Raw genomic sequence first — 57,671 nt, 5'->3', positions numbered from 1 at the left:
TAAAATCAGCCTTTTAATACCAAAGGCCCAGGAGTTTTGCTCAAACGCTGGCACACCTTGTTTAAGGCGGCTTTGTTCATCGCGGCCCCAGCGCACGCCTGCTTCATCTAACCAGCGGCGGATCAGTTGCAATTCATCGTCATCGAGCTGGAAACGGCGCAAAATGGCGGGCACTTCGAGTATGCTCAAAATGTCGGTCAGACCGAAGCGACTCTGATTAATCCCGAGTAAATTTAAAAAGCTATTGATGAGCGGTGATTCCTGCGCTGCACCGCGGTCGGCAATGGCGTAGGGAATGTAATGCAGGCCTTGCTTCGCCGAGAAGACAGCATCGATATAGGGGGCGTAGGCGGCGACATCGGGCATCATCACCACTATGTCTTTAGGCGTCAGGTCGATATCATTGCTGAGTAACTCAAGCAAGTGATCGTGCAGGGTTTCGATTTCCCGCAGTGGGCTGTGACAACTCTTGACTCGAATGGATTCATCGTCGCGCTTTAGTAGGCGTCTGTTCTCGACATTTTGGTACAGCTCGGCATCTGGCCCTAGCACTCTGTCTAAGGTTTGCATCTCTAAAATATCGTATTGCACGCCATGGAGCATGCTGGCATGACTGTGTGGCGAGTTGGGATCGTCACAAGGTTCACAATACACATCATCGCCAAAGTCGCAGTGTTCGGCGGGGAGCTCAAGCAGCATATCGAGTAATTCACGGCCCATCTTGCCGTTATTGGCAAGCAGCGGGTTACCCACTTCTAGTTTATCTTCCCACAGTTCGGCTAATTGGCGTTTACCCGCATATTGCACCGCCATGCGGGCACGATTACGGGGATCAACAATGTCGCCCCAATAGTGCTGACACGGGCTTAAGCCAAGCACGATCACATCGATACGACTTGCTAGATGGTAAAGCACTTCAAGGGTTTGCGGCGCCATCGAGGAAATGCCAAACACAAATAGGCGTTGTGGCAATTTGGCGAGTGACGTGTCGGGATGATTCAGCGCTGCAATTAAGTCACTGTGCAGGTTGGCCCTGTGGTAATGGCTTTGATTAAGCTCATCACGGTTAAAGGCAATGAGTGCGCGCCATAAAATGGGTTGCCAGCGTTGGTCTTCATTCAGCGGCTTGGTGAGTGAGTCGGGATGCTCGTTTTGCTCCCACGCTAAAATCCAATCGGGGCGATACACTAAGTATTGGTCGAAGATATCGGCGATGCGGCCACAGAGTTGGTACAGCTTAATATCATCAGCCGTCAGGTTACTGGTGTTGAGATGTTCACTCGTGTCGGCAGCATTTGTGCTGGATTGCTGATGACTTAGATAGTGTCTCAACGGCCCAAAGGCGTCATTTTGTAGCATGCGCGGTAAGAGTTGCATCAGCTTCCACGTCATTGCCGCCTTAGTGAAGGCGTTATCCTTAGGCACATTGGGCAATAAGTCATGGCACAACTGCCAGGTAAAGCTCGATGGCAGCGGGAATTCCAGTGCGGCAGCAATTCCATTCTGTTTGGCGATTTCGAGGCGTAGCCAAGTCGACATGCCGGGACTCTGTACCAGAATATGCTCGTTACTCAGTAGACGTGCAAAAGCAAGGGGTTGGGTCAGGTAAGCGGCTAAATGGGCGCAGAGCACTTCCATCTGATTGGACTGGATTAACTTTAGCATGTGCAACTCGGCATGGTGACAATAAAACAATTCTATGTGTTTGATTTATAAGATTCAACACTATTGCTGCTTCTGTGGAATTAACCCGCAATTTTAGGTGTTTATTGGTGCTTGTTCTGATGAGGTATCGTCAGTTACAGCTCAGTTGACGAATGCTAGGCTAGATTGAATTTATCTTTCACTTTGGCTCTGAGCAATAACCAGTTGAGTTGCTTCGCCGCCGCTTTAAATGCGGTTAAATGCGCTTGATAGTCTTTAGCCGGTAAATCTTGGTACTTCAGCGCCACATAACTTTGTGTCAAGGTTTGGAACAGCGTGCAAAGCTTTGGTGCACTGTGTTGGTATTGCTCAATAATCTGCTGCGCAAATTGATTTGGTCCATCACTGTCTTTGCGCTTAATGCCGTGGTGTGCGAGACGATTACAGAGCTGTTGATAACGAGTACTAATGGGATCGCCTTGAACTCTAAAATGTAATAAGCCTGCACTGTAGGCAATATAGAGCACGATAAGGCTGATACACAGCCCCATAAAGACCGCGATTTTAGTGTGAGTCACATCGCCTAAAATGCCACTGAGCACTTGATTTTGCTTCTCTTGGTTAAAACCCAGTACCCACACGCTCCAGTAATAATCTATGCTGGCAAAACGTTGTCTTAACTCATTGAGCCAAGGCATTGATTTAAATCGTAAGCTACTAAAAGGGCTTTCCTGCAGGTAACTCTGCTCGGGATCAAATTGGGCGTCGAAACCTTGCTCGATACGATCGGGCGCCACCATAGCGGTGGGGTCGAAACGCACCCAACCTTCATCTTCGAGCCAAACCTCAGCCCATGCGTGGGCCATATATTGATACACACTGTAGTAACCCGCTTGCGGATTATATTCCCCACCCTGATAGCCTGTGACCATACGTGCGGGTAAACCTGTGGCCCGCGCCATAAAAATGAAGGCAGCGGCATAGTGCACGCAAAAACCGGCTTTGTTTTCAAATAAGAAATCATCCACTTGTTGCGGCCCAAGGGGAGGCGGCGTGAGAGTGTAGAAAAAAGGCTCACTATTAAAGTGGCCCATCATGGCCCATAGTCGTGGCTTAGGCGCGGGATACTGAGTCTTAAACTGCTCAGCTAACGTTAAAGTGCGTGGATTACTTTGGCTCGGTAGTTCGAGGTTAATCTGCCTTTGCCGCGCAGATAGCCTGAGATCCATCTTCGCCTTAGGCCAAGACTCTACTTGATAACTCATTCGCTGATCGATATTGCGCAGCGCTAACAGTCGATAGTCGGGCATATTGACCACGCTATCATCTTGGCTGTAGGCCACATCGAGACCAAATAACCACGGTTGGTGGCTCGGCTCAGCAATCACTTGATAACGAATACCATGCTTATCTTGCTTACTTAATGCGATCTCTTGATCTTCACTGCTTATCGGAGCAGTACTTTTACTCATGGGATCAGGATTATTGACCATCAATGCTGGGCTGGGCCGTGAGGGCGGAAACAGCAGCGCATCTTTTTGCAACTGTTTAATCCCCGCTTCTTGGCGCCAAGTGACACTATCATAGTTCTCCATCACGAGGGTGCGCCAATATAACTCGGCATTAATGGGCTTTGCATTGGTAAAACTCGCCCTAAAGGCAAGTTCAGTCGAACGGGTGAGCTTACCTATATCACCAATCGCCAGACTATCGGACAAGCCCGTTTGGGCTTCTTTCATGTTGGGCACTAACCAGAGCGGTGCAAGACGCGGTAACACTAAAAATAACAGCAGCGCGAGGGGAAGGCTCTGGAGTAAAAATTTGCCACCGATCCAAGCCGTGTGTTTTAAGGATTGCTTATCTTGATACAAAGTCACGAGTACGCAGGTATTGATCAGCGTTACCACGAGTAAATGCGCGGTATTAAGCAGGGATTGATGGTCAATAAAGGTCAGCGCGATAATAAAATAGCCCGCGAGGACGACAACGCGCACATCCCTTTGATTACGCATTTCAATGTATTTTAAGGCATAACCTAACAGCAGCAGATTTACTAGCGCATTGAGTAAGCCGATTTCCTTTGAAACGAGTGCCAGTGTGGTTGCGGCGCCGATCGCAAGACTGGTGACCAGAAAACGCGGTGGTTTTGCCACTTTGCCGACATAAATCCCCACACGCCACAGCAAACAGATAGCGCAAATGCCCAAAGTCCAAGGCGTGGTTTTATCAAATAGTGGGCTCAGTACGGCGATATTGGTGATCAATAACCAAAATAAAGTCTGACGGCTGATGTTATCGCCAATTTGCGGTGTTGTACTGCTGGCCGTTAATGTCATGCCTGTTCCCTCGAGGTAGGGATATGACGTTTCGTGCTGGTGGTTTTCGCCGTTTTATTCGAGTGCTTTGCCGCTGATGACGAATTAACGGCTGAAGGCGCTAATTGTGGATATAAGGCAATGGCTTTTTGACAGGCGATCCTATGGTGATTGCCTATCGCGGGCGCGATCAGAACATCGTCTCCCATTGGGTTTTGCAGATGTAAGCCAAAATACTGCTCAAGTTGCGTGAGTTTATTGACTTGCCAGCTTAACTGACTCAATTGGGTTTCGAGGCGTTTGGCATCGGGTCTGAGCCTTAACCAGACGGGATCACCTTGAGGCTGCTGGAATTCTTTAGTCAACATGCCGCGACCCTGTGCCCATTGTTTCCATGCCACTTGCTTGAGGGATTCGCCGAGCACATGGGGTTTAAGGCCTTTAAACTCATCAATCCCCGACACATGTTTACCCGCGAGTAACAGGGGATCTTGCTCCGACTGGGTATGATCAGCCTCAAGCTGTAGCGGCGCTTCAATCGGCAGGGCAAAGACTAAGTGACTAATGGCTAAATCCACATGGGACCACGCGCGGCAAAGCCCTAAGGGATAGAAGGATTCAATTTTGAGCCGACCCGGTGACACTTGACCCCGCTGATGATATTCGAAGGGCACGAGCGCTTGTTGTTCATCTGTACCAAGGTTCTGCACCGTATAAGTGCGATTATGCGGATAGTTAAGTTGTATGTTATGGCCACTGTGGTGCGTGCTGATGAGGACGGGAAAGGTTAAGGTTTCGCCCGCATAGACTTCGGGTGGCGTCGTGGCCCGTAAATGTAAGCCAGCCAGATTTTTGTAACTGTAGAGAATGCAGGTATTAAAGAGGCTTAGGAGTAAGATGCTGAGGCCAATGACTAAGTTATTTTGATAGTTAGTGCCGAATAGATATAAAAGTAAAACCAGACCGAGCCAAACTAACCCAAAACCGCTCGGCAGAATAAAAATGCTGCGATGGCTTAAGGTTATTTCGGGACTCGGTGGCAAGCGTCTTGCTAACCAACGTTGCCAAATCGGGACTAACGTCGGAATGAAAGTCGGGAGTATCAGTCGTTTCACTTCTGAGTTATTTCCTTAGTTTAATGGGTTAACTGCATACTTTAGCGATATCTTCTCATTACAGTATCTTGCTACATAATAGGGTTAACACTGGTGAGAATTCGCTCAGATAGGGCTTCACCCTGTAATTGGCTACTGGTTCTGAGTCTATGCTCCGCTACACAACAAAATACCGCTTGCACATCTTCGGGGACTAAATAATGTCGACCTTCTAAAAAGGCCCATGCCTTAGCCGCTTGTAATAGCGCTTTGGTGGCACGCGGTGATAACCCCACGCTGTCACTTTGGCTACGGGAAAAACTCACTAAGGCCAGAATATAATTGAGTAAGGCATCGGAAGCGCTGACTTTGTCGCACTGCTCTTGCAGTTGCATTAAGGCCATCGGTGTCAGGCATTGGGGCAATTGATCTAAGGTTAAGTGGTTATGATTGCTCTTAAGCATAGCGAGTTCAGCATCGTGGCTTGGATAACCAATAGACAGACGCATCATAAACCTGTCGAGCTGCGATTCTGGTAGCGAAAATGTACCGGATTGATCGGTGGGATTTTGAGTCGCGATCACAAAGAAAGGATTGGGCAATCTGTGGGTGATGCCATCGACGGAAATTTGTTGTTCGGCCATCGCTTCGAGTAAAGCGCTTTGTGTCTTAGGGCTGGCGCGATTAATTTCATCGGCCAAAATCATCTGCTTAAAAATTGGTCCAGGATGAAAGATAAATTGTGCTTGATGTTTATCAAAAATCGATACGCCGAGAATGTCGGCAGGCAGCATGTCACTGGTGAATTGGATCCGCTGATAGCTCAAACCTAAGCTTTGGGCTATACCATGGGAAATACTGGTTTTACCCATACCGGGTAAGTCTTCAATCAACAGGTGCCCACGGGCGAGAATACAGGCTAAAGCGAGACGAATTTGCCTAGGCTTGCCCAGCAATACTTGTTCGAGTTGTTGTAGTAATTCGCTGATCCCAGGTTGTGCCACGGGCGACTCCTAATACATTTGGAAGTGTGCTTAAGGTGCATTTGCAAGCTGATGTGCGTTATCACTATGGCGGATCATCGCCTGTATATCCAGTGGCATTTCTAGTGCTAAATCAATTACTCGACAGCATTAGGTTTGGTCTTTAGTGGGCTGGTGGCGCGAATGTAAACCGTTTTAGCCTGATCTTACGTAAGGCACAGTACTTGGCTGCTGGTGGGGCGAATAAACCAGGATTTAAACAAAAAGCCTTGGACAAAGTCGACACCGATATCCCGCGCAAAGGCTAAGTGAGCTTCAGTTTCTATGCCTTCTAAAATGCACTGTTTGTGGGTCTTTTTGGCAAAGTTGACCAATGCAATTAATAATTGGGCTCCCTCGGGGTGTGTTATGTGCGTTAACCAATGGCGGTCAAACTTAAGATAATCCACGTTCATCATCAGATCGACACTGAGCATGGAGTGGGGCGCACCAATATCATCCAGCGCCACATGTATCTTAGCTTGTTTAAATTGAGTGAATAATTGACTGGCCAGCTGGGCATCGTTAATGCAGGTGTTTTCGATGATCTCGACCGTGACTCGTTCATAGTGGGACAGTAAACGAATGAGCTTGGCGGTATGTGGTCCATCGACGGCGTGGGGATCAACATTGATAAAAATTCGCTGCTGACTCGGCGCATGGATGAGTTGAAATGCCTTGGCTTGATATTCAACTGCAGCGAGTATTTCTGTGGATTCATGCAATTGCTCGAACACAATATTAGGTGCAACCGCATCACCATTAGGCAAGTAAAAGCGTGCTAAGGCTTCATAGCCGTCGATGGCTAAAGTATGAGGATTGACAAAGGGTTGGTATTCGCAGCTAAGCGTTAACGAACTAAGGTTAATCATGGGTGTAATGGGATTCTTAATGCTTTAATACTAATTATTCGCATTTAACGCCCTTCAGTGCAAACAAGTTTTTGATAAAACGGCGTGATTGCTGAATAATTATTCGCTTTGCTAATTATTTGAATTTAGAGAATATCATTTAGATTTTTTGGTGGTTAAAGCATGAGCGTTACCCTAGGGTATGCTGAAAAGTAGGAACTCGATGCAGCTGAGTATCGAGTTCCTTTTCATGTCGCGAGTTAGTAAGCAAACTTAAGCTCAGCTTCACTGAATAATGGCTGTGCTTTTTGCTTTTGCGCCTCATAAATCAATCGATAGCTGAGGACGGCTTGAACATATTCACGGGTTTCAGTAAAGGGAATCGCCTCGATAAAGCCCATGGCATCGAGTTTGCCATCAGAGTTTGATAACCAGCGACGCACGCGAGAGGGACCCGCGTTATAGGCCGCCGTCGCGAGGATGCGGTTTTGGTTAAACTCTTTCAACAGCTGGGCATAGTAAGCGCTACCAAGATTGAGGTTAAGCTCTGCGCTGTAGAGATCCTTTGGATCGCTATATCTGGCCCCGTGTTTTTTGGCGGTAGCTTTGGCCGTGGCAGGCATAATTTGCATTAGGCCACGGGCACCTACGCCCGAGGTCGCATAAAGATAGAATGCACTTTCGCGGCGGCTAATCGCACGGATCTCATCGATGTTAACCCTATGCTTTTTGCTGGCGTGCTCAAAACCGGCTTGGTGTGCCATAGGGAAGCGTAGAGGAATATCATCCCACAACTTACCTTGAATACTGGCTTCAACACCAAAATCGTACCAGCCCTGTTCATGGGCATAGCGTCCATAGCGTGCTCGCATCGTATTGTCACTGCGTTTTAGTAGCGACATCCATTCATAGCGAGCATCGAAATAACGGTCGAGCGCCATTAACTCTTGCACTCTGACAAAGCCGAGATCATCGGTTAACTTTTGGCTATTGGCATCAACAACAGGCTCAGGGCTTTGATTGAGTGATACCGGTTTATTTAAGAACTGCGCAGCAGCAAAACCGTAAAAATTACGTTCATTACTGATTGTCGCGAGCGCTTTTATGGCGCTTTCAGGCGCTTCTTTGGCATTGGTGCGATAAAGCCAGTATTGCCAACGCTCCTTTGCCAAGGTTTCTGGTTGGAGTAGGTTCAAGTAACGGGCAATACTGCGCATGTCGTGATCGCGGATAGCCCATCTTAAACGGCGCTCAAATAAGTCGTCATTTTTCAGTTCAGTGAGCACATTGTCGACATAGTTTTTATAGTTATCATCTTGTTCAATTAAAATGCGGCGAACAAGGTATTTATCGAGTTGCTGCGCTTGTTCTGGGGTAAAACGATGAGCCTTTTGATACCGTTCATACAAATTAATGGCTTGGTCGAGATCCTTACGGGCAAGGCGTTTTAATCCTGCGGCAACAATGTCACCGACAATGGGATTTTTATCTTTAAACTTTTCGGTATGGCGCAGGCTATTGGGATCTTTATAGACGGCGACTAAACGCTTAGCTTCGTTACTATGGGTGGTGATTTTTTGGGATAAAAAACTCAGTAAACTCGTTTCGCCAGCCTCGAAACTCAGCATAATTCGCGCCCATACGACATCTTGAGTGCGTTTACCGGCTTTGGTCCATGTGTTGAAAAGAGGATCACATTCCTTTGGGCGCGAACCCCCAAATACCCAAAGTGATTGTGCGGCTGCATAAGCCGTTTTTAGATCGCCCTTGGCGAGTTTCGCTTCATAGTAATAACACTGCAGGCGGATGTCGGTAGGCGCTTCTGGGGTGATCGCAAGATAATCATTCCAGCGTTTTTGGCTACCAGCATTGTTTAAATATTTAGACCGTAACCTATTGTACATGGGTGTGGTTTCATATTTTTCAATCAAGGCTTTAGCTGCATAACCCTGTAAGGCATTAAGAGCACCTATGTCGATATCATGATCTAAATAAATCGCGAGCGGATAATTACCTAGTTTTGCCCGTAGGGGTTTATAGGTTGCATAATCTTGCTTCTTCAGGGCTTTTTCAGCCTCAAGAAAGGTTTTCTGCGTTGACGTTAACGCAAGGGCAGCAGGGGCATTCAATGCGCCTGCGAGCAATATTGCACTGGATATAACCACATTTATAACTGCTTTGCACATGGAGCGTTTGCCTCCGGGCATCAAGGTATCAATCGACATGTCCGTATCGATTTGAGGTAATTAATGGGTGTTCAATTCTTGTTATCTATCATTGCATTCGACAGGCTCGAGTTCCGTGTCCTTAGGATCGCGGGTATGCGACAGATTAAGTTCAGCGTCGTCATCCTGAGTGTCGTTATCGTCTTGGGCTTCATTGAGCGCTTTTTCTAGCAGCATTTTATCCAGTTGTTTGCTGGTATCGACCCCGAGCTGCTGCATTAAATGAGCTTGACGCACTAGGTTGCCTTTGCCCGATGACAGCTTGTTCATTGCGCTGTGATAGGTTTTTTCTGCATTATCTAAGGCGCGGCCGAGTTTTTCCATGTCTTCAATATAACCACATAACTTGTCGTAAATTCGACCTGCTTGTTTTGCAATGGTTTGTGCGTGTTGATTTTGATATTCGTAGCGCCAAATATTGTTAATTGTGCGCAGGGCCACCAACAAATTCGTTGGACTAACGAGCATGATATTCTGCTCAAGGGCAAAATTGACTAGGCTAGGATCATGCTCTAACGCCAGTAAAAATGCCGGTTCTATAGGAATAAACATCAATACATAATCGAGACTCTTAAGCCCGTGCAGATGTTGATAATCCTTTTGACTTAAACCTTTAATGTGACTGCGAATTGAAATGACATGCTCGTTAATCGCCTGTTGGCGCAGTGCCGGATCTTCACTGTTGAAGTAGCGCTCATAACTGACCAATGACATCTTAGCATCGATGACCACATCTTTATTTTCTGGCAGATGCACAATCACATCCGGCTTAAAGCGCTTACCGCTATCATCCTTGAGATCTTGCTGAGTATGGTACTCATGGCCTTCACGTAGGCCGCTTTCCTGCAGTACGCGATCGAGGATCACTTCACCCCAGTTACCTTGCTGCTTGTTATCACCCTTGAGCGCTTTGGTCAGGTTGATGGCATCTTGGCTCATCTTCAGATTGAGCTCCCTTAAGTGCTCAAGCTGATGTTTGAGGGCGCTGCGCTCGGATTGTTCGTGGGTGTAGGATTCACGAATTTGCTGTCTGAATCCTTCAAGCTGTTGTTTTAATGGCCCAAGTACGCCTTCGAGTTGGCTGGCATTTTGGTGCTTAAAGTTTTCGCTACGTTCTTCAAAAATACGGTTTGCGAGGTTTTCAAATTGGGTTTGTAAACGCACTTCGGCCGATTCTAAGCTGGCAATTTTATCCTGCAGCGATTCTTGCTGGGCATCGGCCTTGGCTTGAATGGTTTGCTGCATGGCATTGGATTTCGACAGGGCTAATTGGATCTCTAACTGACGGCGCTGGCTATCATTTAATTGCTGCTCTAAGGTGGGAACGCGTTCGGCTAAGGCCTCGGCTTTGCCCAGTTGTTCAATTTTGAGCTCAAGGCGTTGCTGGTATTGACGTAATTGCGCTTCTTTGTCATCGACCAAAATTTGCTGTTGTGCTAAGGATAATTCTGCATCTTCATTTACTTGACGCATTTCTTGCTCAAGTTGGTCTTTGTGTAGTTGCCAGCGTTGGCGGGTGAGTTTTTGATTGAGCAGAGCACCGATCAACAGGCCTAAGAAGGCAATGGCGAGAAGGCCGATGATTTCGGCGACAGAAAAAGATTGAGAAAATGGCATGATCAATAGCACTCCTTTAGCTTTGGCGCTTAGGTTCGCATGCCCCCCAACAGGCTTCAAGCCCTTTAATCAACTATATCTGCGCTTAATGCTTGAATGAGCAAGTCTTATACGTTTAAGGTGAATTTATTCACGGGTGGAAAGTTTTTCTGGCTTTTACCTGTCTATATAAGAGTGAGCGATACAGACGAGCGCCAGAGAAGGTTTTTATCGCGACTCGGTGGCTTTAATCATTGGATGGTAGAGGTGTCAATTGGCTAAACATTCCCGTTTTACCCCAGGTATTCTTAAAAAAGCGCAGTGGCACATGCAAGACAACCAAGTGACGCCAGAAGCGGTATTTCGCTCGCGTCGGCAAATTGTAAAAGCCATGGGACTCGGTGCTATCGGTGCCAGCGTGCCCGGTTATGTGCAGGCTGGATTATTCGATCTATTTGGCGATCAACCTAAGTCCTCATTTATCACTACGCCACTGACGTTTCAATCCAATAAGCAGTACGGTGACGCCGATGTGTTAACCCCATTTGATAAAGTGACGCAGCATAATAATTTCTACGAATTTGGTACGGACAAGCAAGATCCCTTCAATAATGCCCAAGGCTTTAAAGTCGACCCTTGGCAACTGCGTATCGAAGGTGAAGTTGAACGGCCCATGACCTTAGATTTTAATGATCTGACTAAAATGTTCCCGCTTGAGGAGCGTAACTATCGCCTGCGCTGTGTTGAAACTTGGTCTATGGTGATCCCTTGGGTGGGTTTCCCGCTGGCGGCATTATTGAAAAAAGTTGGCGTCACCAGTAAGGGCAAGTATGTCGCCTTCGAAACCGCTTTTGATCCCGAGCAAATGCCGGGGCAGAAGAGCCGATTAATGGGGGGAGGTATTCATTATCCCTATGTTGAAGGTCTCACGATAGCCGAAGCTATGAACGATTTAACCTTAATGTCGGTGGGTTTGTACGGTAAAACCTTGCCACCGCAGAACGGCGCGCCCATTCGCTTAGTGGTGCCGTGGAAATACGGCTTTAAGAGCATTAAATCAATCGTGCGAATTCGCGTTATGGATAAACAACCGCCGACCAGCTGGAATCAGCTTGCCTCACACGAGTATGGATTTTATGCCAACGTTAATCCGGCGGTGGATCATCCACGCTGGTCGCAAGCCACAGAGCGTCGTATCGGCGAGGGGGGATTGTTTTCAGCAACCCGAATCGATACCCAGCCGTTCAACGGTTACGGCGAGTTTGTGGCTTCACTGTATGACGGCATGGATCTGAGGAAATACTATTGATGATTGGTTTGTTGTTTGGATATTCGCCATTAAGCGGGGACAAGGTATGTTGAGATTAACCGCTAAGCACTTGTTTTGGCTAAAGGCGTTATTTCATTTGTTGGGTTTAGTGCCCATCGTCTACCTTGTGCTCACTGTGGTGCTTGGCCGTGCGGGTGGCGATCCCGTGCAGCACATTATTCACTACACAGGCATAGGCGCATTAAATGCGCTAGCGGCGACCTTGCTGATCTCACCGATTGCCAAGTTGACCAAGCAAGGGTTGTTGATGCAGACCCGCCGTTTAGTGGGTTTATATGTGTTTGCCTATGCCACCTTGCATATCTTGGCGTTTTTTAGTTTAGATCTGTTATTTGCTTGGGAATTACTGTTTAGTGAAGTGGTAAAACGGCCGTACATTTTAGTCGGCGCAGTGGCTTATCTTATCGTCACCGCTTTGGCGATAACTTCGTTTAAAGCCTTGATGCGCAAGATGGGACGTCGTTGGCAAACCTTGCATAATGGGGTGTATTTAGTCGCGATATTAGCGCCAATCCATTTTTACTGGTCGGTAAAATCGGAAATCATCGAGCCGAGTCTGTATATCGTAGGTTTTAGCGTGTTATTGCTATGGCGCACGCCTTGGCTTAAGCGCATCCTCAGCCGTAAAGGGACGAATAAAACCGTGAAAAAGACGACCAGTGGACAAGATAAAACGTCGATAAAATCAGCTTAAACGCATAGTGCGAGCGGTGAATCGTTGGCTTGTTTTACGTTTCTTTGTGCCTAACGTGAGATCTAAAGTATAAAAACAAAAATGCCGAATGAAGATTCGGCATTTTTCGCTGAATAAATAGTCTTGCTCAGCTATTTTTCGGGTTCAGTTGACAGGACTTAACCTAAACCTTGAGTCGCTGATTTCATTTGAATAAACTCAATTTTATAACCGTCTGGATCTTCAACAAATGCAATCTCAGTGGTACCACCAGCGACAGGACCAGGGGCGCGAGTCACTTTGCCACCGGCTGCGGCAATAGCAGCGCAACGGGCGTAGATATCTTCATCACCAATTGCTAAGTGGCCAAAGCCTGTGCCTAAATCGTATTTGTCAGTGCCCCAGTTATAGGTTAGTTCAACCACGGCTTGGCCTGTGGATTCTTCACCGTAACCCACGAAAGCTAAAGAATATTTGTACTCTGGATTTTCAGAGGTGCGAAGTAGTTTCATGCCGAGCACTTCAGTATAAAAAGCAATACTGCGTTCTAAGTTACCGACGCGGATCATAGTATGTAATAGTTGCGACATAGGTCCTCTCTCTAAATAGATTACGGGGTGGAGTATACCAAAAATCCGTAGATGGACCTCGATAAATGTCAGCCATTGTTTTTACAGCGCTTGACCAAGATTAACGCTTAGGATAGGGAAATGAATGTCTGTAAGAGGGATTTTCAGGATTTAGAAGAGAAAATTGCCGATAAATTGGCTATCGCTCACAAAACACAGATACAAACATGGGTTTTTATCACTGGGTTGATAATAATGTAGCCATACCAACTAGGAGAGTGAATGATGAACACCGAACTTAAAATGGCTTTAGGCACCACAGTTGTTATTGCTTTATTTTTCAGTGCGTTCTTTGTTTCAATGTTTTAACGACTAATACAAGTTTGAGTTAACCCAGTTCCAAGTTAAGCAAAAAAGCCGCTATTGCGGCTTTTTGTTTGTCTGAAATCCAGTCTAATCAATGTGAAAACAACACTGAAACGTCAATTTGCTCCACTCAGTTGATTCGAAGCTTAATCTTCAGGATAAATTTTTTCTTTAAAATCACACAAGTCTTCAATGATACAGCTGCCACAGCGGGGTTTGCGCGCAAGGCAAGTGTAGCGTCCGTGCAGGATAAACCAGTGGTGCACATCGACTTTAAATTCCGCCGGCACGACTTTTAGCATTTTCTCTTCCACTTCGACTACGTTCTTGCCGGGCGCGAATTTAGTGCGATTAGCGAGGCGGAAAATATGGGTGTCGACGGCGATGGTTGGCCAACCAAACGCAGTGTTTAGTACCACGTTAGCCGTCTTGCGGCCAACGCCGGGCAGAGACTCTAGGGCTTCGCGGTTTTCTGGTACTTCGCCATTGTATTTCTCAATCAAGATCTCACAGGCTTTGATCACATTGATGGCTTTGTTGTTATATAAGCCTATGGTTTTTATGTATTGCTTTAAACCTTCTACGCCAAGGGCATAAATGCTGTGGGCTGTGTTTGCCACAGGAAAGAGTTTATCCGTTGCCTTGTTAACACTCACATCTGTTGCTTGGGCCGATAACGTCACTGCCACTAGCAGTTCGAAGGGACTTGAAAAATTGAGTTCGGTTTCAGGTTTGGGATTGTTATCGCGAAGACGAGTGAGGATCTGGATACGTTTTTCTTGATTCATGTACGATTCCTGCGCTGTGGTGGGTTTCAACTCTCAACCGTTCATTATTAATATCCTATTAATGATGATTGATGAGTTTACAACCCACGTTCGCTGATTTTCTTATGCTTTGAGTTTTGCCGCTAATCATGTGCTAGGCACACATTAAACGCGTTAACACTAGGGCATATCTGATCGCCATAATGCCTGTCGTTACTTGAAAGCCTAACCTACCTTAGTGATCCGTGCGCGGGTAACACTCGGCTCTGCGGCGACTTGAGGTTGGCGTTCTTTGACTTTTTTATCAATCACATTTTTCAATGCAATCAATAATCCCATCACGATAAATGCGCCGGGTGGCAGCATAGCAAGGAGAAATGGGGTATCGACTTGCCATAGATGCATGGTTAATGATTTAGCCCATGGGCCGAGCAGTTGATCCGCACCATCAAACAGTGTGCCTTGGCCTAAGATTTCCCGCGTTGCGCCCAGCACTGTAAGCACTAAAGTAAAACCAAGGCCCATCATTAGACCATCGAAGGCGGCACTAAACGCATTATTACGCGAGGCAAAGGCTTCGGCGCGGCCGATGATGATGCAGTTCGTCACAATTAATGGCAGGAAGATCCCAAGGGATAAATACAGGCCGTAGGCATAGGCATTGATGAGCAGTTGCACTGTGGTGACTAGCGCGGCGATGATCATCACAAACACAGGAATACGAATTTCTTTTGGCACATAGTCGCGCACCAGTGACACCAAAATGTTAGAGCCAATCAGCACCAGCATAGTGGCTAGACCAAGGCCAAGGGCGTTAGTGATCGTTGCAGTAACCGCGAGTAGCGGACATAAACCTAACAGTTGCACTAGGCCTGGATTGTTTTTCCACAGTCCTTGCCACGCAATTTCGCGATAATTAGTCATGGTTGGCCTCACAATTTAGCGGCTGGCTGAAAATTTGTGCTTGGTTAGTGCTGAAATACCATACCGCGTTTTTGACTGCTTTAACATAAGCGCGCGGGGTAATGGTTGCACCGGTAAATTGGTCAAAATCACCGCCATCTTTTTTAACTAACCATTGCTTATCATCTGCAGAGCCCAGCACTTTACCAACAAACTGAGTGACCCAATCCGATTTACGTAGTTCAATTTTGTCACCCAGCCCAGGGGTTTCTTGATGGGACAAGGTACGTACGCCTAAGACTTCACCTTGGATATTAATCCCAACAATTAATTTGATATTACCGCTATAGCCATCGGGTGCTATGGCTTCCATGGCGATAGCGACAGGCTTGCCTGCATGGGTAGCAATATAGGCCGGCATTGGACTATCCGTGCCTAATGCTTCTTTGTTTAATAGCAAGGTACACTGAGCGGTAAGCTCGTTATCATGTATTTCATCAGGGATTAATTGTTGCAATACTCGCATCAATTCCTGTTGTTCTTGCTGCTTAATCTTGTCAAAGGTTTGTTGATTGACCGCGGCGACGAGACCCGTGCAAATCAAGGCAAACAGTGCCAATAAAAAACCATTTTTAATCATCGGATTTTTCAACTCTTTTTCCTTAAGCTCTCGTTGCCAGCAGAATGACATTATCTTGTAGCATGACTGTAGTCCGCCAAATGGCCTTAGCTAGCTGAATGACCATAGGTGCGTGGCCGCACATAGTAGTCAATAAAGGGGGCGCAGAGGTTAGCCAATAACACGGCAAAGGCAAAGGCGTCAGGGTAACCGCCTTTAATGCGGATGATGTACACCAACACACCAATTAACGCGCCGAAGATAATGCGACCACGGGGGCTGGTTGCTGCTGTGACGGGATCGGTTGCGATAAAAAATGCCGCTAACATGGTCGCGCCAGAAAACAAATGTAATAGGGGACTGCCTTGGGTATCGGGCGACAGTAAGAAACCGATACTCGATGCAACAAAGAGCCCCAATAACACGCCAGTACTGATGTGCCAACGAATGGCTTTCAGTTTAAGTAACACTAAACCGCCAGCCAGATAAGCCAAATTCACCCAGAACCAACCTACGCCTGTGCTGCCATCAAAAATGGCTTTAGTCAGGCTTTCTGTGGTGGTTAATCCTAGGGATAAATCGGTTTTAAGGGTATCGAGTGGCGTCGCCATTGCGATGCCATCTATCCCTAAACGAAACTGTTCCAAGTTAACGTGGGCGCCAATGTTGAAGATAAGTTGCAAGCTCTCAGCTAGGCTAGGCGAATGCAGCGCAACGGTACTCGGTGCTATCCAAGTGGTCATTTGCACTGGGAATGAGATTAACAGCAATACATACGCCGCCATTGCAGGGTTAAACAGGTTATGGCCTAAACCGCCGTAAAGGTGCTTAACGATAACGATCGCAAAGGCGGTGCCCATCACTATCATCCACCAAGGTGCTAGGGGAGGAATGGCGACACCAATCAAGATTGCGGTGAGCATGGCGCTGTTATCGCTAAGGCTGTCTTTGATATTACGATTGCGAAGTTTCATCACCGCAGCCTCACAGCTTAGGGCAACAAGAATCGCAAGCAACACTTGAACAAGCGTGCCCCAGCCAAAAAAGGCGCATTGCACCACAAGGCCCGGCAGTAAACATAAAATCACCCTTTGCATCACAGTTGAGGTATGCAAATTACGTGTGACATGGGGTGATGAGGCTATTTTAAACGCCATTGTGTTCCCTTTTTATCATTCTGTTCTTAATCATTAGCAACATTTGAATCGCTCGAAGCTTCGGTTTGTTGAGCGAGTGCCGCTTTTTTGGCTTTCGCCTTGGCGATGGTCGCAGCAATCCGTGCTTTTTTAAGCTCATCGCCTGATAAGGCTGCCGTTTCAATGGGTTCTGCGGATGGTAAAACGGCTTCGGGTTTGGTTGCGACGGCATCAAGGGCTGCTGCTATCGACGGCGATGCCACGTTAGCTTTAGTTTGAATGTCGTCAACGGACTCTATTTCAGACTCAGCTGCTGATGCCGCAGCTATTTTCTTCGCTTTAGCACGAGCAACAGCGGCGGCCACTTTGGCCTTTTTAATTGCTTCAGCGTCGTTAACGTCAGTAGCGGCTGCTTCTGTATCATCATTCACATCTGCTTGAACGCTAGCTGCGGAATCAACTGCTGGAGTCGCGGTCTGAGTTAAATCATTGTCAGCATTTGTCTCAGCTTGCTGCGCGGCTTTTTTCGCTTTAGCACGGGCAACCGCGGCGGCTACTTTGGCTTTCTTAATCGCTTCTGAATCATTAACGTCACTAACGCTAACATCACTAACGCTAACATCAGTATTGCTAACTTCAATATCACTAGCGGCTGTTTCTGCTTGCTGCGCCGCTTTCTTGGCTTTTGCCCGCGCGACTGCGGCAGCCACTTTGGCCTTTTTATCATCGGCAGCGCTGGCTTCTGGTGTGCTGTCAGCCGTTTCAGTCGTTTCAAGCGGCGCGGTATCGGCTTGCTGAGCCGCCTTTTTAGCTTTGGCGCGAGCAATGGCCGCGGCGACTTTGTCCTTCTGAGATAATGGCGCTTCTTGCGCGATTGCATCTGTTGCTAAGAAGGATTCATCACTTGCAGTAACATTCACCACATCGTTTGTATCAGCACCATTGGCATTCACTTGGGCGGCTTTCTTCGCCTTAGCGCGGGCGATGGCTGCGGCAACGGCAGCTTTACCCTTGGGCGTGTCTGTCGTATCAGTGCTTATTACGTTTGATTGATGATTCAATGATTCTTCAGTCGACAACTCTTCAGTTGCTGATTGTGCCGCTGCGGCTTTTTTCGCGGCGATCCGTGCCATGGCTTCGGCGACGGCATTTTTATCCGTGCCAGTCATAGTTGCTTGTCGGCGCTCTGCGGCTTCTTTGGCCTTAGCTTCACGGGCAAGCTTTTCTTCTTCAAGACGCGCTAAACGGGCATCGAAACGCTGTTTAGCGCGCTCCGCTTGCTGCTTTTCATCGGCGGCTTGTTTAAGTGCAGATTTGGCAATGCGGTAATATTCGACTAAGGGAATATCACTCGGGCAGACGTAACTACAACAACCGCATTCAATACAATCCTTTAGATTGTAGCTGGCAGCTTTGTCATATTCTTCTGACTTGGCGTGCCAAAAGAGTTGCTGTGGCAATAAGAGTGCAGGGCAGGCATTGGCACATTCGCCGCAGCGGATACAGGCTTTTTCTTCTGGCGTAGTTCCTATTTCTTGGCTGCTTGGCACCAGAATACAGTTAGTACCTTTTAAAATAGGCACTTGGATATTTGCCAATGCATGGCCCATCATAGGCCCGCCAATAATCACCTTTTGTTCAGGCTCAGGTGTGAACTCAGTCGCAGCTAGCACATGCTCAACAGGTGTGCCTATCGGTAACCAGTAGTTCCCCGGTTTACCTACATTTTTGCCCGTCACAGTCACAACGCGCTCAATCAGCGGTTTACCTTGAGTAACCGCTTGATGAATCGCAAAGGCAGTGCCGACGTTATGCACGACGATACCGAGTTTGGCGGGAATCGCGCCCGAGGGCACTTCGCGGCCAGTAATTATTTGAATTAACTGCTTTTCACCACCAGAAGGATATTTTGTCGGAATGACCGTTACCCGAATGCTGTCCGCTGGGAGCCCACATTGGACGACTGCAGCTTGCATGGCTTTGGCCGCTTCTGGCTTATTATCTTCAATGGCGATAACAATACGTTTTGGCGTTAATAACCGATGAATAATGCCAATACCGGCGAGGATATCTTGGCTGTATTCGCGCATTAATCTATCATCGGCGCTGATATAAGGTTCGCATTCGACGCCGTTGATGATGACTAAATCAATTTCACTGACCGGATTAAGCTTAATATGAGTTGGAAACGCCGCGCCGCCCATGCCTGCAATGCCAGCGGCACGGATCTTATCGATCATCTGTTGATGGCTTAAGTCATTAAGCTCATTTTGCACCAGCTCACACCAAGTGTCTTTGCCATCGGCTTGGATAACGCAGGTATTAACCGGCAATGCTGAAGCATGGTTACTGGCCCTTGGCTCAATGGCAACGATAGTGCCTGATGTCGGCGCATGCACAGGTAAATGCCAAATAGAGGTACCTTGAGTTAACGGTGTGCCTTTTAATACGCTATCGCCGATGTTTACCGCAAGTGTGCAGTTTTCACCGACTTGAGGGATGGGCACTAAGTACGTAGCGGCTAAGGGCAGTTGGCTAATCGGCGTCGCGTTCGAGAGGAATTTGACTTCGGGTGGATGTATACCACCGGGTGAGCGCCAAAGGGTTCCTTTATCTAATTGATCTAATAAAGTTAACACCGCTTTTCCTCTTCTAACTGTGGGTCTTGGTTCTGAATCTCTTTGATGAGAGTGTCTTGGATGAGAGTCACTGGGATGGCATTTAAGCGCCAGTTCCAATTTTTAAGATTCTGGGTGACTGGGATCATATCAATACAATCGACGGGACAAGGCTCAACACAGAGATCGCAACCCGTGCAATCGGTTGTCAGCACAGTATGCATAAGCTTACCTGCACCGATAATCGCATCCACGGGGCAGGCTTGAATACACTTAGTGCAACCAATACATTCGTCTTCACGTATGTAGGCGACCTTTTTCACTTGAGATTGTGCTTCGGCATTCAGCGGCTCGGGCTCGACGCCCATCAGGGTCGCCAGTTTTTCCATGGTGGCAGTGCCGCCGGGAGGGCATTTGTTGACTTTATCACCGTTGGCAATCGCTTCAGCATAAGGGCGACAGCCAGGGTAACCACATTGACCACATTGTGTTTGTGGCAGAATCGCTTCGAGTTCATCGACAATCGGATTGCCTTCAACCTTAAATTTAACGGCGGCAAAACCGAGTAATAGACCAAAAACTAATGCCAATAGGGTCAACAATATGACTGCAATTAAAATTCCGGACATCTTACTTAACCAATCCTGTGAATCCCATAAAGGCGAGGGACATAAGACCTGCGGTGATCATCGCTATGGCGCCGCCTTTGAAAGGTAAGGGGACATCTGCGGCTGCTAAACGTTCGCGCATCGCCGAGAAGAGAATTAACACTAATGAGAAGCCTAATGCAGCACCAAAGCCATAGATAGCCGATTGGATAAAATCGTGCTTCTCGTTAACGTTCAATAGGGCAACACCCAACACCGCACAGTTAGTTGTGATCAGCGGCAGGTAAATCCCTAAAGCGCGATGCAGTGCAGCACTGGTTTTTTGCACCACCATTTCAGTAAATTGCACCACAACCGCAATCACTAAAATGAAGCTCATGGTTCGCAGGTAGCTCAGATCAAAGGGCAATAGTAGATACTGGTTGACGAGGTAACTGAGAATCGAGGCTAACGTCAGCACAAAAGTGGTCGCCATAGACATGCCAATAGCGGACTCCAGTTTACTGGAGACCCCCATGAAAGGACACAAGCCTAAGAATTTCACTAAAACGAAATTGTTGACCAGTACTGTACTGATCAACAAGAGGAGATATTCAGTCATCTCAATACTTTTCTAAACGGATCTTGGCCGTATTATCGACTTTTCCGTTTGCATAAACAACATATAGAATGCAGGGTTAACCATCTTTACTGTAAATTTTGGCGACGAATTAACCCGTTAAAGTATTAAATTTGATCTGTAATCGCCATGGCTTGGGGCTGTGCTATGTAATAGCCTTGCAATCCATCAACTAAGAGTTTTTCGAGGGTGAGTTTTTCTTCTTGGCGTTCGACGCTGGTCGCAATAACCCGAATGCCTATCCGTCTTGCAACATCCACCATCATACGGACGAAGAACTTATTATTGCTGTCTTCATCGATATTCGATGTGTAGCTGCCATCAAGCTTTATGTAGTCTGGACGCACTTCACTGAAGAATTTGAAGGACGTAAAGCTCATGCCAAAACGCTCTATCGACACCCGTGATCCAACGCTATGTATTTCGCGAACGAACTTATAGCTTGCCCCTAAGTTAGACTGCATACCTGACTCATTGATCTCAAATACTAAGCGCGAGGCGATGTATTTTTGCTTGCCTAAAATGTCCTTTAGCCAAGCGACAAACATATCCTGATGCGCAGAAAATGCGCTGATATTGATGCCGAAATTACCCGAAATGGTCGGGTTTTCCTTAAGCATTCTTAATGCACTGATCACCACCAGTTTATCTAATTCAGAACTCATACCGTGACGTTCTGCCATAGCGATCACTGTGGTGGTCGGTAAAAACTTACCTTCGCTATTGTAAAAGCGCGCCAACAACTCGCGGTAAACCTCTACATCAGTTCGGCAGGGCTGAATTGGCTGTTGGTAGAATTTTAATGCTTGGCGAGTGACTAAATCATTGATCGCCATTTTCCAGCGATCATCGCCAAACTGCTCGTCACCATTGAGTTTTTCTTGGATATGATAGCTATTAGGCCCAAGGGTCTGCGCTATGCTGACTGCGGTATCCGCAATCGTCAGTAAATTAACCGCATCGGTGCCTTGGTGATAGGGAACTAAACCGATATGGGCAACAGATTCCGCTTTTGTCATTTGCAAATATTCATCAAGATAAATTTTTAATTGATCTAAAAATTTTGGCGCATCCTTCAGCATGACATCAGGAATAAAGATGGCAAAATCAGCGCTCGATACCCTGAAACATTCTGCATCTGAATACTTACTACAGGCTTTGCGGATACAATTTGCCACCCTTGAAAGATAATCATCCCCCGCAGTTCGCCCTTGTTTTTGATTGATTTGCGCAAGCTCTGTGGCCTTAACCATTGCCATCAGCCCCAATTGAGGAATATCGGGATTACTTATGGTTTCTAATTTTTGGGTAAAGCGCTGGCGACTACCAAAACCCGTCACTGTGTCTTGATAGGCCGCTTTATGCAGCTTTTCATTCTCTTGATTGAGTTTATCGATTTGGGCTTTAAGTTGAAGACGACACTCTTCAAGGGATATTCCAATGGGGTTGAGCTCACCTGTGAGTTTTGATGATGCGACAGCAGAAAACCCTAACTCAGGTATTTTTGAAATATAATCAGCAGCATAACGTATCGCCGCCCTATGTTTTGACATTAACAGAATAAACACTAACAGCAAGATAAGGTAAGCCACCAGTAACATGACACCGAGCTTTTGAGTATGACTAATCGAAGTTTCAATCGCTTGGTTTGCACTGAGTTTGACTTGTAAACGACCGGTTGCCAATTTTTGTGTATGACTGAGCTCGATAGAAAATAAACGGGCTAAAGGATGAGGATGTTGGGTGTCTAAACGACCTTCTGTATGACTCCGTTGGCCATCGGTATCATCAATATATTGGAAAAATTGGAATGGGTAATTTTCAGAAAGCTTTTTGAAGAGTTCGGCGCCATCACCTTGCCATTGTTGGTAGCGGGTTAAACTGGTTTTAAAGCTATCCAGTTCTTGCTGTTGTTGGATTTGTAATTGGTTATTTTCGCTTTGATATACCCAAGCAAAAAGACCTAAGAAAATAAGCAGTAAAAAAATTGGATATGATTTTGACATGGCCATAAAAATCCGCTCTATTTTTTTGGGTGAGCTCAAACAGGATAAGTTTAAGTCAAGAATACTTAACTGCAGCTATCTGTGTGATGACACTCATAAATTTTTATTAATAAGCTGATAACAGTGTAACTGCATTTGCTTAAAAACAAAACGGAAAAGAATAGGGTAACTAGAAGCCAGAAGAGGCAAAGACACGGGAACAAAACGAAGAATAAATTGGCTCCCCTGACTGGACTTGAACCAGTGACATACGGATTAACAGTCCGCCGTTCTACCGACTGAACTACAGGGGAGTAGAGGGTGCGATATTGCTATCGACTTTACAGAAATAACACTTTTTAAATGGCTCCCCTGACTGGACTTGAACCAGTGACATACGGATTAACAGTCCGCCGTTCTACCGACTGAACTACAGGGGAATCGAGGTGCGATATTGCTATCGACTTTTTAGCTTGCTTAAATTGGCTCCCCTGACTGGACTTGAACCAGTGACATACGGATTAACAGTCCGCCGTTCTACCGACTGAACTACAGGGGAATCATTTTAATGCATCAGCTTGATAATGTAATTGGCTCCCCTGACTGGACTTGAACCAGTGACATACGGATTAACAGTCCGCCGTTCTACCGACTGAACTACAGGGGAATTTTTTACAACTTATCTTACTGCTTGTTCTAACTCATTTTTATCATGTGCTTAAAGTGGCTCCCCTGACTGGACTTGAACCAGTGACATACGGATTAACAGTCCGCCGTTCTACCGACTGAACTACAGGGGAATTGTTTCACACAATCGTAGCGACTCGTTGAGAACGGAGCGCATAGTAAAACGCTCTGTTGGATGAGTCAACTCGAGTTACTAAAAAAAGTGTAATTATGCTGTTAAGTGCTCATCTAATGTGCATCGTGGTGCAGAATTCGACATTTTTCGTGAAAAACCACTTAACAATTCGCAATATAGCCATAATTGAGTCCATCGTTTTTAAGCGGTGATTCTATGAAATTGAAATCATTCGCTAAATAATCGACACCGTTTTCGGTACTTGGTCGAGTACTTAAGACTCAAACCGCTCAAAAAAGGATCTCAGGTGGGGTAATGTGAATTTACTCAGTTCTTTATATCGATAGAAAACGTGGGTTATCTTTTCGCCGTTAAAGTCCGTTTTTCTGTTTTAACAAGTTTGCTGTTGTTGATGGAGGTGTTAATTGAGTCTTTATTGAATTAGCGTGAGCTGTTTTTCAAATTAAGTGATGCACTTCACTATCCGTTGTGGCACCAGATGCGCTACCACAGCGCGTGTTAATTACATTTAGTGAAATTGATACAAGTTGTAACCAGTCAAATGGATTGACAATAAGTGAGAACAGCCGAGATTAGTTGAAACTAGGTGGGAGGCCTTGGTGTACAAGAGTTGTACGAGTGGTGAGTTAAGTCGGAAGTGATTCACTAAGATTGATAAAAACAAAGCTGGCGCCAAAATGGTTCGCCAGCTTTGAAAAATAATCACAGTTCATCAAGATTGATTAACTCGGAACTTTTAAAGATTTAATCGAGGTTTTTACCCATCCAAACGACTTTGCCAATAATTTGCAGCATTGGCAGTTCACCCGCAGAGACAATCTGAGATTTATACTCCTTGTTGTCACTGAGTATCTCTATGCCGCCATCAAACAGTTTCTGTAAGCGCTTGGCATAAAGATCGTCGCCCAGGCGTAATACGAAGATACAGCCGTCTTCTAGCGTAGTCTTGCTGATATCAACCAGTAAGCTATCTCCGCTGTGTATGGCGGGCTCCATCGAATTACCTTTGGCATAGACGACTTTAAGATTCTCGGGCTTTAAACTACGGTATTTAAGCCAGTTCTTTCTAAACGGCAGCCGTCTGCGTACACCTGTTTCATCATTAAACGCACCATGCCCAGTGCTTACCACCACGTCATAGCCTTCAATCAAGAAATACTCTTCATTGAATTGGTCTTGGTGGACGTAAACAATACCTTCCTGGGAAATTTCATCGCGTTGGCGATTCGGGTATTTAGGGCCATTGCCAGTTGCAAGCCAACGAATGCTCACGCCAGCCTCTTCTGCTATACGTATTGCTGTATCTAACTTAGGTTCTCCACCTTTGATTAGATTACGTAGAGTACCTTCAGATACGCCAATTTTAATGGCGAACTCTCTAATACTGTTTTTCCCAATTGCTTCCGAAATACGGTCAGCAAGAGTGCCGACTTCAGTTGTGGAAGTCGGATCTAAAGTTGGATCTGAATATAAGGCTTCCGACTTCATTATTTTCCTCGAACCAAAATCTATTTAACGCTCAAGAGAGCAATAGTTATTACTTAAAAACTACCGAATAAGTAATGGTTTACTGAATATCCAACCGAAACCACATCAATCTTTTGCGCACTAAAATAACTTTAGTGCGTAATTTTCTGCGCAAAAAAGCAAAAAGCTGTTGATTTGTGCCTAACTCGGATCTATATTCGCAATACATTACGCACTGCGTAACGTATTGTAGTTAAACTGCGTTCGTTCGCAATGCGAACGTAATCAAAATATTAGCACGGTAATTCTTATGAAGATAGAAAGCGCTCGTCATATACATGCAGCCTTGCTCGCAAATGGACAAAGCTGCCGTGCGTGGGCGATTACGCATGGATATAACCCAAGGACGGTTCAGAAGTGCGTTCAATGGTTTGCACCCAATACAGGTCGTAAACCTAAACGCTTAAAAGCCATCAAGATCATGGCTGCTTTATCTGAATACCTTGGTGTTGATTTAGTGGGAGAGCACCATGACTAAGGAATGGTTTAGCACTGTAGAAATTGCAGAGCTATTGGATGTCGGGGATAGACGCGTCCGTGATAGGGCAAAACATGAAAACTGGCAAAAGCAAAGGCGACAAGGGCTAGGTGGTGGATTTGAATATCACCTAAATAGTTTACCCCTTGAGGCTCGTCAGAAGCTGGCAAAACAGGAAGCGGAGAAGATAGCAAAATCTCCAACGTCCTTGATGCGTGCGGGATCTGCTGTTGCCAAACTGCAAATGCCTGCAGTGAGTCAAACAGAAAAAGCCAAGAGCATTCAGCAGTTTATAAACCTACCTGATAAAGCGCAAAAGCGGGCTGATGCAAAGATGCTGATCGTCAATGCTAAGGCTAAATTTTGCATGCCTTACCTTGAGGTTCGCAAGCTCGTTGATGGTGAAAAAGCATTCTGCAAAGCATATGCCCAGCGTTCGATTGCACTACCGGACTGGGTATTCTCAATTATTAGCAGCGTTTCTATTGTAACGATCCGCCGTTGGGAAAAGGTCTTAGAAAAAGATGGCGTTAGCGCACTCGCTGGTAAATATAAAGTTGAGCGTCCTTGTCTACTGAATGACGAGCCCGACTTAGCCGACTTCCTAAAGGGGCTGATCACTGCCAAACCGCATCTGGCAGGCAAGGCAAAGCAGCTTAAAAAGCTAGCCGAGATCTATGCGATAAAAACCGACATGCCTTGGCAGATCCCAAGCATCTCCAGCATTCGCCGCTGGGTGAATAAATGGATAAGCCAAAATCAAGCGGCTTTTACATTCACTACAAACCCTAAAAAATTCAACGATAAATACCGGACTGCAGTTGAGCAAACCTATCCATGGATGGCTGCGCCAAACGATGTATGGGAATTTGACTCAACCCCAGTCGATGCAATGTTGAAAGAAGGGCGACACACCATTATTGCGGTGATCGACTGCTTCACACGTCGCGTCAAACTGCTTGTTTCACCTACTTCATCAAGCGAAGGCATTTGCCTTTTAATGCGCAAGACCTTACTGGCTTGGGGAGTTCCAAACCAAGGCGGCTTAATGCGTACCGATAACGGCAGCGATTATGTCAGCCAGCGAACCACGAGCATCTATCACTTACTCGACTTAGAACAAAGCCGAGCTAACCCATACTCAGGTTGGGAAAAGCCCTTTATCGAACGTTTCTTTAAGACGCTCAGCCATGATCTTATTGAGTTACTGCCTGGCTACATTGGCCATAACGTCAATGATCGCGAGGCTATCGAGGCTCGGAAAGAATTTGCGGTACGCCTTAAAGAGCGCAACAAGAAAGAGAACGAAAAGGCGGATTACGATCTCCGTATGACGCAACCGGAATTACAGCAACTTCTTGATAATTGGGTAGATGCCTATTATCACCTCCGCGCACACGATGGCTTAAAGGGTAAAACACCCAATGAAGTCTATCGCGCAGCTCAATATCAAGTGCGGGCAGTCGAACATCCTGAAGCCTTAGATCTCCTGCTTAACCACGTTGGCGAGTACACCATCCTTAAAGGCTTTATTAAAGCGGGAGGATTGCGTTATACGGCTCCTGAAATGTTGGAGCATGAGTGGAAAGGGCAACGAGTCCGTGTATTTCTCGATCCAACAGACGTCGCTCGTGCGTTTATATACCCGATCAATAATTGGGAAACCCGAATCGAAGCAGTTGATAGCCGTCTTTTAGGTCAAGAGATCAGCCCTGCGGCTTATCGTCAAACCAAAAAAGAAGAAGCCAAGGCACTGCGTAGTTTTAGGGCCGAAATGAAGCAACTCGCTAAAACGTTCAACATAGGCGAGATCCATCAAACCGTCATTGAGCACTATGCCAAGCAGGCTAAGTCACTAGTCGAGTTTCCAACCCAGCCAATAGCCCACCAAAACCCAAGCTTAATGGCATTAACTGAGGCTGCAGAGCAGCTCGTTAAAACTAATAAGCCTGCTTATAGCGACCAACAAATTGAGCATTTACGCCAGAAGCGTAAAGCGATTGAAGAACGTAAAAACACCATTAATCAACAGCATGCAACCTTAGTGCGTAATGAGCACGAAAAGGCACGTTTGCTTGCCGCTGAATCTCTCAACCGTGAATTAACGCCAAAGGAGGATGCATTCCTAAAGGATTACAAAAAGCACAACAAGTTAGGGGCAAAACGCATTGATGAAATCATGGGCCATAAGCGCAGAGCGACCAACTGAGCACTTATGACCCATAACGGCCATGAAGGCCATAAAACTAAAGCAAATGGAGTATACAAAATGAAAGCAGTGATCGCACCTGTAAAAAATGTCCTGACAGCCCAAGACGCCTTCGACAACCTTTGTACCCGAGGCATAGGTGTACCAGGTCTCGGTTTGTACCACGGCCCAAGTGGCTTTGGTAAAACAACTGCAACCACGTATCTGTTTAACCAAGTGAACGGTATCTATGTTCGAGCCATGGCCACAGACAGTGCCAGTACGCTAATGAACCGTATTGTCGGCGAACTCGGATCGAGCGGCATGTGGCGCATTAATAAGATGGTCGACTTCACTATCGAGCAAATGAGCATGTACGAACGCCCGCTGTTTATCGATGAAGCCGACTACCTCATGTCGGACGTTCGTATGCTTGAAACGGTGCGCGATCTCTACGACAACACCGAAGTCCCTGTGATCCTCATTGGTATGGACCAAATCGCCCGCCGTATCAGTACACGCAAACAGTTCTTTAACCGTATTTCAGAGTGGGTTGAGTTTCGGCCAGCCGACTTAGATGACGTCATGGTGATGGCCGATTCCCTCTTAGACAACGACATCAAAGTCGAACCAGAACTCCTTGATGAACTGCGTAAAGCCAGCAGCGGTGAGGCTCGTCGCATTGTCATTGGCCTTAATCAAATCGAACGTCTCGCCAAAATGAACGAACTTGATTACGTCACAGCAGAACACTGGGGGGCACAGCCATTCCATGGTGTTCGACGTCCAAGCCTTGTGGGTTAAGCGTTATGGCACAAGTCAAACGCTCAACCCCGTTAAGGCACAGCGCATGGTTGTTTATGTGCTGTTGTCGCAATCGAAAAGTCAGCTTTAGTGCTGAACAAGTTGCCGATGCATCGGGAATGCCCAAGTGCCTCGCGAATCGCTTTTTACGTGATTTGTATCGAGAAGGGCGCTTAACACTCGAATGGAAAGGGCGTACAGGGCTGACCAACCGCTACTGGTTAAACGATGACAGCCCGTTAAAGCGCCAGTCTCAGTTCGCCAAGATTAAAGCGAATCAGCGGATCTGGAACAGTTGCCGCATCATGCGCAATTTCTCGATTGAAGAAATCATGGTCACAGCTAGGGTGGCGCGCTCAACGGTAAAGCGTTACCTCAATGCCCTGCAACGGGCAGGCTTGATCCGCATCAGAGCTATCGAAGAGGAAATGATCATTTATCACCTCAACGTTGACTGTGGTGCTTTAGCACCAGAGCTAATCGATGACGGTATTTATGCACCAACCAAATCGAAGTTTTATCCCTATAGGGAGGCGCTATGAACAAGGACAATTGGTTCCAAGTGCTTGAGTTAAAAGTCAGTGAGAGCAGCCAAGCGCAGATTGCCAGAGAGCTAGGTGTCAGTCCGACCATGCTTAATCAGGTCCTGCTGAACAAATACAAAGGCAATATCGACACCATTAAAAATCGTGTCGAAGGGCGCTACTTACGTCACCACGTACAGTGCCCCGTTGCAGGACAAATCAGCGTTGATACCTGCAAAGACAATCAAGAACGGCCTTTTAGCTCTACTAACCCACAACGCGTCCGACTCTATCGCGCCTGTCGCGGTGGCTGCCCACATTCGCAGTTAAAGCAGTCGGCAGTAACACAGAGGATCGATGTGCAATCAGCGACAGACAGTCGTTACAACGTAGAGGAACAGCTCGCGTTCTGTCGCCGACTCGCCCAGGGCGATCAACTACAGCATATCGAACTACTCGAAAGGGAGTTGCAAAAGGTGGCTAACCGCCTAAATAGCGCCCTTTGGGATAACAAATGGAAAGGTAAATAACATGCAAACAAAAGCTATCAATGTGATTGCCGCCTTAAGGCTTCGTGGGATGAAGGTCGTTAGCCAGCATCGCGGTGTTATCCAAATTGACGTTCCAAGCCGTGATTTTAAACGCATGGCAGTTGAGATTATCGAGAATATAAAAGGCATTCGTCGCCGTTGTATGGCGGTGCAATTTCATGGCGTGACAGTGCGCTGGAATGAGGACAAATAAGATGAACACACAAGAACAAACCCACAACCAAGCTGCTATTCCGCAGGGCTACCGCAAAAACGCGGTAGGCGATTTGGTGCATGAAGATCGTATCAAGCCCGTGGACAAACTGCGCGATGAAGTGGTGCTGGCTATTGTCGGTTCTGCCAAAGAACTGCGTGAACAGATGCTCAATTTCAAACTGATGACGATGGCGAAAATTGATGGCTTTGCCGAACTATCGGCCAGTGAATATGGCGTTAAGGTCGGTGGCAGTAAGGGCAATATTTTGCTTACTAGCTTTGATGGCAAGTACCAAGTGCGCCGTGCAGTGGGTGAACACCGCGTGTTTGATGAGCGCATTCAAACCGCTAAAACCTTGATTGATGATTGCATTAAAAGCTGGAGCGGTGGCGCGGATACCCGCCTGATGGCGATGGTTGAGCATGCGTTTCGGGTAAACCAGCAAGGCCGAATCGACGTTAACCAAGTGCTCAGTCTGCGCCAGCTGGATATCGACGATGCCAACTGGAAACTGGCGATGGACGCTATAGCCGATGCGATTCAAATCACAGGCACTAGCCAGTACCTGCGCCTATATGAGCGTCAGCCTAATGGCAAATACACCCAACTACCACTGGATATCAGCACCCTTTAGGGTGGGCAAGGAGCACATCATGACACTCAACAAGCAATCGGGCATTCAACACCTATTCGATGACAACCAAGCCGCACTCGATCGGGTGGCGTTTCAATTACGCCAAGCGACCTTACTTGAAGCCAGCTTTGACAATCTGCGCAGCGAGCTCAGTGGCCTAGCCGCTGAAAGGCCGCATTACTGTTTGATGATGTGCGCCGCGCTGCTCAATGCGCTCAAGGAGTTAAGCCAAGAGTTTGCAGGCGAACGCCGCGCTGTGATCGGTTTCTTTATGGAAAAGTCACTCAACAACTTAGGGCTACTAGTAACAGCGGGCTAGAGCCCAAGACACAGCGAAACACTGGCGGCCTAGGTCGCTAGTGTCTATCCAGCGCAGTGGCTGGGTACTGATGAGCAGCTAACAAAAAGAGCAATGATGAATGACACCCTATGCTAAACGCTTACTCAAATATGCCATTGCGAACTGCCCAGTTAGGCCCGTTCGTAAGGGGAAAACTAAGGCAGAACTGCTCGCCGATCGTGAGCTTTGGGCTGTTAACTTTTTAAATGCAGCAACACCGAATTGGCAGCAGCTTAAGAGTCAGCCTAAATCCATCAAGATAGTATCCAGTGCGACAACCGATGAGGATGACGAATGTTAGAAACTAATCAAAAAGCCCCTGTGCATGGTAATGCGCAGGCGCACCCAGTCGCTCAACACAAGAAGCGCCTGATTACTTTAATCAATGTGGCTAAGGGATCATTACAGCTCGATGAAGCCATCTACCGCGCCATGCTTAAAAATGCCACGGGTAAAGATTCCTTGCGGGCAATGAACTTGCCAGAGCTTGAACAGGTGTTAGAAGTGTTTAAACAAAAGGGCTTTAAACCTACTGTAACCAACAATAAAACAGCGGTTAAACGCCGTTTAAGTCCTGCTGCGGGTAAAAGCAAATTGGCAAGCATAGATAAAATACGTGCCATTTGGATCACCATGGGCCACCACTTAGTTATCCAGGATAACAGTGAATCGGCGCTTGATGCCTATGTGCGTCGCATGACTCTACGTAGTAAAAGTGAAGGCGTGGATGCCACCGCTTGGATGACAGAACAGCAAGCCTACAAGGTATTAGAAAGCCTTAAAAACTGGCACAAGCGGGTGTTGATTGAGCGCATTACTGTCCGTGGTGAGCGGGTAAAGATGAATGAAGCAGGTACACGCCCCGCAAACTATGAAGTGATCGTCGCGCAATACGAGGGGCATGGCCATGAGTAAGAACACTCTAAACGCGGTTAGTATTCCCGAAAACCAGTTGGATTTATTGTCCACCAGCGCCGCCGAGCTGGAACAAGCCCTCGAAACCTTAGCCACACTTAAGCCCGATGAGCGTGAGGACTTCATTCGCCGCTGGCCCTCAACTCTACAAAGCTTGTGCGATGTGATGCGCCAAACCCTAAAGCAATACGATATTGATAACGCGGATAATGTGAGCGAAGCCTTAGCCACTAGTCTAAGCGCCTATCTAGGCGGTCGCGATATCTACATCCCCAATGGCGAACGCCTCAAGGATGCGCTGCGGGATATCCGAATTTGGCGCGAGTTTAAGGGTAATAACCTAGAGCAGTTAAGCCGTGACTATGGGCTCACCGAACGCCGGATCAGCCAGATAGTGGCAGAGCAAAGGGCGGCATTTGTGGCTAGGAAGCAGAGGAGATTGTTTTGATAGTTGAAAAATATTCTTTTAGAGGGTAGTTTTTAATCACTTGTTCTAACAAGTTAGTTTATCTTAGATAAGGATATCTTTATGAGAAGTAAAGAATATATGGAGGGCTTTAAAGCCAATTCATATAGTGAAAATCCCTATGATACCAATACACATGAGTTCGATGAGTTTGAACGTGGAAGAACACAACGTATCAAGCGTACTGGGGCAGGTGCTTTTCCGTTAAGCTATTTTGATGATGTTTTAGAGCCAAGCGAGTTTGATAATGTTAAGCGCCTCGTATTGCCGGAAATCACCTCTAATTATCGTTATAAAAATATAAAAAGAAAGTAGCAGTATTAAATAGCATCAATCTCAGGGACAACATTTTAAAGGATTAAGAATGAAAAAGATTGCGCTGGTTCTCATAGGCTTTGCTTTCGCATATCTATTTTTCCCCATTAAGGTTACTGGTTATCTTCATGTTGTAACTCAAGGTGCAGATGTCATTCCTATTCCTAACACTCTAATCAAGGTCTACTCCCTTAAAGAATTTCGAGAAGCGCTCTATCAAAAGCAACATTTAGCCAATCAACAATGCATGGGCTTACCTGATAAATCTGAGGTTGAATTGGCGTACCTAAGCGGCGGCCCAAACCGAGAAAATGCTAAAGCTAACTACGAAAAGATCGTCTTCTGTGAAACCGCAACCCTGATCAAAGAGATCCAAATACCATTAGTTGAAACCATTCAAACTAATAAGGACGGTGAGTTTAGTTTGAGTCGTTCACGCTTGGATGATCTGGTATTGGTGGCAGAGAGTAAGCGCAAAGTGGGGACCGAAACCGAGGAATATCTGTGGTTGCGGGTGATCCCAAAAGAGGGGCTGCTGTCGCAAAAGCTTGAGATAAACAATGGTAATTTGGTTAACGATATCAAGATCCAAATGATACAGCTTTAACACATTTTTATTCACGGCTGGGCAATTCAACAAAAGGGATGGTAAGAAAATGAAGCTAGTTTTACCTGATTTACCAATAACAGAAAGCACAGGGTTTGAGCCAGAGGTAGATATATTTAAACGTGCCGAGTTTGGCAAACGGCTAGCCAACTTAATTGAAAATGCTGGTGGTAATCCTGTGATTGCGTTGGACGCAGGCTGGGGGCAAGGTAAAAGTACCTTTATAAAAATGTGGCGAGGTTATCTTGAACATCATCGAGATAAAAAAATTCGCACAATCTATTTCGATGCCTTTGAAAATGACTACCAGAAAGATCCATTTTTGGCATTAGCATCGGAAATGTACCAGTTGATCTCAGATGATAATGAGCCTAAGAAATTTGAATTTAAAGATAAAGCGATAAAAGCGGGAAAATCTCTTTTAAGGGGCAGTTTAAAGCTAGGGGTTAGGACTATTACGGCAGGTCTAGTCGATAACACTATGCTGGATGCAGCTGAGAGCGAATTATCAGGGCTAGTGGCAGATCAAGTTGATGAGCTCGTTAAGGATAGGTTTGAACATGCGCAAAAAGACAAATTGGCATTAAAGGAATTTAAAAGCTATTTGGCACAGTTTGCAGAAGAACAAGGCAAGGGTGAGCCAATCGTTTTCATTATTGATGAGCTTGATCGTTGCCGCCCCGATTTTGCCCTTGAGTTACTCGAACAAGTAAAACACTTGTTTTCGGTGAAAGGAATTACCTTTTTACTTGTCACCAATAGAGAGCAACTCGAACAGTCCATTAAAGCTAAATATGGCGATAACGACCCTGTTAATTACCTGCATAAATTCATCAATGTATGGTTAGCTTTGCCTAGAGCAGCAGAGAAATATAATGATCATGGCTATCAATATTTACAATATGCGATGAAGGCAATGTTAGCTGGGGAAAACCAAAAACTCGGCGAGAGCCATAATGTGTTGTTAGACATTGTTCAATACTATCAACCATCATTTAGGGAAATAGAGAGGATACTTGCTTACTTTGCAATATTGAGCAATATGGTAAGTCCAAACAGCCAATATGTGGAAGATATTCAACGTATAATCGGGCTTGTCTGTTATCTTAAGGTTTGTAAACCATATGTCCTAAAACTTGCGAATGGAAATCTTAGTTACGAGCAAATTGTTGCTGCGGCAAATTTTGATGATATTCAACAAACAGAGCGTTTTTTTGAGCTAGAGAAGTTAGCTCGCCGAGTCAAATTTGATTTTGGTAACAAGGAATTACGACAGAAAATGATTGATGATAAAGATATATATGTTGGGTATTCACATCGCCCCCACCCAAATTATCTTGTTGAGATAAACCAATGGCTTACAAACATCATTAATTAATAACTAATCCCGAAACCTTTCCAATCCGCTCCAAACCCTTAAGCCGAGACAATGAACCCATGTTCACTGTCTCGGTTTTTTTATGGCCTTTGTCACCCACAACTCTCGTAAATGCAAGGTTCGCAGCGGCGTTAACAGTATGCCTATTGCGAATGCGCAGCCCAAACGCATTCAAAGCCGAGTCTATCGCCAGTGCGCTAAGGACGGTTTTAATGCCCGCATCAAGGCGGAGTTAGCAGGCGATGTGCCCGCCGCCGTACCCTTGTATAGCCACAGTCTCACCCGTCAAAGCTACTTTGAACAAGGCTGGCATGCCGTCACTCACCTCCATGTTTTAAAAGCCCGCGATCAACGCAAGGCACAACCTATGGCGGTGCCTAATGAACAGTAAACTCAAGGCGATTTTACTGGCCGCAGGCTTAAGTTCGGCAGCCATCACTGGCGCACAGCTTACCGATAAATGGGAAGGCAATAGCCTGAGCGTCTATGTCGATGCGGTGGGCGTGCTGACAGCCTGTCGTGGCCATACGAGCAAAGACTTAAAGCTTGATCAAACTTTCACAGAGCAGCAATGCATGGAGATCTTTGCCAAGGATATCGCCAAGGAAGATAAGCAGCTGCTTAGCCTCACAGCGCCCGTAACGCTCACCCACAGCGAGCACGCCGCCTATTTATCGTTTTTGCACTGGGCGGGATACGGCAACTTTGCCAGCTCAACCCTGCGCAAAAAGCTGTTAGCTGGGGATCGTGTGGGTGCCTGTAAGGAGCTAACCCAAGCCTGTTCAACCAATAAGCAAACGGGTGAGCGCGTCTGTAATGGCTGGACGTATGGCACCGACCTATTCGGTAACAAGGTGCGCCTAAATGGCCTCATCAAGCGTCGTGCCGAAGAGCAAACCATTTGCCTAAGCGAACTGGGCCTCTCGCAATCAGCTGGGGGCGCGCAATGAATCCCCCACAAATCATCAGCACTGTGCAGTGGATATTTTTGTCACTGGCATTAGTCATCATTGGGCTGATGTACCACCAACAGCAGAGCACTAAGAGCCAGCTCACCCAAGCGTTAACTGACAATGCTGCCCTGCAACAGAGCGCCGACACCCTAGCGGTAGGGCTGCAAGATGCCAACCTTGAACGCTTTGCCCTAAAAGCCGAAGGCGAAACCCTCGCTCTGCAGGTGCAAACCGTCGAACAGCAAAAGGCCGCGTTAGCTACCCGTAATCAAGACCTTAACCACCAACTGACCCAGCTACTTGAGGACGCCCAGGATGAACAAACGCAAGCATGGCGTGTGGCTAGCGTGCCTAACGATGTTGTGCGCGTGTACGACAACGCCGCCCGCTGTGCGTTACGTGCCCACTTACAAGACAGCGTATGTGTTGCCGCCCGAAGCACTGATGCGCGAGTGCAACGTCACTCAGGTTCCACTACAGGTATTGCAGTGCCTGCAAACCCAGAAGGAACAGTGCCTATCCAACCCACCGCTCAGCAATCAAGAGTTAGCGGGGCTAATGCTCTCGCTACTCACTGACCTTGGGCAATGCAACCTCAACTGGCAAGCCCTGCACGATTGGCGGCAACGCCATCAAACAGACCAAACAAAATAAGGAACCCCATGGACGAAAACGATTGGGCTAGCAATATGGAAACCCGCGAGCGAGCTGCCTGTGTTGATGCAGTTCGGGATGCCGCCAGGCACAAACAACATAGCACTGGCAATGGCATCTGTATTGATTGCTTAGAGCCAAATGAGCCGCAGCGGAATAAAGAGCTGCGCTGTATCAGTTGCCAAGAAGATGAAGATAAGCGCCAACAACAGCGCTATGGGAAGCGTTTATGATCGAATCGGTATTTGAATATTTCGGTAAGTATTGGGGCTTCATTGGCAGCGTCATTAGCGTTTTCTGTGCACTGCTGATGGCGTGGTTTAGCACGCGATTTACCCCACGGATTGAGCATGAAAAAGTGATCCAAAAGGTGGCTGAAATCGATAAGCGCCTTAGCGAAACTGAAATGCAATTGGAGTACATGCCGACCCGTGACGAACTGCATGCGCTCGATAAAACCCTCACAGGTTTAGGTGAGCGCTTTGGCGCAATGGAACAAGGCATTAGGCGCTTAGAAACCAAGACCGACATGCTTCTCGAAAACGAACTGAAAGGAGGCCATTAATGGCGATGCAGCAAATTATCAATGAGCACCAACGCCTTGTGGTGCTTCGATTACTGACAGAGGCGGGAGCCTTCGCACTAAATGAGTCCATCTTACAAGATGGCTTAAATGCCTACGGCCTCGACATTAGCCGCGATGCCTTGCTGGTGCAGCTCGCTTGGCTTAACGAGCAAGGGCTGATTAAAACCGAGTTAGTGGGCAAAGTGACCACGGCAACGCTAACAGGTCGCGGCCAAGATGTGGCGACAGGCCGCGCGGTAGTACCAGGGGTTAAACGCCCACGGGCGGGAGAGTAGCCATGGCGAGTGAAACCCGAGGCCGACGCTCTAAAGTCGATTTGCTGCCTGATCCTATCCGCAAAAAACTCGATGCGGGGCTGCGTAATGGCTCGATTCAGCAGATTGATTTACTTGATGAAATCAATGCGCTGATTAAAGCCGCAGGCTTACCTGAGGAAAGCCAGCTTTCCCGCGCAGGCATTAACCGCTATGCCACCAAGATGGAGGCCGTGGGTAAATCCCTGCGCGAAATGCGTGAGATCACCCAAGTGTGGACGGCAGAGCTGGGTGACAAGCCCACGGGTGAAGTGACTAAACTCATTCTCGAAATGGCGCGTTCGCAGCTGTTTAAAGCCCTATTAAACCAAGATGAAACGGGCGAAGGTGCCGACGTTGGCATGATTAAAGACGCCATGTTAGCGGTGCAGCGTTTGGAGTCTGCTGCCATGGCCAGCCATAAGCGGGAGAAAGAGATCCGCACTGCGTTCGCGGCCGAAGCGGCTAATGCACTTAATGAAGAATTGCGTGGGGAAGATGGTATGAGCGAGCAGCTTGAAGGCCGTATCCGCCAAATTCTATTAGGGAAAGCATAATGGCTAAAAGTGGCTTACACATGACGGCTATCAGCGAGCCGCGAAAAATCGACTTAGCGGAAGAAATGGCGCTGGCTGGGGTGGATGTGCCGCAGGATATTAGCGACGCTCAACCTGCCAATGAGCCCGTGTTTTTGCCTTACCAGCAGCGCTGGTTTGAAGATGAAGCGCCGATCATGATTGCCGAAAAAAGCCGGCGCACAGGATTAACCTGGGCAGAGGCTGGCCGCAATGTGATTAAAGCCGCTAAGCCGCGCCGCCGTGGGGGCTGCAATACCTTTTACGTTGGCAGCAAAAAAGAGATGGCGCTTGAATATATCGCCGCTTGTGCGCTCTTTGCCCGTGCTTTTAACCAGCTCGCAGAAGCTGATGTGTATGAGCAAACATTCTGGGATTCGCAGAAAAAAGAAGAAATCCTCACCTACATGATCCGCTTCCCCAAGACGGGCCGAAAAATTCAGGCACTGAGTTCTCGCCCCTCTAACCTGCGTGGCTTACAGGGCGATGTGGTGATCGACGAAGCGGGTTTCCATGAGTCGCTCGAAGAACTACTTAAGGCGGCGTTAGCATTGACCATGTGGGGCAATAAGGTCAGGTTAATCAGCACCCACAATGGCGTGGACAATCTATTCAATAGCTTGATTAATGATGCCCGTGAAGGCCGCAAGGACTACAGCATCCACCGCATCACGCTGGATGATGCCATTCGTGACGGCTTGTATAAGCGTATCTGTTATGTCACTGGCCAAATATGGACACTCGAAGGTGAAATTGCCTGGCGCGATGGGCTTTATAAAAACGCCCCTAATAAAGAAAGTGCCGATGAAGAATATGGCTGTTTGCCTAAAAAATCAGGTGGCGCTTACCTCAGTCGGATATTGATTGAAGCGGCCATGGTTGCCGATCGTTCTATTCCTATCTACCGTTTTGAAGCGCCTGAAAACTTCATGAGCTGGACGCCAGAAATGCGCGAAGCCGAGGTGCGTGACTGGTGCGAACAATACTTAAAGCAAGAACTGGCAAAGCTAAGCCCAGCGCATAACCATTCCTTTGGTGAAGACTTTGCGCGGCGCGGCGACTTAACCGTCTTTGTGCCCTTGGCCATTAAACCAGATTTAAGAAAGCGCCTCCCCTTTGTGGTGGAGCTTCGTGATACCACCTACGAGCAACAGCGCCAGGTGATGTTTTATATCTGTGACCGGATGCCAAGGTTAGTGGGATTGGCGTTTGATGCCACGGGTAACGGCGGGTATTTAGCTGAGCAAGCCGCACTTAAATACGGCACTGATATGGTGGATCAAGTGCATCTGTCGCAGAGTTGGTATCACGAATGGATGCCAAAAATGAAGGGAGAATTTGAGGCATTTAACCTTGAGATCCCCCGTCATCAAAGCGTGCTCGATGACTTACAGCATATCAAGTTAGTTAACGGTATCCCCTTGATCGATAAAGGTCGTAAGGCTGACTTAGAGTCCAGTAATAGCAAAGGCAAACGCCATGGTGACTTTGCCGTTGGTCTGTGTATGGCCGTTCGTGCTTCATACATGGAAGGCGGCGCTATCGAGTTCACCCCCATTCCTAGAAGTGATCACCGCAATCCGAATGCCGCAGCAAGTGCCCATGAGGATGATGATCATCAAACGCAGCGAGGTTGCTGGTAATGCAAGAAAAAACAACTGAATCACGTATTTTGGACGCCAGTGGTCGGCCGTTTAAACAGCGTGAAGCCAAAGCACTGCAGACCGACGATGTACGTTTAATTGGCCTGCAACGTACCTTTAGCCAGCACCCCAGTAGTGGCTTAACGCCCGCCAGTGCGGCCAATATTTTGCAGGCCGCCGAGCAAGGCGATCTCATTGCCCAATGTGAACTGGCTGAGGATATCGAAGAGAAAGACGGCCACCTATATGCCGAGTTAGACAAGCGCAAACGGGCACTGATCGGCGTGGACTACTATTTAGTGCCACCCCGTAACCCGACGCCACAGGAAAAGGCCGACACTGAATATCTGCAAGAAATGCTTGAGGAAGGTAACTGGATAAAGACGCTCATTAAGTCAATGAGTGATGCTATTCTCAAGGGCTTTAGCATGCACGAGTTAGCCTGGACGCGAGAGCTAGGTGAATGGTTTATTGAAGTGCCAGAGTATCGCGATCCGTCTTGGTTTATGACTCACCCTGAGCGCCGTAACGAACTGCGCCTGCGTGATGCCACGGTCAATGGCGCTGACCTGTGGCCCTTTGGTTGGATCAAACATATTCACCCCGCCAAGTCGGGCTATGTCAGCCGCAGTGGTTTAGTGCGTCAGTTAATCTGGCCGTTCATTTTTAAAAACTACAGTGTGCGCGACTTAGCCGAGTTCCTTGAGATCTACGGTTTGCCGCTGCGTATTGGTCAGTATCCTGCGGGTGCCAGCGATGAGGAAAAGCGCGCCCTGTTAAATGCAGTGATGAGCATTGGCCATAACGCGGGTGGCATTATGCCCAAGGGCATGGTGATGGATTTCGAGAGTGCCGCCACAGGTCAAGCCGATCCCTTTGATTTGATGATTAGCTGGGCTGAAAAGACCATGAGCAAGGTGATTTTAGGCGGCACCTTGACCAGCCAAGCCGACGGTAAAAGCTCAACCAATGCGCTCGGTAACGTGCATAACGAAGTGCGCCAAGAGCTGCGCGATGCTGACCTTAGCCTGATTGCCGAAACCTTAACCCGCGACTTAGTGGCCTCCTTGTATGCACTCAACTGCAAGAGTTATCAAAGCCACCGTCGTCATCCTCGTTTAGTATTTGATACCACGGAGGCTGAAGATTTACGGGCCTTGGCTTATCCGCTGCGGGCGTTCGTCAGCATGGGCATGCAGATCCCACAAAACTGGCTGCATGAAAAGACCCGTATCCCTAAGCCCGCTAATGGTGAAGCTGTGCTGGTTATTCAACAAGAAGACGCAAGTGAGCAGGGCGGTGAAACTGCCTTAGCCGCTTTAGCGGCTAAGCAGTTAGATGCCCCGTTGAGTGAACCTAGCCAAACCGCCTTAGATAAAGCCTTGGATGCACTCACTCAAGGGCAAATGAGCGAAGCCTATATGGCCATGGTAGAGCCATTACTGGCACAACTGCAGAGCGAGCCGGAGCAGCTGCGGGCGCAACTGGAAAAGGACTATCCCGCCATGGATACCGAGCAGCTTACCGAAACGCTCGCGCGGTTAATGTTTGTGGCTGAGTTGTGGGGCATCGCCAATGCCTAAAACCGTTGATTTAAGCATTGCCATTAACCAAGCCCCCGCCGATGCGGTGGCCTATTTCCGTGCCAAAGGCTTTGCCATCAGTGACGATTGGCAAGACGTGTGGACCCGCGCCCACGCCCGTGCGTTTACGGTGGCCAAGGCGGCACAGATGGATGTGCTCACGGCGATCCGTAATGAAGTGGATGCAGCCCTAAGCCAAGGATTAACCGCTAAGCAGTTTCAGGCAACCCTTAAACCGCAGCTTGAAAAGCTCGGATGGTGGGGTAAAAAGGAAGTCGATGGCCGCGAGGTACAGCTGGGGAGTCCCTACCGCTTAAACACTATCTATCGTCAAAACCTGCAAACCGCCTACATGGCTGGGCGCTATCGGCGCATGTTGTCGCGTACTAAAACCCACCCCTATTGGCAGTATGTAGCGATAGATGACGGCCAAACACGCCCAGCCCATGCGCGGCTGAGGGGTAAGGTATTCCGCTTTGACGATCCGATATGGAACATCATCTATCCGCCCAATGGTTGGGGCTGTCGTTGCCGCGTTCGGGCGCTCACCGAAGCGCAGGTGAAGGCCATGGGCCTGACGGTGGAAAATGGCGAAGGCTATATCCATCGCTTTGATACCGAGACAGTTGCGCGTGGCACGGGTGAAGTGTTAACCGTGCCCCATGCGCGTATCGATCTGCCCGATGGCAGCAGCATGAGTCCCGATTTAGGTTGGGCCTATAATCCAGGTGAAGCCGCCTTTGGTACCGATGTGGCCGTCGCTAAAAAGCTTGGCAGCATTCAATCCCTCGATACCCGCGCCCAGTTTATTCAAGCCCTCAATAACAGCCCGCTGCGCCACGCCCAGTTTGCTCAATGGACGGATGAAGTCCTTGCCACCAATCCAGAGCAGAAACGAAGACCAGGCTTAGGCGTACAGGCGTTAGGTTTTATGACGCCCTCGATTCAAGCCGCAGTGACAGCGCGTTTAGGGCGAGAACCCAGCGCCTTACTTGCGATAAGGGCGCGTGAGCTGACAGCAAAAAGCGGGCTTCAATCTAGTGTGGTAAAGCGATTACCTTTGATGTTGACAACACCTGAGGCAGTAATATGGGACAGCGAAAATCAACACTTGCTGTATGTGTATGCAGCTGTTGATGGCACCGAGGGCAATGGCAGCAAGAATAAAGTAATCATCAATAGCGCATGGCAGCTAACGCACCAGCCTAATGAGGGTGAAGTGCAACTACTGACATTATCGCTAACACAATTACAGCAAGCCCAATACCAAGTGCTTGAAGGTCAGTTAAAAGGGTAGGGATGCACTATGAATAAAGTGGATATTCAGTTTACCAACGGCACTGTATTGCAGGTGCTTGATAGCTTGCTGATTAAGCTCGATGACTTAAGCGAACCCATGAACGATATTGCCGCTGTGCTAGAGTCCGCCACCGAATCAGCGTTTGAAGCAGAGGCCGATCCAGTTACAGGTCAAGCCTGGGCATCTTTAAGTGATGCCTACCTTAAGGCCAACCCTAAACGCCAGGGCGGTAAGATATTACAAGCCAGTGCTGGCGGGCTAGCTGCCAGCGTAGCTGCCGACAGCGGTAACTTTTGGGCGGCCATTGGTAGCAATAAAATCTATGCCGCTATTCACCAGTTTGGTGGCACCGACGATATGCCCGCAGGCCCAGCGGGGATTCCGGCACGGCCATACCTTGGTGTAAGCCGTGAGGATGAACAGTCCATGCTAGGAATCTTGGGGGAGTATTTTGAGGGCTAATTAATCATTTTTTATTGACAATTTGATGAGTGAATTTAATTTATCTACCGAAGGCTTCAATAATTCTGAATTAACAACATCTTGAAATGGTTTAAGCAATCTTTCTGCTTCAAACAAATAAACCAAAGTTAACTTTTTACTATGAGATTGTTGATGATAACAAATAGCAACTGTAGAAAATTGCAGCAATAAACTCTCTAATTCTAACAGTGTACTAGGCTCATTGCATTGGATTGCTAAGTTATATTGTTCTCTAAACGCAGTCCTTGCACTTTCACTTTTTTCAAAAAACGCTTTATTCTCGCCATAAAGTAAGTCATTAATTGAAGTGGCACATAGCATGTCAATATCGACACTGGTTGTATTAAAATTAGACAATGCGCTGATAATTGCATTAACGACATCAAGTGAAAGAACAGATTTATAGCTAGAAACAATAGAAATATGTGTTCTCAAATCCCCGATAATTCTTAACGCTTCACTTAATTTTGCCTCTTTGTTTAAGTGAGCAACTTGCGCTTCCATAGCTTGACGACTCAACCCTGTTTCCTTTTTTGTCTCTGCAAGTTCTTGGCGTGTTAGAGCTAGCTCTTGCCTAGACAGAGCTAGCTCGTTCATTTGCATTTTCAGTGACCAGATGAGTAAGCCCACTGTCGCAAAGCCTAAGATAGGGTTTAGCACGCCACCTAGAAAGTCGCCAAATGCACCAAAGTCTCCTTGGTTACCCCAGCCCCCGTTGAAATTCATAAAGTACAAAGTTAGTAAAAAAGCAGCAATAATTGCCAGCAAAATGATAAGCCACTTAAATGAAGTCTCGGATCCGTGGGTTTGAGCCTGCAGTTTAGCTTGAGGAGATGTAGAAGGGGTGATCATGTGCCGTCCATGGTTTAAAAGTAATGACAGTATTCTAAGGTGACAAGCTCCGAAGCGTAAAGCTCTCAAACGAGATTTAAGCGTCTAAACTCTCAACTTGGTGTAACGGCTTATCCAGATACCACTTAAACGCTTTAACAAGGATTTAAACGGGTTTTAAACATAGTTATACTGACTGTAGGCTAATGTTTAGTTTGTGGGAGAATAAAAAATAGTGTATTTTTCCCTATCTAAGGAAGTAAGATTTTATTTATTTAGCAATGTCTTACCTAAAGTAGCTGTTCTGAACGTTACATTGATATTTTTAACTAAATGGATTTATTGATAGGATAAATATGATTTTTTTAACTAAAGTAACTATAAAAGGCTTTAAGAATGACTTGACGACAGTTGTTGTTGATTTCTCAAATCTTCAGTCATCTGTTATTTTTGGTTTGAATGGATGTGGAAAAACTACATTCCTTAAAATATTAAATGCAATTTTTCAGCAGAATGAGACAGTACTCTTTGAAGAAGGAGTGGAATCTGTATTTGTTGAGTATAAGCATAAAGCTGAAATTAGTGATGATTGGATTTTTGACTCCTTTAGATTGGAACGAACTGAAACTAAAATATCTATTGATAAATCTGAATATATAACGTCAGCAGCGCAGATTGCGGGACGCAGGAAAGTCGTGAAAGGTAAAGATAGTTTGCAGCCTCAATTCGATTTCGAAAGAGTTGAAATTAAATGGAATTGGAACTCTTATTTGGATAGTAAGTTAGCTAAAGGAAAGTCGTTATCATTAGGTGTGGATCGAGGAAGCCAAGCTGCACGATTTACTATAAGTACTCGATTAATAGTTCAGTTTCTTTCTAAAATACCAGAGCTACGACGAAGCGTTGCATCATTGGCAGATATTCATAGAATTGCAGATGAACTAGTTCAATACATTAGATTTCACTCCAGTGCAAGTATAATGTCTAAAAGTTCGAATGTTGTTAATTTTGAAGATGATCATGTTTTTTTGAAAGAAATAAACATGACAAATATAGAAAGTACTTTATTAGAACGTTACCGTATTGCTAGAAGAAATACTGCTAGAAAAATTCAAAATGCTTTATTTGACACATTGTCAAGTGCAATTTCTGAAAATTCCGAATTCGGACCGCGTAAGAGTGTTGCGTTATATAATGAAGTTATCTTTAAAAATAAAGAGCTACTTATTGAGGCTTTGGATGATAAAACTGAAAATAGCTTCAAAGACAATATAGTTTCAAAACTTAGAATGATCAAATCAGAAAGCGATCTTGACTCTTTAAGAGATAATAGTTTATTGAGTAGATTGCTGATGGAAATGTCAAATCAATTGAGAGATAGTGAACAGGAACTATCAGCGATTAATACAGTTATTGATAAATTTAATGAGTTTGTTAGAGGGGAAAATATTAAAGGAGGCAAAGAGCTCGTAGTAAATCAATCTAGTGTAAAAATAAAGATTGGTGATACTGAGCACTCAATTAGCCAACTGTCGAGCGGCGAAAGGCATATTCTAACTCTTTTTACATTACTTTTAGAACAAGGTAGACATCGTGACTTTATAATAATTGACGAGCCAGAAATATCACTAAATTCACTTTGGCAAATAGCATTACTACCAACTATTGAAGCATTGTTGCCTTATAGTCAGATTATAGTTGCATCGCACAGTCCACTTTTGGCGCAGTCAATGGACAACTTATCTGAATTAGTCGTTCATAAAGTTTAAATTTTTAGGTTGAAAAATGTCTATTGAAAGTATGAAAATGGATTTTCATGATGCGATAAAAAATGCATACATGACAAAGGTTCCATTAATAGTGGTAGAAGGTAAGGATGATTTACCTGTATACATAAGTCTACTTGAAAATAAAGAAAGACGATTTAACGTAAAACCAGTTCAGTTCTTTAAGAATAGTGGCTCTGGATGCCATGAAATTGAAAGAAATATTATTTCAATTAATGAACGATACCCTCAAGGTCATATTGTTTATAATTATTTTAAGGGAATTGTTGATAGGGATGTTAAAGAATATAGAAATGAGCTAGTTGAACGAGATGGGATGTTCTATTTGAACAGTTATTCGTTTGAAAATAATTTTGTTACAACTAAATCTATAGTTAATACAGTAAGGCTTTTGACATCATTGTCATCTGAACAGTTGGATGAAGCGTTAACAGAACAAGCAGTTAAATTTATTAATGAACAGTTCGTTGATTTTTACTATGTGGTACTAGAAGCTCTTCGTAATGCAATTGAGGCTGATTATGATGGTTTAGTTGGTTTTTCTGAGGGTTATCAAGAATTATTGATTAATCCAGTTAAAAAAATAGAGTTGATGGGAAAACGATCGGACTTGGATGTTTTTGCATCCAAACATGGCGTGAGTTGTGATTGCATTTTAAAAATGAAACATTTCTGTAAAGGAAAATGGCATTTACGATATTTTTTACAGTCACTCATTAATTTTACCAATTCGTTACACACGATTTGTGGTAAGGAACTTGTTAAATGTCCCATTTGTGAGTCAGGGCGACAAGATAGTTGTATGTATAAGAAAACTACACCTTTGGATGTTTCTGGTTTGATTAAAGTTATTAAAGACAATATTAATAATGCAGATTTGGATTATTTAAGAAAAGAAATATTTAATTTGGCAGGATAGTTTGACTAATCCCGAAACCTTTCCAATCCGCTAGCGAGCCGAGCGAGATCATCATAGGCACTCCAATGTAATTGAGAGTGCCTTTTTTATGCCTGCAACATCCACCGCTTTGGGCTTTGCTGCCTTAAGCAGCCAGTTAAACCTCAATCCAGAAGCAACCTTTGTGGTTGGTGAAGATGGCTACATTCAGGCGCTGCCTGATGGCCACTTTGCCAGCGTAGATGGTCGCCCTGATGATGTAGCTGGTGGCAAGTGGTTGATGGATAGCGTTGCGTTCGCGGCCCTGCAAGCAAATACCCCCCATAAAGCCGGTGATCTGGTCATTGACTACGAACACCAAACCTTGAACAAAGAAGTCAACGGCCAACCTGCACCCGCTGCAGGTTGGTTCAACATCGATGACGTGCAATATCGACAAGGGCAGGGCTTGTTTATTAAGCCGCGCTTTACCGACAACGCAATCGCTTATCTCACCGCCAAAGAATACAAGTACTTCAGCCTAGTGTTCGGTTATGACACCAGCACTGGCCGCCCGCAATTTATCCACTCAGCCGCGTTAACTAACCGCCCTGGTGTCGATGGCATGCTGCCACTCGCATCGTTGGCCGCATTGGCTGCTCTTAATACAAGCCTCAATTCACCCGAATCTATCCAATCCACCGACACGGAGGAACTCCATGTGAACCCATTACTGAGAAAAATCTTAGCCGCCCTTGGGGTAGATGTGCCCGAGGACGCAACGGCCTTAACGGCTGAGCAAGAGGTCGCGGCGCTATCTGCACTTAATACGCTAACCACGGCAGCAAATAGCGTTGATGGCTTAAAGCAACAGCTTACCGCGCTGAGTGCTACATCGCCCTCGGTTGATCTAAGCCAGTACGTTCCAGCGGCAACTGTCGCTGCTCTGCGCACGCAACTTGTTGCACTTACTGCTGAAAACGGTGTGCTTACCGTTGAGCAAACCGTGAAGGCGGCGATAGATGAGGGTAAGGCCTTCGAGTGTGAGCGCCAATATCTTATCGATCTAGGAAAGCAATCCATGGCAGCGCTGACTGCCAACTTGGGTGAGCGTGTGGCTATTGCCGCATTAACGGCCAAGCAAACCACCACAGTTCCCGATCCTATCAAGGACAAGGAAACCAAACTCGCGGCACTGACTGCCGACCAAATCAAAATGGCCGATTCTTGGGGCATGTCACAAGCTGACTTTGCTAAAGCTATCGCCGCTGATCAGGAGCACAAATAATGGCTGCTATTAACGCCCCAGTATTACAAGCCCTGCGCACTATGGTGCGTAGCGAGTTTCAAAATGCTTTAGCTAAGACTGAGCCACTGTATTTAAAAATTGCCTCAGTCGTGCCAAGCAATACTAAGTCCAATACCTACGGCTGGTTAGGCTCAATGCCGACTATGCGCGAATGGATTGGTGCGCGGGTGATCAACTCCATCAAAGAGCATGGTTATTCAATCACTAACCGTACCTTTGAAACCACCATAGGTATTAGTCGTGATGATGTTGAAGATGACACTTTAGGGATTTACAAACCTATGGTGCAAGCATTGGCGCAGGAAGGTGAAGAGTTTCCCGACGATCTGGTGTTCGAGCTATTAGCCGAAGGCTTTGGCACTTTGTGTTATGACGGGCAGAACTTTTTTGACACTGACCATCCCGTTAACGAGAAGCACGATGGTACGGGGGCTGACGTATCGGTGGCCAATATGGTGGTTGATAGTGCTTATACCGGAGAGCCTTGGTTTTTGCTCGATACCACGCGCCCATTAAAGCCACTCATCTTTCAAGAGCGTCGCAAGCTGGATTTAAACACCCTGTTTAATCCAACCGATCCTGCAGTTTGGACCAATAACGAGTTCCAGTTCGGCACCGATATGCGCTGTGAGGCGGGCTTTGGCTTCTGGCAAATGGCCTTCGCCAACAAGCGTACTCTCAATGCCACCAACCTATGGAGCGCTTACAAAGCCATGCAAGCTTTTACCAGCGATGGCGGTAAGAAGCTCAAGATACGCCCCAATTTGTTGGTGATCCCATCTTCTCTTGAAGACGTCGCACTCAAGTTAATGACCCGTGAGCGCATTGATGAAGGTGGCGTGACCGTGGATAACGAACTGAAAGGCAAGTTCGAGATCCTTGTGGTGCCACAGCTTTAGGTGTTCACCCCTTAAGTTTGAGCAGCGAATCGCAGGCACAAGGATGCGCCCGCACCCCAACATCGAGTGAGGTAACAATGAAATGGCGAATCCTTCTAAGAACATTCAAGTCCTGTTGGTTATCTGTCTTGCGCACACTGGCTACCGCCGTGCGGGCATGGCGCTTAACAAAGGCGAAAACTTTATACCGCTGGCCGAGTTGTCGGATGAGCAAGTTGCAGCGTTTGAAACTGACCAGCGCCTTAAAGTATCCGTGCGTGATATGGCACCAGCGTCGGGGAGTGTGGACATTCCAGACGGTGATCAGACATTAGGCTCCAATACCACAGGCACTCTCACTGGTGTGAAAGAGCCTAGCGGTGAAGAGAAAGTCTTAAACCAACTGACAGTAGATGAACTGTTAGATCAGCTCACGGTAAAAGATCTTAAGGCGCTAGCAAAAGACTTGGAGATCACCGGCTTTAACTCGATGAATAAACCTGACTTAGTCAATGCTATTCGGGCGGTAAGAGTCACAGTGCCAGGTGCGAGTGAAACGGCTACCCCAAGCGCTGAAACGAAAGGCACTGAAACATCGGGCACCGTCACCAACGAAGCAGGTGAATAGCCATGGCCGACTTAGCCATCACAAGAGCCATGTACGCCACCCCTGACAACATGCTCAGTCGCTTTGGTGCACAGGACTTAATGCTGCTCACCGAGCGTGAAGACAGTGCGCCAGGGGAAATAAATACCGTCGTGCTTGAGCAAGCGCTGAGTGATGCGTCGGCCGAGATTGATGGCTATATCGTGGGCCGTTACACCTTGCCGTTAACCACGGTTCCCGCCGTGCTTGAGCGTAACTGCTGCGATATCGCCCGTTACTTCCTGTATGGCGATAAAGCCCCTGAACAAGTCGAGAAACGCTATACCGCTGTGGTGAAGTTTTTAACCGCAGTAAGCAAAGGCGATATCAGTTTGGGGCTAGCTGATACGGGAGAAGTCGCTAGCCAAAGTGAGCTAGTAGTCAGCATCGACAGTGCAGGCAGCGTGTTTGGTCGTGCATCGTCTAAGGGGTTTATCTGATGTATGAAATTAAAGATAACTACCTTGCTGCAGGTGATGCGTTGACTCAACTGCTTGAGCCATTAGTGACGAGCCAGGAGCTGAAAAAGGTCTATCAAGCCAATGAGCTAAGCGAAGTGGATGAGCGCAGCCAAATCACCCCCGCCGCCCATGTGCTGTATATGGGCGATACGCTGGCGGATACCGCACAAGGCGGCAACACCAGCCAAATTAAGCAGACTTGGCTTGTGGTATTGGCTTGCCGTTTATCTATTCACGAAGGCCAAGCAGGTGAGCTATTAGTCAGCCTGTTAAACGCAATTGTGGGTAAGTCCATTGCGGTGGATGGTCAGATGCTTGGCCCCTTTGTGCGCGTTAACAGTCCCGTTAAACCCCGTTTCACTAAAAGCCACGGTTATTACCCCGTGGCGTTAAGTGTGATTTTGAGATTCAAACCTTAACAACCTAAGAGGAACTCACCATGAGTGGATTATTAGTCGCAGGCAACTTCTTTGTTGACCGCTTAAATGCCCAAGGGCAATCAACGGGGATCATTGGCCCCATCAACACCACTAAGCTCGCCATTAAAACCGATGCCGATGAAAAGGTACGTCCAAGTAAAAAGAAAGACAGCTACGGCCAAGCCTTAAGCGTGGTGAAAATTGCAAAACCTGTTGAGGTGGAATGGTCCTTCGACGATCAACCTGCCGAACTGATTGCTATGGCACTGCTGGGTGATACCCAAGTGCTGAACACGGGCAGCGGCAACTTAACCGATGAAGCCGTGACCTTACCAACCAATCAACGTTGGATACAGCTACCTGAAAGTAACTTTGCCGCCCTCGGTTTTGTGGTGAAGAAAGACGCTACCACCTTAGTGCTGGGCACTGACTATGAGGTGAACTATGCCCTAGGGCTAGTGCGTGCCGTAAAAGGCGGCGCAATTGAAGCGGGCGGCGCAGTGACTGTGACAGGCCAACATAACGCCATTTCCGGCACGCTAGTTCGTGGTGGCATTAGTGCCCAAACCCGCGCGCGGCTCTTCGGTGAAGGTAAAAACCTCGAAACAGGCAAGCCGATTAAGCTCGAAATTTTCGACGCCAGCTTATCGCCAACAGCGGCGCTCGATTTTGCCGCCAGTGAGTTTGTGAGCGCCACCCTTGCGGGTAAAGCCCAGTTAGTCGCGGGTAAGGATCATCCGTTCGAGTACCTAGAGCTGGATGCGTAAGCGGTTTTGCTTAACCCAAGGGCATGGCCGTACTCAATTGCCATGCCCTTTAATCCCCATTTAACCGCCGTTTAAACACCGATTATTTAGATACTAACGAGAGCATTAACGAGATACCAATGGCTGATAAAACCTTAGAACTCGCCCTGCGGATCGTGGCAGAAGCCACGGGCAAGCAACACATTGCGGCTTTAGTCGATGAGCTTAAGCGCATCGGCACTGAGTCGGATGCGGCGAATCCTAAGACGCAGGCGCTCGCTGATGAACTCGATGGCGTGAGTGATGCCAGCCAAGCGGGTGCGAACCAAGTTGATGAACTCAAAAACAGCCTTGACCCGTTAAGCGACCAGTTAGACCAAGTGGCCCAAAGCGGCCGCAATACCAGCAACCAAACAGAGCAGCTCACTAATGACCTCAAGCCTTTAGCAACTGGGCTTGATGACGTAGGCGATAGCAGCCAATCGACCAGCCAAAAAGCCAATGCCTTAGCCAATAAGCTCGATGAACTGGCTAACCAGCAAGACCTGATCAACACCTTTAAGCGGTCACGCAACGAGCTTGAACAACAAGAGCTTGCTGTCACTGCTGCTGCCCTAGCACTGCAGGACTTAAAGCAAAGTGCCAGCCAAACGGATGCGCCTTTTGTGCAGCTGGCACGCTCTATTGATGTGGCCGAAAAAGAGCTGGAGCAAATGCAGCGCGAGTTAGCGCAGCAATCATCCAGCCACACTAAGCTGCAAAATGCCCTGTCAAAATCGGGCATTGATTACAACAACCTGACCACAGCGCAACGCAAGTTAAGCGCCGAATTTGACGGCACTGGCCGCAATGTCGATAAGTTTGCCAATCAGTTAGATAAGGGCAATGCCAGCGCCCGTGATCATGCCAGTTCCCTGCGTGGCGTGATCGGCCAAGTGACCGCCTTAGCGGGTGCCTATTTGGGCTTTGACCGCGTGGCCCAAGCGGTGAAGGATGTCTTTGCCACGGGCGATCAATTCGAACGTCTTGGCGTGCAGATGAATGCTGTGATGGGCGGTTTTGAATCTGGCAAACAAGCCACCGCTTGGGTAAAGCAATTCGCCATCGATGTGCCGCTACAACTGAACGAAGTCAATCAAGCGTTTGTGAAGGCCAAAGCCTTTGGCCTCGATCCTATGAACGGCACCATGAAGGCGATTGTGGATCAAGCCTTTAAACTCGGTGGCGGTTTTCAAGAGGTCGAGGGGATCACCTTGGCACTCGGCCAAGCCTGGGCAAAACAAAAGCTACAGGGCGAAGAGATCCTGCAGTTGATTGAGCGCGGCGTGCCCGTATGGGACATGCTGGCTAAGGTCACGGGAAAGAACACCACCGAACTGCAAAAACTCAGTGAGCAAGGCAAGCTTGGCCGCGATGTGATCCAAGGTTTGATTGATGAAATGGGCCGAGCCGCTAATGGCAGTGCAGCGGCGCAGATGGCTTTGCTCAGTGGCCAAGTATCAAACCTTAAAGATAACCTTTCATCCTTCTATGATCTCGTGGCTCAGTCCGGTGCACTTGATTGGCTTAAGGGCCAGATCAGTGATTTGAATCTTGAGTTTGCCGCCATGGCCGCTGATGGCCGTTTAAAGGAATGGGCTCAGCAAGTCAGCGACACGATCGTGAGCATTGGCTCAGCGGTGCAAGATGGCGCGGCTATGCTGTACAACTTCCGTGATGAAATTGGTTTTGTGGCTAAGGCATTTCTCGCGTTAAAAGTCGGTAGCTATTTTAGTGATGTGATCATCGGAGCAAATGCCGCCATCGGCGTGATGCGTCTTTACACTGGCGCGATCATGGGTACCACTGCGGCGAGTGAGGGCGCGGCCTTAGCTGCTGGCAAACTTAAAACCGCCTTGGCAGCAGCGGCTAAAGCGGGTTTGTACTTAGCGCTGATTAGCGAGTTGATCGAGGTTGCTCGGGTATACCAAGAGTTATTGATTGCTGAAGAAGCTCTGGCAAAGTCTAAACGCGCTGCCGCGTCTAGCGCCAAACAGTTGGAGTACTCACTTAAGGATCTCAGTGAGCAAACGGGCGTAGCCTTTACCACTATGGCCGAGTTCAACAAAGCGGTAGACGAAGGCAAACTGATTTATGACGACGCCACTGGTAAGTGGAAGAACGCCGCGAAAGCGATGGAAGAAGTTAAACAGGCTGCTGTTGACGTTGTTGAGCCGATTAAATTAACGGTTGAAGAAGCGCTGCGCCTGACCTTTACCTTAAGCGAACAAACTAAAACGCTCGATGGCGTTAAAGGTGGTATGGGCGGTTTCATTCGCCAAATTGACGCCGCCTTAGTGCCGTTGAAAGCGGCGGGGGAGCAATACGAAGGCCACGTTAAGTTACTCACAATACTGCGCGCCAAGTTTGAAGAGCAGCAAACCTATCTAGATGCCACGGCTAAGGGCACCGAGGCATTGGAGCAAGCCTATAAGGATTTAGGGCTGACCAGTAGCCATGCCTTAGAGCAGGTGAACACGAAAGCCGAAGCGGCCTTTAATCTGATTAAGAACAACCGTGAACCGATTGAGCAACAAAAGGATGCGTTTTTAGCCTGGGCTAAAGCGGCATTAATGGCCGCCGAAGCGACGGGCGCTGCGGTACCCGAAACCTTGAAAGCGCAAGCCGCTACCCTTGGGCTAACCAAGGAACTGAGCGAGCTGACAGCAAAGCAATACGGCTATACAGACAGCGTGAAGGAACTTTCACCCGAGCAAGCCAAGCTAAGCCGCGCAGTGGCAGAAACTGAAGCCCGTTTGAAGCAATGTCGCGATGTGATGAACAGCTCGACGGTATCGAGTAAAGCCAAAGCAAAAGCCCAACAAGATCTGATTAGTTTACAGGGCAAGTTAAGTGACCAAACTAAGCAGCTCAGTGAGGTTCAGGCACTCGAAGCGGCTAATTATGAACAGATAAAAAGCAAGTATGCCGCTGTATCTGACGAGATGTTAAGGCTCGAACAAGCCTATAAAGACGGCGGCATCACAGCGGAAGAATACCTGCGACAAAAAGAACGCTTAGTTGAAGTGCTCAGAATATTGCAACGCTTAATGGGCGGTTTGGAAGATGGTGAGCAAGAGACTGACGAACAGGTAAAAAAGACCACTAAAACCTTAATTGAGCAACGCCAAGAACTTGAACAATTAGAGGAAACCACTGGCCGCGCCACTGAGTATGTAAACCTATTTGCGGGTGCCTATGCCCACTTAAACAAACAGTTCAATTTTAACGAAGATAGCACCGAAAAACTCAACGCCCGCGTCGATGAGCTGACTAAAAGCATCATGAACAATATGCGGGTGAATACGGGCTTTTGGGGTGTGCTGGCGCAGCTCAGTAACCAAGCTTTTATCCGCGAAAAGCAGATCATCAATGAAACCTTACTGACCCGCAAATGGACTGAAGAACTCGAAAGCTCAAGCATTAGCCTCGATCGTGTCAATCAAATTAGCCGCGAGGCAAAGTGGAATATACGCGAGCTAGGTGACGAAGAACTTAAGCCACTGCAAGCGGCCATTGATGCTACCCGTGATCGTATTCTCGGCCTGCGTGACGATATCAACGCGACCTTGGGCAGTCTCAAAGATGAGATGGATCAGCTCAACAATAACCAAGCCGCTATCGAGAAGCGTCGCTATGAACAGCAACAGGCTGAGCTTAAGGCGCAGCTCGATGCCGCCCGCACGGCTCAGGATAAAGAGTCCATTGCCAGTGCCCAAGAAGCACTGCAACTGAGTCAGCAAATCTACGCCACCAAACTAAAACAAATCGAAGCAGAGGCGGTAGAACGCAGCGCACGGGCACAAGAAAGCACATCAAGCAGTGCAAGCACCGCGACGAATTCCACTCGCAGTACTACAAGCCAAACCACTTCGCCATCGGTGAGCAATCAGAACACAGGCGGCAGCGTACAAATTTATCGGCTAGAGCTGGCAATGCCGTCGGGCAATGTGGTGAAAGCCGATTTGCTTGATGAGTTTAAGCAGCTGTTTTTGCGCGAACTAGAACAGATTAAGGCCACCTCATGATCACCTTAGACACGCTTCAATTACCGCACTTTATTTGGCTTAACCGCTTTGGGTATACGCCCTTTGTGAGCAGCACTGAGTTTGCGCTGAATGGCTCGCAGCATGTTGAGGTCGCGGCTAAACAGGCAGGGCGTTCCATTATGCTCTTTAGTGATGGCGAATCTTTAAGTCTGTTTGAAGCCCTTGAAAGCCACGCCAATACAAAAGGGGCGGCCAGTTTCAATCTGGATATTAACGGCACTGTTTTTAGCGTGATTTGGGATTACCGCGATCAACCGATTAGCGGTGCACCAGACATTAACTACAGCGATAGCGCCCCCGATGCTGTCGATGCCATCACCCTCAAGTTAATCACTGTTTAAAGGCTGTTTAATATGGCAACTTCTCCGACTCCGATTTCTCGCGACAGCTTAAAAATCTTCAAGCCTGAACTATTAGGTTCAAGCAATGAGGCTGGCGGCCAGCGCACTAACAACGTAGTGCAATCAGGGCAGATTAATGAACTGTTTGATGCTATCTCTGATATTGATCATGCTCAATCTAGTATCGATATCGTTAAGTGCTTCCCCACGCTTTACACCAATGACACTAACAAACTTAAGCAAGCCCATGTGTTTGTGAGTGAGCCACCAGTCGATCCGCTGGTGAATGTGTTTATGATTGAATCGCCTGCGCTGGACGATGAGTCTCGCATGACGGATATGAAGGAGATCATTGAGTCGTCTGTCACTGCAGGGGAATTAATCCGCGAAGGTGGCCCAGGGTTCCTTGTAAATCAAAACTCGTTTTCCTCAGATTACTTGCAATCGACTTATCGATTTAATGATCGCGATTACTGGAAAACGACCTATTTGGTCGTGGGCCAAGTGATTTGTATTACCGTGGAATATACTGGGGTGGAAAATGCCGATTGGCCGCGCAAAACTCACTTTTGCAAAGTAACCAAGACCAATAATGTTAATGGCCAAGTCGGTACCGTCACGTTTGATCCACCCATTCCTTTTGCCACGCCATGGCCATCATTAGCTGTTAATGGACAAAGCAAGTGTACTAAGCTGCGCTTATCTAATACCGCATCACCCCTTAAGTTTCATGGCGTAACCAAATTAACGGCTGTGGCCAATGGCGTTAATTTAGCCGTGGGGGCGACTCAGTTGTCGTTACTGCCATCCATTACCACTGTGTTACCCAAGCCAGGCAATACCATTGTCGGCGGCAGTGACAACGGGGATGCCACTGTCAGCCAAGTGATCCGCAAAGTGATCTCCCAACCTTCAAGCGCAGGCACCTATAGCTATACTTTTACCACCACGGATTTATTAACCGATGAAAACGGATTAGTTGCCGTTTCAACGTTACCCACGGCTGCTATGGGTGGTTATACCAGCTACATTCAATCCGTGACAATTGGCTCAGGTAATATCACGGTAACGCTCACCTCAAGTACAATATTTAATAATGCGTCAACCGTGAGCCTGTTTTATGTTTCATCCTATAAATACAGCATCTATTCAAGCGCCAACCCGTTCCCCGCCAATAAGCAACTGACAGTGGGCAGTATTAAAGGCCGCGCAGTCTTTGCTGATACAAACTATGCTGCCCAAGATGTGTATGAGAGAGTGAGCGCCGAGGGCACAACAGGCAAGCTATATGATGGGACAGAACACATCGCAACCATTAATTACTTAACGGGTGCGGTGACTAAGCAAGTTATTAGCCGTGGCGAGTTTACGTTTACCTATGCCGGATTAGTCGAATCGAGCGCGGCTGCTGCTGCAGGTGATACGGTCGCTAAGTTCACCTTGTCAGTGCCAAATCCCTTATTAGAAAGCTTTTATGTGCAGGTTGAGCGTATCTCTGATCGAGCGCTGATTAGTGCCTCCGCCAATGCTCAAGGGGTGGTTGCTGGCACGGGCATTAACGGCAGCATTAGCAGTGGCATTGTGGAACTGACCTTTAGTGCCCCAGTGGATTTAACCACATTGCGCTATGACATTAGCGACCAAGTGCGCCAACTACCACCCGCTGAGATTTATGGCCTTAACCCGCTGCGTATTCCTTATGATGGCATTGTGAATATGTTCCGCCAGTGGGGCACTGTGGCGCTGTCACACTCACAAGTGCAGCAAGTCACCGCCACGGCTGGTACCGTGTATAACATTCGTCAAAACGCAGCATTTAGCGACATTACAGATGCAAATGGCGCCAGCCTATGGACCAGCGAAAACACCCATTTCACCGTAAATAAAGCGGCAGGCACTGTCACCATTAATAGTGCCTTTACTGGTTTTGCACCGCCCTTTGTGCTGACCGATGTCATTAGCGAACTGGCGTTAGTTTCAAGCTTTACCCCAAGTAGCATAGTGCTGGCAAAACCTTTATCACGCGAATACCCCATAGGGGCCACTGTGGCCAGTGTGCAGATTTTAGGTGATTTGCAGGCGCGTGTTGGCCAAGTACGGGATATGACCGCCTGGTCAAATAACTGGGATGTTGATGGTGCTCAAGCCACGGGTAATTTCAATGCCGTTGACTATCCGGTAGAAGTTAAAAATAACACTGCAGTAAACGAAGATTGGGTAATGATTATGACCAGTGAAACCGCGTTTCGCTGCGTCGGCCGCCGCCTCGGACAAATTGCGACTGGTGATGCCCTCAATGATTTTGCCCCTATCAACCCAGTGACCAATACCCCTTATTTTGTGCTCAGAAAAGGCGCATGGGGTGGTGGTTGGCAAATGGGCGAGGCGGTGCGCTTTGCCACCTTTGCGTCATCAAAACCCATAATGCTGCTGCGCAATGTGCAGGTCGGTCACAGTCAAATCACTACAGATAAAGCCGTATTGTCATTTTTCGGTAACGAGTCATAGGAGCAATTGAAATGGGATTACCAG

Annotated in this window: 56 protein-coding genes, 5 tRNA genes and 1 other RNA gene (1 of these 62 running past the window's edge); 39 read left to right on the top strand and 23 right to left on the bottom strand. The window is 47.2% G+C overall.

The annotated features are described in order from the left end of the window. From recC to rmuC, 7 genes are all read right to left on the bottom strand, one after another. On the bottom strand, positions 1 to 1,665 hold the start of the coding sequence (gene recC / locus KO533_RS14310; RefSeq protein ID WP_219254784.1) for an exodeoxyribonuclease V subunit gamma. Its footprint begins 2,148 nt before the window's first position; only the first 1,665 of its 3,813 coding nucleotides appear in the window; the start codon lies at positions 1,663 to 1,665; its stop codon lies off the left edge, out of view. 155 nt (positions 1,666 to 1,820) lie between these two features. After that, on the bottom strand, positions 1,821 to 3,980 hold the full coding sequence (locus KO533_RS14305; protein ID WP_219254782.1) for a DUF3488 and transglutaminase-like domain-containing protein: 2,160 nt from the start codon (positions 3,978 to 3,980) through the stop codon (positions 1,821 to 1,823). Next, the gene (locus KO533_RS14300; protein ID WP_131524977.1) at positions 3,977 to 5,074 is read right to left on the bottom strand and encodes a DUF58 domain-containing protein; all 1,098 of its coding nucleotides are present in this window, start codon (positions 5,072 to 5,074) and stop codon (positions 3,977 to 3,979) included. The genes KO533_RS14305 and KO533_RS14300 overlap by 4 nt, the downstream gene beginning before the upstream one ends. Before the next feature lie 71 nt (positions 5,075 to 5,145). Next, positions 5,146 to 6,057 (bottom strand): MoxR family ATPase, encoded by a 912-nt coding sequence (locus tag KO533_RS14295; RefSeq protein WP_219254780.1) that lies wholly within the window; start codon positions 6,055 to 6,057, stop codon positions 5,146 to 5,148. Positions 6,058 to 6,242: 185 nt separating this feature from the next. Next, the gene (locus tag KO533_RS14290) at positions 6,243 to 6,947 is read right to left on the bottom strand and encodes an EAL domain-containing protein (protein ID WP_131524978.1); all 705 of its coding nucleotides are present in this window, start codon (positions 6,945 to 6,947) and stop codon (positions 6,243 to 6,245) included. A gap of 239 nt (positions 6,948 to 7,186) precedes the next feature. Next, positions 7,187 to 9,112 carry a transglycosylase SLT domain-containing protein gene (locus KO533_RS14285; protein ID WP_219254778.1) on the bottom strand — a complete coding sequence of 642 codons (1,926 nt, stop codon included), beginning with the start codon at positions 9,110 to 9,112 and terminating at the stop codon, positions 7,187 to 7,189. Positions 9,113 to 9,193: 81 nt separating this feature from the next. Continuing rightward, positions 9,194 to 10,768 (bottom strand): DNA recombination protein RmuC, encoded by a 1,575-nt coding sequence (gene rmuC, locus KO533_RS14280; protein WP_113939637.1) that lies wholly within the window; start codon positions 10,766 to 10,768, stop codon positions 9,194 to 9,196. Between the two features lie 253 nt (positions 10,769 to 11,021). On the opposite strand from rmuC, the gene msrP reads away from it, so the two are divergent. Then, entirely contained in the window at positions 11,022 to 12,056 is a 1,035-nt protein-coding gene (msrP, locus tag KO533_RS14275; protein ID WP_219254776.1) for a protein-methionine-sulfoxide reductase catalytic subunit MsrP, read from the top strand. A gap of 46 nt (positions 12,057 to 12,102) precedes the next feature. Then, positions 12,103 to 12,771: a protein-methionine-sulfoxide reductase heme-binding subunit MsrQ gene (msrQ, locus tag KO533_RS14270; RefSeq protein WP_219254774.1), complete on the top strand. Its 669-nt coding sequence runs from the start codon at positions 12,103 to 12,105 to the stop codon at positions 12,769 to 12,771. A gap of 158 nt (positions 12,772 to 12,929) precedes the next feature. Here the strand turns inward: msrQ and gloA are convergent, their stop codons facing one another. From gloA to KO533_RS14195, 15 genes are all read right to left on the bottom strand, one after another. Beyond that, positions 12,930 to 13,340: a lactoylglutathione lyase gene (gloA, locus tag KO533_RS14265; RefSeq protein ID WP_006087315.1), complete on the bottom strand. Its 411-nt coding sequence runs from the start codon at positions 13,338 to 13,340 to the stop codon at positions 12,930 to 12,932. Between the two features lie 491 nt (positions 13,341 to 13,831). Continuing rightward, a complete protein-coding gene (gene nth, locus KO533_RS14260) occupies positions 13,832 to 14,473 on the bottom strand; it encodes an endonuclease III (protein ID WP_105252442.1) in 642 nt (213 codons plus the stop codon). Between the two features lie 204 nt (positions 14,474 to 14,677). Continuing rightward, positions 14,678 to 15,376 (bottom strand): electron transport complex subunit E, encoded by a 699-nt coding sequence (locus tag KO533_RS14255; RefSeq protein ID WP_028760019.1) that lies wholly within the window; start codon positions 15,374 to 15,376, stop codon positions 14,678 to 14,680. Next, positions 15,369 to 16,007, bottom strand: coding sequence for an electron transport complex subunit RsxG (gene rsxG / locus KO533_RS14250; protein WP_131524983.1), 639 nt, complete (start codon positions 16,005 to 16,007; stop codon positions 15,369 to 15,371). Before rsxG ends, KO533_RS14255 begins: the two co-directional genes overlap by 8 nt. A gap of 74 nt (positions 16,008 to 16,081) precedes the next feature. Continuing rightward, a complete protein-coding gene (gene rsxD / locus KO533_RS14245) occupies positions 16,082 to 17,131 on the bottom strand; it encodes an electron transport complex subunit RsxD (RefSeq protein WP_219254772.1) in 1,050 nt (349 codons plus the stop codon). Between the two features lie 26 nt (positions 17,132 to 17,157). Next, complete coding sequence (rsxC, locus tag KO533_RS14240) at positions 17,158 to 19,749, bottom strand: electron transport complex subunit RsxC (RefSeq protein WP_219254770.1); 2,592 nt, start codon at positions 19,747 to 19,749, stop codon at positions 17,158 to 17,160. Beyond that, the gene (gene rsxB, locus KO533_RS14235; protein ID WP_028760015.1) at positions 19,743 to 20,357 is read right to left on the bottom strand and encodes an electron transport complex subunit RsxB; all 615 of its coding nucleotides are present in this window, start codon (positions 20,355 to 20,357) and stop codon (positions 19,743 to 19,745) included. The genes rsxC and rsxB overlap by 7 nt, the downstream gene beginning before the upstream one ends. Before the next feature lies 1 nt (position 20,358). Further along, positions 20,359 to 20,937 (bottom strand): electron transport complex subunit RsxA, encoded by a 579-nt coding sequence (gene rsxA / locus KO533_RS14230; protein WP_006081543.1) that lies wholly within the window; start codon positions 20,935 to 20,937, stop codon positions 20,359 to 20,361. A gap of 125 nt (positions 20,938 to 21,062) precedes the next feature. Then, positions 21,063 to 22,967 carry a GGDEF domain-containing protein gene (locus tag KO533_RS14225; protein ID WP_219254768.1) on the bottom strand — a complete coding sequence of 635 codons (1,905 nt, stop codon included), beginning with the start codon at positions 22,965 to 22,967 and terminating at the stop codon, positions 21,063 to 21,065. Positions 22,968 to 23,178: 211 nt separating this feature from the next. Further along, positions 23,179 to 23,254, bottom strand: a tRNA-Asn gene (locus KO533_RS14220). A 50-nt stretch (positions 23,255 to 23,304) separates the two neighbouring features. Next, positions 23,305 to 23,380 (bottom strand) — tRNA-Asn (locus KO533_RS14215). A 43-nt stretch (positions 23,381 to 23,423) separates the two neighbouring features. After that, positions 23,424 to 23,499: transfer RNA gene (locus tag KO533_RS14210), tRNA-Asn, on the bottom strand. Between the two features lie 32 nt (positions 23,500 to 23,531). Further along, a tRNA-Asn gene (locus KO533_RS14205) sits at positions 23,532 to 23,607 on the bottom strand. Between the two features lie 57 nt (positions 23,608 to 23,664). Then, positions 23,665 to 23,740: transfer RNA gene (locus KO533_RS14200), tRNA-Asn, on the bottom strand. Positions 23,741 to 24,507: 767 nt separating this feature from the next. Beyond that, positions 24,508 to 25,251 carry a helix-turn-helix transcriptional regulator gene (locus KO533_RS14195; protein WP_219254766.1) on the bottom strand — a complete coding sequence of 248 codons (744 nt, stop codon included), beginning with the start codon at positions 25,249 to 25,251 and terminating at the stop codon, positions 24,508 to 24,510. Positions 25,252 to 25,540: 289 nt separating this feature from the next. Between KO533_RS14195 and KO533_RS14190 the strand changes: the two genes are divergently transcribed. The 26 genes from KO533_RS14190 to KO533_RS14065 all read left to right on the top strand — a co-directional run bounded on the left by KO533_RS14190 (position 25,541) and on the right by KO533_RS14065 (position 42,735). Then, on the top strand, positions 25,541 to 25,768 hold the full coding sequence (locus KO533_RS14190) for a hypothetical protein (protein WP_041411143.1): 228 nt from the start codon (positions 25,541 to 25,543) through the stop codon (positions 25,766 to 25,768). Further along, positions 25,761 to 27,977, top strand: a complete 2,217-nt coding sequence (locus KO533_RS14185) for a DNA-binding protein (RefSeq protein ID WP_219254764.1) — start codon at positions 25,761 to 25,763, stop codon at positions 27,975 to 27,977. The genes KO533_RS14190 and KO533_RS14185 overlap by 8 nt, the downstream gene beginning before the upstream one ends. Before the next feature lie 60 nt (positions 27,978 to 28,037). Beyond that, entirely contained in the window at positions 28,038 to 28,760 is a 723-nt protein-coding gene (locus KO533_RS14180; RefSeq protein WP_012089134.1) for an AAA family ATPase, read from the top strand. 5 nt (positions 28,761 to 28,765) lie between these two features. After that, positions 28,766 to 29,302 carry a hypothetical protein gene (locus tag KO533_RS14175; protein WP_076500566.1) on the top strand — a complete coding sequence of 179 codons (537 nt, stop codon included), beginning with the start codon at positions 28,766 to 28,768 and terminating at the stop codon, positions 29,300 to 29,302. After that, entirely contained in the window at positions 29,299 to 29,814 is a 516-nt protein-coding gene (locus KO533_RS14170; protein ID WP_131524989.1) for a hypothetical protein, read from the top strand. Before KO533_RS14175 ends, KO533_RS14170 begins: the two co-directional genes overlap by 4 nt. Position 29,815: 1 nt before the next feature. After that, positions 29,816 to 30,028, top strand: a complete 213-nt coding sequence (locus tag KO533_RS14165; RefSeq protein WP_063884365.1) for a hypothetical protein — start codon at positions 29,816 to 29,818, stop codon at positions 30,026 to 30,028. A gap of 1 nt (position 30,029) precedes the next feature. Next, positions 30,030 to 30,665 (top strand): DUF3164 family protein, encoded by a 636-nt coding sequence (locus KO533_RS14160; protein WP_219254763.1) that lies wholly within the window; start codon positions 30,030 to 30,032, stop codon positions 30,663 to 30,665. Positions 30,666 to 30,684: 19 nt separating this feature from the next. Continuing rightward, the gene (locus KO533_RS14155) at positions 30,685 to 30,984 is read left to right on the top strand and encodes a hypothetical protein (protein ID WP_219254761.1); all 300 of its coding nucleotides are present in this window, start codon (positions 30,685 to 30,687) and stop codon (positions 30,982 to 30,984) included. Between the two features lie 11 nt (positions 30,985 to 30,995). Next, positions 30,996 to 31,068: hammerhead ribozyme type II (locus KO533_RS14150), an RNA gene on the top strand. Positions 31,069 to 31,084: 16 nt separating this feature from the next. Beyond that, positions 31,085 to 31,306, top strand: coding sequence for a hypothetical protein (locus tag KO533_RS14145; RefSeq protein WP_219254759.1), 222 nt, complete (start codon positions 31,085 to 31,087; stop codon positions 31,304 to 31,306). After that, positions 31,300 to 31,920, top strand: a complete 621-nt coding sequence (locus tag KO533_RS14140; RefSeq protein WP_219254757.1) for a regulatory protein GemA — start codon at positions 31,300 to 31,302, stop codon at positions 31,918 to 31,920. Before KO533_RS14145 ends, KO533_RS14140 begins: the two co-directional genes overlap by 7 nt. Next, entirely contained in the window at positions 31,913 to 32,368 is a 456-nt protein-coding gene (locus KO533_RS14135; protein WP_131524994.1) for a Mor transcription activator family protein, read from the top strand. Before KO533_RS14140 ends, KO533_RS14135 begins: the two co-directional genes overlap by 8 nt. Positions 32,369 to 32,449: 81 nt before the next feature. Next, the gene (locus KO533_RS14130) at positions 32,450 to 32,701 is read left to right on the top strand and encodes a hypothetical protein (RefSeq protein WP_219254756.1); all 252 of its coding nucleotides are present in this window, start codon (positions 32,450 to 32,452) and stop codon (positions 32,699 to 32,701) included. A gap of 49 nt (positions 32,702 to 32,750) precedes the next feature. Continuing rightward, positions 32,751 to 33,308, top strand: a complete 558-nt coding sequence (locus tag KO533_RS14125; RefSeq protein WP_219254754.1) for a hypothetical protein — start codon at positions 32,751 to 32,753, stop codon at positions 33,306 to 33,308. Positions 33,309 to 33,357: 49 nt separating this feature from the next. After that, positions 33,358 to 34,686: a P-loop NTPase fold protein gene (locus tag KO533_RS14120; protein WP_219254752.1), complete on the top strand. Its 1,329-nt coding sequence runs from the start codon at positions 33,358 to 33,360 to the stop codon at positions 34,684 to 34,686. Positions 34,687 to 34,768: 82 nt separating this feature from the next. Continuing rightward, positions 34,769 to 35,077, top strand: a complete 309-nt coding sequence (locus KO533_RS14115) for a hypothetical protein (protein ID WP_219254750.1) — start codon at positions 34,769 to 34,771, stop codon at positions 35,075 to 35,077. After that, complete coding sequence (locus KO533_RS14110) at positions 35,067 to 35,636, top strand: lysozyme (protein WP_219254748.1); 570 nt, start codon at positions 35,067 to 35,069, stop codon at positions 35,634 to 35,636. The genes KO533_RS14115 and KO533_RS14110 overlap by 11 nt, the downstream gene beginning before the upstream one ends. Continuing rightward, positions 35,633 to 36,217: a hypothetical protein gene (locus KO533_RS14105; protein ID WP_219254746.1), complete on the top strand. Its 585-nt coding sequence runs from the start codon at positions 35,633 to 35,635 to the stop codon at positions 36,215 to 36,217. The genes KO533_RS14110 and KO533_RS14105 overlap by 4 nt, the downstream gene beginning before the upstream one ends. 84 nt (positions 36,218 to 36,301) lie before the next feature. Continuing rightward, positions 36,302 to 36,526 (top strand): hypothetical protein, encoded by a 225-nt coding sequence (locus tag KO533_RS14100; protein WP_219254744.1) that lies wholly within the window; start codon positions 36,302 to 36,304, stop codon positions 36,524 to 36,526. After that, positions 36,523 to 36,858: a DUF2730 domain-containing protein gene (locus tag KO533_RS14095; protein ID WP_219254742.1), complete on the top strand. Its 336-nt coding sequence runs from the start codon at positions 36,523 to 36,525 to the stop codon at positions 36,856 to 36,858. The genes KO533_RS14100 and KO533_RS14095 overlap by 4 nt, the downstream gene beginning before the upstream one ends. Then, positions 36,858 to 37,154, top strand: coding sequence for a hypothetical protein (locus KO533_RS14090; RefSeq protein WP_006087224.1), 297 nt, complete (start codon positions 36,858 to 36,860; stop codon positions 37,152 to 37,154). The genes KO533_RS14095 and KO533_RS14090 overlap by 1 nt, the downstream gene beginning before the upstream one ends. Positions 37,155 to 37,156: 2 nt before the next feature. Beyond that, the gene (locus tag KO533_RS14085; RefSeq protein WP_219254741.1) at positions 37,157 to 37,729 is read left to right on the top strand and encodes a DUF3486 family protein; all 573 of its coding nucleotides are present in this window, start codon (positions 37,157 to 37,159) and stop codon (positions 37,727 to 37,729) included. Continuing rightward, entirely contained in the window at positions 37,729 to 39,390 is a 1,662-nt protein-coding gene (locus KO533_RS14080) for a hypothetical protein (protein WP_219254739.1), read from the top strand. The genes KO533_RS14085 and KO533_RS14080 overlap by 1 nt, the downstream gene beginning before the upstream one ends. Further along, positions 39,390 to 40,973 (top strand): DUF935 domain-containing protein, encoded by a 1,584-nt coding sequence (locus KO533_RS14075; protein ID WP_219254737.1) that lies wholly within the window; start codon positions 39,390 to 39,392, stop codon positions 40,971 to 40,973. Before KO533_RS14080 ends, KO533_RS14075 begins: the two co-directional genes overlap by 1 nt. After that, a complete protein-coding gene (locus KO533_RS14070) occupies positions 40,966 to 42,270 on the top strand; it encodes a phage minor head protein (RefSeq protein WP_219254735.1) in 1,305 nt (434 codons plus the stop codon). The genes KO533_RS14075 and KO533_RS14070 overlap by 8 nt, the downstream gene beginning before the upstream one ends. A 9-nt stretch (positions 42,271 to 42,279) precedes the next feature. Further along, a complete protein-coding gene (locus KO533_RS14065) occupies positions 42,280 to 42,735 on the top strand; it encodes a phage virion morphogenesis protein (protein ID WP_219254733.1) in 456 nt (151 codons plus the stop codon). Here the strand turns inward: KO533_RS14065 and KO533_RS22655 are convergent, their stop codons facing one another. Further along, entirely contained in the window at positions 42,736 to 43,608 is an 873-nt protein-coding gene (locus KO533_RS22655) for a hypothetical protein (protein WP_251073448.1), read from the bottom strand. Between the two features lie 335 nt (positions 43,609 to 43,943). Here KO533_RS22655 and KO533_RS14055 point away from each other — a divergent pair, with 335 nt between their 5' ends. The 11 genes from KO533_RS14055 to KO533_RS14005 all read left to right on the top strand — a co-directional run bounded on the left by KO533_RS14055 (position 43,944) and on the right by KO533_RS14005 (position 57,647). Further along, positions 43,944 to 45,356, top strand: coding sequence for an AAA family ATPase (locus KO533_RS14055; protein WP_219254731.1), 1,413 nt, complete (start codon positions 43,944 to 43,946; stop codon positions 45,354 to 45,356). Positions 45,357 to 45,372: 16 nt separating this feature from the next. Continuing rightward, positions 45,373 to 46,293 carry a hypothetical protein gene (locus tag KO533_RS14050; protein WP_219254730.1) on the top strand — a complete coding sequence of 307 codons (921 nt, stop codon included), beginning with the start codon at positions 45,373 to 45,375 and terminating at the stop codon, positions 46,291 to 46,293. An 88-nt stretch (positions 46,294 to 46,381) separates the two neighbouring features. After that, the gene (locus KO533_RS14045) at positions 46,382 to 47,539 is read left to right on the top strand and encodes a phage protease (RefSeq protein ID WP_219254728.1); all 1,158 of its coding nucleotides are present in this window, start codon (positions 46,382 to 46,384) and stop codon (positions 47,537 to 47,539) included. Beyond that, positions 47,539 to 48,459: a Mu-like prophage major head subunit gpT family protein gene (locus tag KO533_RS14040; protein WP_219254726.1), complete on the top strand. Its 921-nt coding sequence runs from the start codon at positions 47,539 to 47,541 to the stop codon at positions 48,457 to 48,459. The genes KO533_RS14045 and KO533_RS14040 overlap by 1 nt, the downstream gene beginning before the upstream one ends. Before the next feature lie 82 nt (positions 48,460 to 48,541). Next, a complete protein-coding gene (locus KO533_RS14035) occupies positions 48,542 to 49,066 on the top strand; it encodes an HI1506-related protein (RefSeq protein ID WP_219254724.1) in 525 nt (174 codons plus the stop codon). A 2-nt stretch (positions 49,067 to 49,068) separates the two neighbouring features. Next, complete coding sequence (locus tag KO533_RS14030; RefSeq protein WP_219254723.1) at positions 49,069 to 49,524, top strand: DUF1320 domain-containing protein; 456 nt, start codon at positions 49,069 to 49,071, stop codon at positions 49,522 to 49,524. Beyond that, entirely contained in the window at positions 49,524 to 49,964 is a 441-nt protein-coding gene (locus tag KO533_RS14025) for a hypothetical protein (protein WP_219254722.1), read from the top strand. Before KO533_RS14030 ends, KO533_RS14025 begins: the two co-directional genes overlap by 1 nt. Before the next feature lie 20 nt (positions 49,965 to 49,984). Further along, a complete protein-coding gene (locus tag KO533_RS14020) occupies positions 49,985 to 50,731 on the top strand; it encodes a hypothetical protein (RefSeq protein ID WP_076500516.1) in 747 nt (248 codons plus the stop codon). A gap of 119 nt (positions 50,732 to 50,850) precedes the next feature. Beyond that, complete coding sequence (locus KO533_RS14015) at positions 50,851 to 54,777, top strand: tape measure protein (protein ID WP_219254721.1); 3,927 nt, start codon at positions 50,851 to 50,853, stop codon at positions 54,775 to 54,777. Further along, entirely contained in the window at positions 54,774 to 55,139 is a 366-nt protein-coding gene (locus tag KO533_RS14010; RefSeq protein WP_219254719.1) for a hypothetical protein, read from the top strand. The genes KO533_RS14015 and KO533_RS14010 overlap by 4 nt, the downstream gene beginning before the upstream one ends. 12 nt (positions 55,140 to 55,151) lie before the next feature. Next, positions 55,152 to 57,647, top strand: coding sequence for a hypothetical protein (locus tag KO533_RS14005; protein ID WP_219254717.1), 2,496 nt, complete (start codon positions 55,152 to 55,154; stop codon positions 57,645 to 57,647). Positions 57,648 to 57,671 lie beyond the last annotated feature (24 nt).

This window comes from Shewanella sp. NKUCC05_KAH (assembly GCF_019345585.1).
GTDB lineage: Bacteria > Pseudomonadota > Gammaproteobacteria > Enterobacterales > Shewanellaceae > Shewanella > Shewanella oncorhynchi.
Note: the sequence above shows the minus strand (reverse complement) of the source record. Positions and strands in the feature narration are given on the sequence as shown.

Bases quoted from the DNA above. Each gene is read 5' to 3' on its own strand.
- msrQ (WP_219254774.1), top strand. From the start codon at position 12,103: ATGTTGAGATTAACCGCTAAGCACTTGTTTTGGCTAAAGGCGTTATTT.
- KO533_RS14190 (WP_041411143.1), top strand. From the start codon at position 25,541: ATGAAGATAGAAAGCGCTCGTCATATACATGCAGCCTTGCTCGCAAAT.
- KO533_RS14035 (WP_219254724.1), top strand. From the start codon at position 48,542: ATGGCGAATCCTTCTAAGAACATTCAAGTCCTGTTGGTTATCTGTCTT.
- KO533_RS14085 (WP_219254741.1), top strand. From the start codon at position 37,157: ATGGCGAGTGAAACCCGAGGCCGACGCTCTAAAGTCGATTTGCTGCCT.
- KO533_RS14290 (WP_131524978.1), bottom strand. From the start codon at position 6,947: ATGATTAACCTTAGTTCGTTAACGCTTAGCTGCGAATACCAACCCTTT.
- KO533_RS14055 (WP_219254731.1), top strand. From the start codon at position 43,944: ATGATTTTTTTAACTAAAGTAACTATAAAAGGCTTTAAGAATGACTTG.
- KO533_RS14065 (WP_219254733.1), top strand. From the start codon at position 42,280: ATGAATAAAGTGGATATTCAGTTTACCAACGGCACTGTATTGCAGGTG.
- KO533_RS14050 (WP_219254730.1), top strand. From the start codon at position 45,373: ATGTCTATTGAAAGTATGAAAATGGATTTTCATGATGCGATAAAAAAT.
- KO533_RS14130 (WP_219254756.1), top strand. From the start codon at position 32,450: ATGAGAAGTAAAGAATATATGGAGGGCTTTAAAGCCAATTCATATAGT.
- rmuC (WP_113939637.1), bottom strand. From the start codon at position 10,768: ATGCCATTTTCTCAATCTTTTTCTGTCGCCGAAATCATCGGCCTTCTC.
- KO533_RS14255 (WP_028760019.1), bottom strand. From the start codon at position 15,376: ATGACTAATTATCGCGAAATTGCGTGGCAAGGACTGTGGAAAAACAAT.
- KO533_RS14020 (WP_076500516.1), top strand. From the start codon at position 49,985: ATGAGTGGATTATTAGTCGCAGGCAACTTCTTTGTTGACCGCTTAAAT.
- KO533_RS14170 (WP_131524989.1), top strand. From the start codon at position 29,299: ATGAACAAGGACAATTGGTTCCAAGTGCTTGAGTTAAAAGTCAGTGAG.
- KO533_RS14030 (WP_219254723.1), top strand. From the start codon at position 49,069: ATGGCCGACTTAGCCATCACAAGAGCCATGTACGCCACCCCTGACAAC.
- KO533_RS14080 (WP_219254739.1), top strand. From the start codon at position 37,729: ATGGCTAAAAGTGGCTTACACATGACGGCTATCAGCGAGCCGCGAAAA.
- KO533_RS14115 (WP_219254750.1), top strand. From the start codon at position 34,769: ATGGCCTTTGTCACCCACAACTCTCGTAAATGCAAGGTTCGCAGCGGC.
- KO533_RS14120 (WP_219254752.1), top strand. From the start codon at position 33,358: ATGAAGCTAGTTTTACCTGATTTACCAATAACAGAAAGCACAGGGTTT.
- KO533_RS14140 (WP_219254757.1), top strand. From the start codon at position 31,300: ATGTTAGAAACTAATCAAAAAGCCCCTGTGCATGGTAATGCGCAGGCG.
- nth (WP_105252442.1), bottom strand. From the start codon at position 14,473: ATGAATCAAGAAAAACGTATCCAGATCCTCACTCGTCTTCGCGATAAC.
- KO533_RS14105 (WP_219254746.1), top strand. From the start codon at position 35,633: ATGAATCCCCCACAAATCATCAGCACTGTGCAGTGGATATTTTTGTCA.
- KO533_RS14175 (WP_076500566.1), top strand. From the start codon at position 28,766: ATGGCACAAGTCAAACGCTCAACCCCGTTAAGGCACAGCGCATGGTTG.
- KO533_RS14135 (WP_131524994.1), top strand. From the start codon at position 31,913: ATGAGTAAGAACACTCTAAACGCGGTTAGTATTCCCGAAAACCAGTTG.
- KO533_RS14110 (WP_219254748.1), top strand. From the start codon at position 35,067: ATGAACAGTAAACTCAAGGCGATTTTACTGGCCGCAGGCTTAAGTTCG.
- KO533_RS14090 (WP_006087224.1), top strand. From the start codon at position 36,858: ATGGCGATGCAGCAAATTATCAATGAGCACCAACGCCTTGTGGTGCTT.
- rsxA (WP_006081543.1), bottom strand. From the start codon at position 20,937: ATGACTGAATATCTCCTCTTGTTGATCAGTACAGTACTGGTCAACAAT.
- KO533_RS14185 (WP_219254764.1), top strand. From the start codon at position 25,761: ATGACTAAGGAATGGTTTAGCACTGTAGAAATTGCAGAGCTATTGGAT.
- KO533_RS14015 (WP_219254721.1), top strand. From the start codon at position 50,851: ATGGCTGATAAAACCTTAGAACTCGCCCTGCGGATCGTGGCAGAAGCC.
- KO533_RS14075 (WP_219254737.1), top strand. From the start codon at position 39,390: ATGCAAGAAAAAACAACTGAATCACGTATTTTGGACGCCAGTGGTCGG.
- KO533_RS22655 (WP_251073448.1), bottom strand. From the start codon at position 43,608: ATGATCACCCCTTCTACATCTCCTCAAGCTAAACTGCAGGCTCAAACC.
- KO533_RS14100 (WP_219254744.1), top strand. From the start codon at position 36,302: ATGGACGAAAACGATTGGGCTAGCAATATGGAAACCCGCGAGCGAGCT.
- rsxD (WP_219254772.1), bottom strand. From the start codon at position 17,131: ATGGCGTTTAAAATAGCCTCATCACCCCATGTCACACGTAATTTGCAT.
- KO533_RS14285 (WP_219254778.1), bottom strand. From the start codon at position 9,112: ATGTGCAAAGCAGTTATAAATGTGGTTATATCCAGTGCAATATTGCTC.
- KO533_RS14160 (WP_219254763.1), top strand. From the start codon at position 30,030: ATGAACACACAAGAACAAACCCACAACCAAGCTGCTATTCCGCAGGGC.
- KO533_RS14195 (WP_219254766.1), bottom strand. From the start codon at position 25,251: ATGAAGTCGGAAGCCTTATATTCAGATCCAACTTTAGATCCGACTTCC.
- KO533_RS14145 (WP_219254759.1), top strand. From the start codon at position 31,085: ATGACACCCTATGCTAAACGCTTACTCAAATATGCCATTGCGAACTGC.
- KO533_RS14180 (WP_012089134.1), top strand. From the start codon at position 28,038: ATGAAAGCAGTGATCGCACCTGTAAAAAATGTCCTGACAGCCCAAGAC.
- KO533_RS14005 (WP_219254717.1), top strand. From the start codon at position 55,152: ATGGCAACTTCTCCGACTCCGATTTCTCGCGACAGCTTAAAAATCTTC.
- rsxB (WP_028760015.1), bottom strand. From the start codon at position 20,357: ATGTCCGGAATTTTAATTGCAGTCATATTGTTGACCCTATTGGCATTA.
- gloA (WP_006087315.1), bottom strand. From the start codon at position 13,340: ATGTCGCAACTATTACATACTATGATCCGCGTCGGTAACTTAGAACGC.
- KO533_RS14070 (WP_219254735.1), top strand. From the start codon at position 40,966: ATGCCTAAAACCGTTGATTTAAGCATTGCCATTAACCAAGCCCCCGCC.
- KO533_RS14040 (WP_219254726.1), top strand. From the start codon at position 47,539: ATGGCTGCTATTAACGCCCCAGTATTACAAGCCCTGCGCACTATGGTG.
- KO533_RS14225 (WP_219254768.1), bottom strand. From the start codon at position 22,967: ATGGCCATGTCAAAATCATATCCAATTTTTTTACTGCTTATTTTCTTA.
- KO533_RS14025 (WP_219254722.1), top strand. From the start codon at position 49,524: ATGTATGAAATTAAAGATAACTACCTTGCTGCAGGTGATGCGTTGACT.
- KO533_RS14305 (WP_219254782.1), bottom strand. From the start codon at position 3,980: ATGACATTAACGGCCAGCAGTACAACACCGCAAATTGGCGATAACATC.
- KO533_RS14155 (WP_219254761.1), top strand. From the start codon at position 30,685: ATGACACTCAACAAGCAATCGGGCATTCAACACCTATTCGATGACAAC.
- KO533_RS14045 (WP_219254728.1), top strand. From the start codon at position 46,382: ATGCCTGCAACATCCACCGCTTTGGGCTTTGCTGCCTTAAGCAGCCAG.
- KO533_RS14010 (WP_219254719.1), top strand. From the start codon at position 54,774: ATGATCACCTTAGACACGCTTCAATTACCGCACTTTATTTGGCTTAAC.
- KO533_RS14095 (WP_219254742.1), top strand. From the start codon at position 36,523: ATGATCGAATCGGTATTTGAATATTTCGGTAAGTATTGGGGCTTCATT.
- KO533_RS14165 (WP_063884365.1), top strand. From the start codon at position 29,816: ATGCAAACAAAAGCTATCAATGTGATTGCCGCCTTAAGGCTTCGTGGG.
- KO533_RS14125 (WP_219254754.1), top strand. From the start codon at position 32,751: ATGAAAAAGATTGCGCTGGTTCTCATAGGCTTTGCTTTCGCATATCTA.